The organism is Microbacterium sp. NPDC058345, from assembly GCF_042723855.1.
In the GTDB taxonomy this organism is placed as follows: domain Bacteria; phylum Actinomycetota; class Actinomycetes; order Actinomycetales; family Microbacteriaceae; genus Microbacterium.
Genome location: NZ_JBHXIG010000001.1, coordinates 221,646 through 277,606, shown reverse-complemented (window position 1 = coordinate 277,606; position 55,961 = coordinate 221,646). Strand labels below are relative to the sequence as shown.

At 70.4% G+C, this 55,961-nt stretch carries 53 protein-coding genes (2 of these 53 cut by a window edge); 19 read left to right on the top strand and 34 right to left on the bottom strand.

Going from position 1 to position 55,961, the window contains the following annotated elements:
* The 7 genes from ACFWH5_RS01445 to ACFWH5_RS01415 all read right to left on the bottom strand — a co-directional run.
* Positions 1-522: the 5' portion of an ABC transporter permease gene (locus tag ACFWH5_RS01445; protein ID WP_378830944.1), read on the bottom strand. The gene continues 438 nt to the left of window position 1, outside the view; 522 of the gene's 960 nt are visible here — the first part of the coding sequence; it begins with the start codon at positions 520-522; its stop codon lies off the left edge, out of view.
* The gene (locus tag ACFWH5_RS01440) at positions 519-2,162 is read right to left on the bottom strand and encodes an ABC transporter ATP-binding protein (RefSeq protein ID WP_378830941.1); all 1,644 of its coding nucleotides are present in this window, start codon (positions 2,160-2,162) and stop codon (positions 519-521) included. Before ACFWH5_RS01440 ends, ACFWH5_RS01445 begins: the two co-directional genes overlap by 4 nt.
* A 69-nt stretch (positions 2,163-2,231) precedes the next feature.
* The gene (locus ACFWH5_RS01435) at positions 2,232-4,004 is read right to left on the bottom strand and encodes an ABC transporter substrate-binding protein (RefSeq protein WP_378830939.1); all 1,773 of its coding nucleotides are present in this window, start codon (positions 4,002-4,004) and stop codon (positions 2,232-2,234) included.
* Positions 4,005-4,156: 152 nt separating this feature from the next.
* Complete coding sequence (locus ACFWH5_RS01430) at positions 4,157-5,113, bottom strand: SDR family NAD(P)-dependent oxidoreductase (RefSeq protein WP_378830937.1); 957 nt, start codon at positions 5,111-5,113, stop codon at positions 4,157-4,159.
* A 100-nt stretch (positions 5,114-5,213) separates the two neighbouring features.
* The gene (locus tag ACFWH5_RS01425; protein ID WP_378830935.1) at positions 5,214-6,689 is read right to left on the bottom strand and encodes a phytoene desaturase family protein; all 1,476 of its coding nucleotides are present in this window, start codon (positions 6,687-6,689) and stop codon (positions 5,214-5,216) included.
* Positions 6,686-7,261 carry an SRPBCC family protein gene (locus ACFWH5_RS01420; RefSeq protein ID WP_378830932.1) on the bottom strand — a complete coding sequence of 192 codons (576 nt, stop codon included), beginning with the start codon at positions 7,259-7,261 and terminating at the stop codon, positions 6,686-6,688. Before ACFWH5_RS01420 ends, ACFWH5_RS01425 begins: the two co-directional genes overlap by 4 nt.
* A gap of 156 nt (positions 7,262-7,417) precedes the next feature.
* Positions 7,418-8,830, bottom strand: a complete 1,413-nt coding sequence (locus ACFWH5_RS01415) for an MFS transporter (protein WP_378830930.1) — start codon at positions 8,828-8,830, stop codon at positions 7,418-7,420.
* A gap of 235 nt (positions 8,831-9,065) precedes the next feature.
* On the opposite strand from ACFWH5_RS01415, the gene ACFWH5_RS01410 reads away from it, so the two are divergent.
* Positions 9,066-9,548: an FBP domain-containing protein gene (locus ACFWH5_RS01410; protein WP_378830928.1), complete on the top strand. Its 483-nt coding sequence runs from the start codon at positions 9,066-9,068 to the stop codon at positions 9,546-9,548.
* A 64-nt stretch (positions 9,549-9,612) separates the two neighbouring features.
* Here the strand turns inward: ACFWH5_RS01410 and ACFWH5_RS01405 are convergent, their stop codons facing one another.
* The 4 genes from ACFWH5_RS01405 to ACFWH5_RS01390 are packed head-to-tail and all read right to left on the bottom strand — an operon-like array spanning position 9,613 to position 13,620.
* Positions 9,613-10,452, bottom strand: a complete 840-nt coding sequence (locus tag ACFWH5_RS01405) for a PaaX family transcriptional regulator C-terminal domain-containing protein (RefSeq protein ID WP_378830926.1) — start codon at positions 10,450-10,452, stop codon at positions 9,613-9,615.
* Complete coding sequence (locus ACFWH5_RS01400) at positions 10,449-11,708, bottom strand: kynureninase (protein ID WP_378830924.1); 1,260 nt, start codon at positions 11,706-11,708, stop codon at positions 10,449-10,451. The genes ACFWH5_RS01405 and ACFWH5_RS01400 overlap by 4 nt, the downstream gene beginning before the upstream one ends.
* A 1-nt stretch (position 11,709) precedes the next feature.
* The gene (locus ACFWH5_RS01395) at positions 11,710-12,765 is read right to left on the bottom strand and encodes a hydrolase (protein WP_378830922.1); all 1,056 of its coding nucleotides are present in this window, start codon (positions 12,763-12,765) and stop codon (positions 11,710-11,712) included.
* On the bottom strand, positions 12,766-13,620 hold the full coding sequence (locus ACFWH5_RS01390; RefSeq protein ID WP_378830919.1) for a tryptophan 2,3-dioxygenase: 855 nt from the start codon (positions 13,618-13,620) through the stop codon (positions 12,766-12,768). It abuts the gene before it with no gap.
* A 98-nt stretch (positions 13,621-13,718) separates the two neighbouring features.
* Here ACFWH5_RS01390 and ACFWH5_RS01385 point away from each other — a divergent pair, with 98 nt between their 5' ends.
* The gene (locus tag ACFWH5_RS01385) at positions 13,719-15,212 is read left to right on the top strand and encodes a glutamate-cysteine ligase family protein (protein ID WP_378830917.1); all 1,494 of its coding nucleotides are present in this window, start codon (positions 13,719-13,721) and stop codon (positions 15,210-15,212) included.
* Between the two features lie 18 nt (positions 15,213-15,230).
* Here ACFWH5_RS01385 and ACFWH5_RS01380 read toward each other — a convergent pair whose 3' ends face one another.
* The 4 genes from ACFWH5_RS01380 to ACFWH5_RS01365 form a co-directional block, all read right to left on the bottom strand.
* Positions 15,231-15,788: a cysteine hydrolase family protein gene (locus ACFWH5_RS01380; protein ID WP_378830914.1), complete on the bottom strand. Its 558-nt coding sequence runs from the start codon at positions 15,786-15,788 to the stop codon at positions 15,231-15,233.
* Positions 15,785-17,272 (bottom strand): purine-cytosine permease family protein, encoded by a 1,488-nt coding sequence (locus ACFWH5_RS01375; RefSeq protein ID WP_378830912.1) that lies wholly within the window; start codon positions 17,270-17,272, stop codon positions 15,785-15,787. The genes ACFWH5_RS01380 and ACFWH5_RS01375 overlap by 4 nt, the downstream gene beginning before the upstream one ends.
* 39 nt (positions 17,273-17,311) lie before the next feature.
* Positions 17,312-17,662 carry an ArsR/SmtB family transcription factor gene (locus ACFWH5_RS01370; RefSeq protein WP_378830909.1) on the bottom strand — a complete coding sequence of 117 codons (351 nt, stop codon included), beginning with the start codon at positions 17,660-17,662 and terminating at the stop codon, positions 17,312-17,314.
* Positions 17,663-17,854: 192 nt separating this feature from the next.
* Positions 17,855-19,138 carry a M18 family aminopeptidase gene (locus ACFWH5_RS01365; protein ID WP_378830907.1) on the bottom strand — a complete coding sequence of 428 codons (1,284 nt, stop codon included), beginning with the start codon at positions 19,136-19,138 and terminating at the stop codon, positions 17,855-17,857.
* 246 nt (positions 19,139-19,384) lie between these two features.
* On the opposite strand from ACFWH5_RS01365, the gene ACFWH5_RS01360 reads away from it, so the two are divergent.
* Complete coding sequence (locus ACFWH5_RS01360; protein WP_378830905.1) at positions 19,385-20,734, top strand: DUF222 domain-containing protein; 1,350 nt, start codon at positions 19,385-19,387, stop codon at positions 20,732-20,734.
* A gap of 120 nt (positions 20,735-20,854) precedes the next feature.
* Here the strand turns inward: ACFWH5_RS01360 and ACFWH5_RS01355 are convergent, their stop codons facing one another.
* The 4 genes from ACFWH5_RS01355 to ACFWH5_RS01340 all read right to left on the bottom strand — a co-directional run bounded on the left by ACFWH5_RS01355 (position 20,855) and on the right by ACFWH5_RS01340 (position 22,926).
* A complete protein-coding gene (locus tag ACFWH5_RS01355) occupies positions 20,855-21,595 on the bottom strand; it encodes a YidC/Oxa1 family membrane protein insertase (protein WP_378830902.1) in 741 nt (246 codons plus the stop codon).
* A 69-nt stretch (positions 21,596-21,664) separates the two neighbouring features.
* Positions 21,665-21,934 (bottom strand): DUF6412 domain-containing protein, encoded by a 270-nt coding sequence (locus ACFWH5_RS01350; RefSeq protein ID WP_378830900.1) that lies wholly within the window; start codon positions 21,932-21,934, stop codon positions 21,665-21,667.
* Positions 21,935-21,988: 54 nt separating this feature from the next.
* Positions 21,989-22,486 carry an FHA domain-containing protein gene (locus ACFWH5_RS01345; RefSeq protein ID WP_378830898.1) on the bottom strand — a complete coding sequence of 166 codons (498 nt, stop codon included), beginning with the start codon at positions 22,484-22,486 and terminating at the stop codon, positions 21,989-21,991.
* Between the two features lie 26 nt (positions 22,487-22,512).
* Positions 22,513-22,926, bottom strand: coding sequence for a CBS domain-containing protein (locus ACFWH5_RS01340; RefSeq protein ID WP_378830895.1), 414 nt, complete (start codon positions 22,924-22,926; stop codon positions 22,513-22,515).
* Between the two features lie 270 nt (positions 22,927-23,196).
* On the opposite strand from ACFWH5_RS01340, the gene ACFWH5_RS01335 reads away from it, so the two are divergent.
* The gene (locus ACFWH5_RS01335; RefSeq protein ID WP_378833497.1) at positions 23,197-23,880 is read left to right on the top strand and encodes a DUF6766 family protein; all 684 of its coding nucleotides are present in this window, start codon (positions 23,197-23,199) and stop codon (positions 23,878-23,880) included.
* A gap of 7 nt (positions 23,881-23,887) precedes the next feature.
* Here the strand turns inward: ACFWH5_RS01335 and ACFWH5_RS01330 are convergent, their stop codons facing one another.
* The gene (locus tag ACFWH5_RS01330; protein WP_378830893.1) at positions 23,888-24,199 is read right to left on the bottom strand and encodes a hypothetical protein; all 312 of its coding nucleotides are present in this window, start codon (positions 24,197-24,199) and stop codon (positions 23,888-23,890) included.
* An 85-nt stretch (positions 24,200-24,284) separates the two neighbouring features.
* Here ACFWH5_RS01330 and ACFWH5_RS01325 point away from each other — a divergent pair, with 85 nt between their 5' ends.
* The 4 genes from ACFWH5_RS01325 to ACFWH5_RS01310 all read left to right on the top strand — a co-directional run bounded on the left by ACFWH5_RS01325 (position 24,285) and on the right by ACFWH5_RS01310 (position 27,812).
* Positions 24,285-24,626, top strand: a complete 342-nt coding sequence (locus ACFWH5_RS01325; RefSeq protein WP_378830891.1) for an ATP-dependent DNA ligase — start codon at positions 24,285-24,287, stop codon at positions 24,624-24,626.
* A 113-nt stretch (positions 24,627-24,739) separates the two neighbouring features.
* Positions 24,740-25,195 carry an SRPBCC family protein gene (locus ACFWH5_RS01320; protein WP_378830889.1) on the top strand — a complete coding sequence of 152 codons (456 nt, stop codon included), beginning with the start codon at positions 24,740-24,742 and terminating at the stop codon, positions 25,193-25,195.
* A 23-nt stretch (positions 25,196-25,218) separates the two neighbouring features.
* Entirely contained in the window at positions 25,219-26,178 is a 960-nt protein-coding gene (locus tag ACFWH5_RS01315; protein WP_378830887.1) for a TIGR03885 family FMN-dependent LLM class oxidoreductase, read from the top strand.
* The gene (locus ACFWH5_RS01310; RefSeq protein WP_378830885.1) at positions 26,175-27,812 is read left to right on the top strand and encodes an alpha-amylase family protein; all 1,638 of its coding nucleotides are present in this window, start codon (positions 26,175-26,177) and stop codon (positions 27,810-27,812) included. The genes ACFWH5_RS01315 and ACFWH5_RS01310 overlap by 4 nt, the downstream gene beginning before the upstream one ends.
* Here the strand turns inward: ACFWH5_RS01310 and ACFWH5_RS01305 are convergent.
* Complete coding sequence (locus ACFWH5_RS01305) at positions 27,770-28,060, bottom strand: hypothetical protein (RefSeq protein WP_378830883.1); 291 nt, start codon at positions 28,058-28,060, stop codon at positions 27,770-27,772. The two genes, ACFWH5_RS01310 and ACFWH5_RS01305, sit on opposite strands and share 43 nt — an antisense overlap.
* A complete protein-coding gene (locus tag ACFWH5_RS01300; RefSeq protein ID WP_378830880.1) occupies positions 28,057-28,299 on the bottom strand; it encodes a hypothetical protein in 243 nt (80 codons plus the stop codon). Before ACFWH5_RS01300 ends, ACFWH5_RS01305 begins: the two co-directional genes overlap by 4 nt.
* A 242-nt stretch (positions 28,300-28,541) precedes the next feature.
* Here ACFWH5_RS01300 and ACFWH5_RS01295 point away from each other — a divergent pair, with 242 nt between their 5' ends.
* The 3 genes from ACFWH5_RS01295 (at position 28,542) to ACFWH5_RS01285 (ending at position 30,908) form a co-directional block, all read left to right on the top strand.
* Positions 28,542-29,426 carry an SDR family oxidoreductase gene (locus ACFWH5_RS01295; protein WP_378830878.1) on the top strand — a complete coding sequence of 295 codons (885 nt, stop codon included), beginning with the start codon at positions 28,542-28,544 and terminating at the stop codon, positions 29,424-29,426.
* A complete protein-coding gene (locus ACFWH5_RS01290) occupies positions 29,423-29,734 on the top strand; it encodes a hypothetical protein (protein WP_378830875.1) in 312 nt (103 codons plus the stop codon). Before ACFWH5_RS01295 ends, ACFWH5_RS01290 begins: the two co-directional genes overlap by 4 nt.
* A 133-nt stretch (positions 29,735-29,867) precedes the next feature.
* On the top strand, positions 29,868-30,908 hold the full coding sequence (locus ACFWH5_RS01285; RefSeq protein WP_378830873.1) for an NAD(P)H-dependent flavin oxidoreductase: 1,041 nt from the start codon (positions 29,868-29,870) through the stop codon (positions 30,906-30,908).
* A 9-nt stretch (positions 30,909-30,917) separates the two neighbouring features.
* Here the strand turns inward: ACFWH5_RS01285 and purU are convergent, their stop codons facing one another.
* Positions 30,918-31,781, bottom strand: coding sequence for a formyltetrahydrofolate deformylase (gene purU, locus ACFWH5_RS01280; protein ID WP_378830871.1), 864 nt, complete (start codon positions 31,779-31,781; stop codon positions 30,918-30,920).
* A 75-nt stretch (positions 31,782-31,856) separates the two neighbouring features.
* Here purU and ACFWH5_RS01275 point away from each other — a divergent pair, with 75 nt between their 5' ends.
* On the top strand, positions 31,857-32,315 hold the full coding sequence (locus ACFWH5_RS01275) for a glutaminase (protein ID WP_378830868.1): 459 nt from the start codon (positions 31,857-31,859) through the stop codon (positions 32,313-32,315).
* Between the two features lie 108 nt (positions 32,316-32,423).
* Here the strand turns inward: ACFWH5_RS01275 and ACFWH5_RS01270 are convergent, their stop codons facing one another.
* Positions 32,424-33,140 carry a GMP synthase gene (locus ACFWH5_RS01270; RefSeq protein WP_378830866.1) on the bottom strand — a complete coding sequence of 239 codons (717 nt, stop codon included), beginning with the start codon at positions 33,138-33,140 and terminating at the stop codon, positions 32,424-32,426.
* A 100-nt stretch (positions 33,141-33,240) separates the two neighbouring features.
* On the opposite strand from ACFWH5_RS01270, the gene ACFWH5_RS01265 reads away from it, so the two are divergent.
* Positions 33,241-35,787, top strand: a complete 2,547-nt coding sequence (locus ACFWH5_RS01265) for an ATP-dependent Clp protease ATP-binding subunit (RefSeq protein WP_378830864.1) — start codon at positions 33,241-33,243, stop codon at positions 35,785-35,787.
* Between the two features lie 47 nt (positions 35,788-35,834).
* Here the strand turns inward: ACFWH5_RS01265 and ACFWH5_RS01260 are convergent, their stop codons facing one another.
* From ACFWH5_RS01260 to ACFWH5_RS01235, 6 genes are all read right to left on the bottom strand, one after another.
* Positions 35,835-36,557: a LysR substrate-binding domain-containing protein gene (locus tag ACFWH5_RS01260; RefSeq protein ID WP_378830862.1), complete on the bottom strand. Its 723-nt coding sequence runs from the start codon at positions 36,555-36,557 to the stop codon at positions 35,835-35,837.
* A gap of 112 nt (positions 36,558-36,669) precedes the next feature.
* The gene (locus ACFWH5_RS01255) at positions 36,670-37,344 is read right to left on the bottom strand and encodes a helix-turn-helix transcriptional regulator (protein ID WP_378830860.1); all 675 of its coding nucleotides are present in this window, start codon (positions 37,342-37,344) and stop codon (positions 36,670-36,672) included.
* 125 nt (positions 37,345-37,469) lie between these two features.
* Complete coding sequence (locus ACFWH5_RS01250) at positions 37,470-37,877, bottom strand: transferase (RefSeq protein WP_378830857.1); 408 nt, start codon at positions 37,875-37,877, stop codon at positions 37,470-37,472.
* A 134-nt stretch (positions 37,878-38,011) separates the two neighbouring features.
* The gene (locus tag ACFWH5_RS01245) at positions 38,012-38,785 is read right to left on the bottom strand and encodes a DNA-formamidopyrimidine glycosylase family protein (protein WP_378830855.1); all 774 of its coding nucleotides are present in this window, start codon (positions 38,783-38,785) and stop codon (positions 38,012-38,014) included.
* Positions 38,778-39,533: an EI24 domain-containing protein gene (locus tag ACFWH5_RS01240; protein WP_378830852.1), complete on the bottom strand. Its 756-nt coding sequence runs from the start codon at positions 39,531-39,533 to the stop codon at positions 38,778-38,780. The genes ACFWH5_RS01245 and ACFWH5_RS01240 overlap by 8 nt, the downstream gene beginning before the upstream one ends.
* A 26-nt stretch (positions 39,534-39,559) precedes the next feature.
* A complete protein-coding gene (locus ACFWH5_RS01235) occupies positions 39,560-44,140 on the bottom strand; it encodes an ATP-dependent helicase (RefSeq protein WP_378830850.1) in 4,581 nt (1,526 codons plus the stop codon).
* A 53-nt stretch (positions 44,141-44,193) separates the two neighbouring features.
* Here ACFWH5_RS01235 and ACFWH5_RS01230 point away from each other — a divergent pair, with 53 nt between their 5' ends.
* The 3 genes from ACFWH5_RS01230 (at position 44,194) to ACFWH5_RS01220 (ending at position 47,905) form a co-directional block, all read left to right on the top strand.
* Positions 44,194-44,808 carry a hypothetical protein gene (locus tag ACFWH5_RS01230; RefSeq protein ID WP_378830848.1) on the top strand — a complete coding sequence of 205 codons (615 nt, stop codon included), beginning with the start codon at positions 44,194-44,196 and terminating at the stop codon, positions 44,806-44,808.
* A 38-nt stretch (positions 44,809-44,846) separates the two neighbouring features.
* Positions 44,847-45,260 carry a DUF6157 family protein gene (locus tag ACFWH5_RS01225; protein WP_378830845.1) on the top strand — a complete coding sequence of 138 codons (414 nt, stop codon included), beginning with the start codon at positions 44,847-44,849 and terminating at the stop codon, positions 45,258-45,260.
* Between the two features lie 305 nt (positions 45,261-45,565).
* A complete protein-coding gene (locus ACFWH5_RS01220; RefSeq protein ID WP_378830843.1) occupies positions 45,566-47,905 on the top strand; it encodes a hypothetical protein in 2,340 nt (779 codons plus the stop codon).
* A 103-nt stretch (positions 47,906-48,008) separates the two neighbouring features.
* On the opposite strand, the gene ACFWH5_RS01215 is transcribed toward ACFWH5_RS01220, so the two are convergent.
* The 3 genes from ACFWH5_RS01215 to ACFWH5_RS01205 form a co-directional block, all read right to left on the bottom strand.
* The gene (locus tag ACFWH5_RS01215; protein ID WP_378830841.1) at positions 48,009-48,191 is read right to left on the bottom strand and encodes a PspC domain-containing protein; all 183 of its coding nucleotides are present in this window, start codon (positions 48,189-48,191) and stop codon (positions 48,009-48,011) included.
* A gap of 38 nt (positions 48,192-48,229) precedes the next feature.
* Positions 48,230-49,915 carry an ABC-F family ATP-binding cassette domain-containing protein gene (locus tag ACFWH5_RS01210; protein WP_378830838.1) on the bottom strand — a complete coding sequence of 562 codons (1,686 nt, stop codon included), beginning with the start codon at positions 49,913-49,915 and terminating at the stop codon, positions 48,230-48,232.
* 530 nt (positions 49,916-50,445) lie between these two features.
* On the bottom strand, positions 50,446-51,090 hold the full coding sequence (locus ACFWH5_RS01205) for an alpha/beta hydrolase (RefSeq protein ID WP_378830834.1): 645 nt from the start codon (positions 51,088-51,090) through the stop codon (positions 50,446-50,448).
* A gap of 80 nt (positions 51,091-51,170) precedes the next feature.
* Here ACFWH5_RS01205 and ACFWH5_RS01200 point away from each other — a divergent pair, with 80 nt between their 5' ends.
* Together ACFWH5_RS01200 and ACFWH5_RS01195 are read left to right on the top strand one after the other, a co-directional pair.
* Positions 51,171-51,758 (top strand): NUDIX hydrolase family protein, encoded by a 588-nt coding sequence (locus ACFWH5_RS01200; RefSeq protein ID WP_378830832.1) that lies wholly within the window; start codon positions 51,171-51,173, stop codon positions 51,756-51,758.
* Between the two features lie 45 nt (positions 51,759-51,803).
* Positions 51,804-53,717, top strand: coding sequence for a M3 family metallopeptidase (locus ACFWH5_RS01195; protein WP_378830830.1), 1,914 nt, complete (start codon positions 51,804-51,806; stop codon positions 53,715-53,717).
* 42 nt (positions 53,718-53,759) lie between these two features.
* Here the strand turns inward: ACFWH5_RS01195 and ACFWH5_RS01190 are convergent, their stop codons facing one another.
* On the bottom strand, positions 53,760-54,827 hold the full coding sequence (locus tag ACFWH5_RS01190) for a threonine aldolase family protein (protein ID WP_378830827.1): 1,068 nt from the start codon (positions 54,825-54,827) through the stop codon (positions 53,760-53,762).
* A gap of 74 nt (positions 54,828-54,901) precedes the next feature.
* Here ACFWH5_RS01190 and ACFWH5_RS01185 point away from each other — a divergent pair, with 74 nt between their 5' ends.
* Positions 54,902-55,961, top strand: the 5' portion of a protein-coding gene (locus tag ACFWH5_RS01185) for an MFS transporter (protein WP_378830825.1). It continues 464 nt past the right edge of the window; the window shows 1,060 of its 1,524 coding nt (coding positions 1-1,060); its start codon is at positions 54,902-54,904; its stop codon lies off the right edge, out of view.

Sequence of the window (55,961 nt, the reverse complement as noted above, 5' to 3'; positions counted from 1 at the left end):
CAGGCTGGGGCCGAGCACCGACACCGTCGCGATGGCGACGAGCAGGAACGGCACGCTCATCACCAGGTCGATGGCGCGGCTCAGCACGGTGTCGACGATGCCGCCGAAGAACCCGGCGGTCATGCCGATCAGGATGCCGATGGCGGATGCCGCCAGTGACGCCACGACGCCGACGAGCAGCGAGACCTGCGCGCCGTAGGCGAGACGGACGAAGACGTCGCGGCCGAGCTGGTCGGTGCCGAGCAGGAACTCGCCGTTCGGCGCGACGGGCATGCCGGAGGGGGAGAGGCCCGTCTCGCGGAACTGCGCCGTTGGTCCGTGCCCCGTCCACTGCGCGATGAGCGGAGCGGCGAGGGCGAAGGCCACGATCAGCAGGATGACGACGGCGGAGATGATGCTGGCGGGGTCTCTGCGCAGCCGGCGCAACGTCAGGTGCCACGAGCCCTTCGCGCTCTGCGCGGCGTCCTGCGCCCCCCGCGAGGGGATGAGCAGCGTCAGGGTCTCCTTCGAGAACACGCTCATGATGCGACCTCCCGCGCCTCATCGGATGCCGGGGCGGCGGCGTCGAGCGACTCGAGGAAGGCCGCGGCGAGCAGCTTCTTCGTGAACGGCTCGCGCGGCGAGTGGTAGATGGTCTCGGCGTCGTCGAGCTCGATGATCCGGCCGTGCTCCATCACCGCGATGCGATCGCACATGTGCCGGACGACGGCGAGATCGTGCGAGATGAACAGGTAGGTCAGTCCGAGGTCGCGCTGCAGGTCGTCGAGCAGTTGGAGCACCTGTGCCTGCACGGTCACGTCGAGTGCCGACACCGGCTCGTCGAGGATGACGAGGTCGGGGTTGAGGGCGATCGCCCTGGCGATGCCGATGCGCTGGCGCTGGCCGCCGGAGAACTGTGCCGGGAAGCGGTTGTAGTGGTCGGGGTCCAGTCCGACCATCTCGAGGAGCTCGAGCACGCGCCGCTGCCGCTCCCGCGCGTTCCCGACGCCGTGGATCCGAAGCGGATCGCCGATGATCGAGCCGACGCGACGCTTGGGGTTCAGCGACGAGAAGGGGTCCTGGAAGACGACCTGCACCTTCTGCCGCATCCGCCGCCATTCGGCTCCCTTGATCTGAGAGACGTCTCTGCCGTCGAAGCGGACGGTTCCCTCGGACGGCGGCACGAGGCCGGCGATAGTGCGCGCCAGCGTGGTCTTGCCGCATCCGCTCTCGCCGACGAGGCCGAGCGTCTCGCCGCGCCGCACTTCGAGGTCGATGCCGTCGAGCACGGGGCGATCGAGGCCGCGGCGCTGTGAGAAGGAGACGCTCACGCCCGACACCTCGGCGATGGGCGCCGGTTCCGTCGCTGCGTCCTCGACGCGGCCGAGCGGCGCCTGGCGCCGGCTCTGCGTGAACGAGGACGACTCGATGAGCGAGACGGTGTACGGATCGCGGGGCCGGGTGAGGACCTCCCGGCTCGCGCCGATCTCCACCTGCTCGCCGCGGTACATCACCATCACCCGGTCGGCGACGCTCGCCATCACGCCCAGGTCGTGGCTGATCATGAGCACCGTGGCGCCGAGATCCTCCTTCATCTCGCCGAGCAGCTGCAGGATCTGCGCCTGCACGGTCGAGTCCAGGGCCGTCGTCGGTTCGTCGGCGATGATCAGTGCGGGGTTCAGCGACAGGCTCATGGCGATCATCACACGCTGCCGCATGCCGCCGGAGAACTGGTGCGGGTACGCATCGAAGCGCGACGCGGCGTCGGCGATGTGCACTTTCTCCAGAAGCTGGATCGCGCGGGCCTTGGCCGCCTGCCGGGACACGTTCTCGTGCGCGCGGATCTGCTCCACGATCTGCCAGCCGACGGTGTACTGCGGGTGGAGGCTCGAGAGCGGATCCTGGAAGATCATGCTGATCTCCCGCCCGCGCTTGCGGCGCAGCCGCTCGGCGTCCAGGGTGAGCAGGTCCTCGCCCTGGAAGCGCACCGAGCCGCTGGTGCGCGCGTTCGGGATGAGGCCCATCACCGACTGCACCAGCACCGACTTGCCCGATCCGGACTCGCCGACGATGCCGAAGAACTCGCCTTCCGCGACGTCGAAGGAGACGCCCTTGACGGCGTGCACGTCGCCGCTTTCGGTCGGGATGTCGACGGTGAGCTGTGAGATCTCGAGTATCGGCATGCGGTTCCTCCTCAGAATGCGTGCTGCTGCGGTGCCTGGCGGCACCGCAGCAGCACGGTCAGCGTGTGCTTACTCGCTCAGCCACACGTTGGCCCAGTCCCCGTTCTGCGCCAGGGAGTAGATCGCGAAGTTCTGCACCCGCTCGGAGTGGTAGTTCGCCTTCTTCTTCGCGACGATGCTCACGATCGGGGAGTCCGCCATGACGACCTGGTCGACCTGGTGCCACAGCTTGCCGGCCTCCTCCGGCGAACCGGCGGCCAGAGCCTGCGCGGCGAGTTCGTTGGCCTCGTCGTTGTTGTAGTCGACGTAGTTGTACGACTGCGGGTTGCCGTCGAAGCTGAACTGCGGCTGGAAGACGCTGCGCGCCGCACCGCCGACCCAGTCGGGCGACCACCCGACGAGTGCGACGTCCCACTCGCCGCTGGTGGCGTTCTCGTGGTTCGTCATGAAGTTCGCGTAGTAGTCCGTCGGCGGAACGGGGAAGAGCTCGACGGAGATGCCGGCCTCCTCCAGGCTGGCCTGCACGGTCTGCGCGATGTCCGGCTGCGAACCCAGGTTGCGATACGGGAACTTCAGGGTGAGCGACTCGACGCCCGCCTCGGCCAGCAGCTCCTTGGCCTTCTCGGGGTCGGCCTTGCCGCTGCCGTCGCCGTACGGTGCATACTCCTCGTAACCGTTGATGCCGGGGCCGAAGATGCCGTTGGTCACCGATGCGATGTCCTCGCCGCCCATGACCTGCACGACGGCGGTCTTGTCGATCGCGTACTGCAGCGCCTGACGCACCTCGAGCTTCTGCAGCGCGCCGTCGTTGTTGTCGGTCTTGGTGTTGATCCACAGGAACTGATCCACGCCGCCGTTCTCGAGCGTGGAGAACTTGTCGTCACCGACGCTGTTGAGCTGCTGAATGTTCGCGGGGCCGGGCTGCAGGTCGAACAGCAGGTCCGCCGATCCCGCCTGCAGCTGCTGCATCGCGGCATCCACCTCCACGCCCATCGTCATCTCGATGGAGTCGACGTACGCCTTGCGCAGCGGGTCGCTGTCCGCCTCCCAGGAGGGATTGCGCTCCAGGGTCATCTTCACGTCGGGCTTGTGCTCGGCGATCGTGTAGGGCCCCGATGCGACGAAGTTGTTGCGGTACTCGGGGGAGTCCGGGATGTAGTCGAGCGCTTCGATCGGGGCCGGGTTCGCCGTCGGCAGGCTGAGCATCGAGGTGAAGTCGGATGCCGGCTCGACGAGGTGGAAGATCACGGTCTTGTCGTCGGGTGTCTCGATGCCGGAGATGTCGTTCGACTCGATGTAATCCTTCATCGGCTCCACCTCGGGGGTGACCGACGAGAAGCCCTCGCAGAACTCCGCCATGCCTTCGATGAGGCTGATGAAGTACCCGCCCAGGGCGGCGCCGATGTGCGGGTTGCAGATGCGCTTGATGCCGCGCTCGATGTCGGCGGAGACGATGGGGCGTGCGCCGTCGGCAGCATCCCAGGTCGCTCCGTCGCGCAGGGTGATGGAGTAGCTGAGGCCGTCATCGGCCGGCTCCGGCACCTCGGTGGCGAGATCGCCGACCAGTGCCGTGCGCTCGGCTTCGTCGTTCGAGGTCTCGTAGCTGAGGATCGAGCGCGAGATGACGCGGGTGATGCTGTTCGAGGGTACGTACGCGACCAGCTGCGGGTCGATGTGGTCGGCGTCGCCGTTGGAGAGCACCTTGAGGGTGCCGCCGGTCCGGGGCTCACCGGCTTCGCCGTCGCCGCCCCCGCCGCCGGCTGAGGAGCATCCGGTGACCGCCAGGGCGACGGCCGACGCCATGACCAGGGGAGCGAGCAGGGAGATCTTCTTGCGAGTCATAGAGTCGTCCTTGATTCCTTGATTCGGGTCGTCGCCCGCAGCGTCGACGGGCTTCCATGGAGGCCGGGAACCTCCGGGCAGCAGTAACATAGCACATGTCAGATAGCTGCAGAAGGATGCGGTGACGCTTCGTCTGCTCTGCGTCCGACGGGTCAGCGCCTGCGCTCAGAGCGGAGCGGCAGCGCCAGCACCGCCGCCGCCACCATCGCGCCGAACAGCACGCGACGTCGCGTCCGCCGCCAGCCTCCCGTCACGGGGCTCGCCGTCTCGGGCGCCGTGAACACGGTGCCGGGGGATGCCTCGGCGTCCCGCCCGTGCAGCTCGACGTGGTCCATCAGCCACGACGCCACGGCATCGTAGACGGGCGGCGCGACATCGTGCACGGGTCGCACCGCGGTCTGCGTGCGACCCACGAAGGCCGCGAAGCGGTGGCTCCGCGGCGCGCGCAGGATCGCACGGGCGACGCGTTTCGGCGACGACGCCGGCGGCAGCGGACGCACGCGGCGGCCGGTGAAGTTCGCCGCGTGCTGGTAGATCGGGGTGTCGATCGTGCTCGGCAGGATCAGGCGCAGGCGGATGCCGCTGCCGCGCAGCTCGGCGCGCAGGCACTCGGCGAACCCGAGCAGGCCGAACTTGCTCGTCGCGTACGGCGAGATCGCCGGCGATCCGACGTGCGAGTACAGCGACCCGACGAGGACAAGTGTGCCGTGTCCCTGGCGACGCAGGTGAGGCAGCACGGCACGCGCGCCGTGCACCTGGCCCATGAGGTTCGTCTCCACCACCTGTCGGAACACGTCGGAGGGAAGATCCTCGAAGGCGCCGTACGCGAACGTGCCGGCGTTGCCGACCCAGATGTCGATGCGCCCGAACCGCGACACGGCGGCCGCCGCCAGCGCGTGCACGGCGCGCTCGTCGGTCACGTCGGTCGGCACGACCAGTGCCTGTCCGCCGAGTTCACGGCATTCCTGCGCCACCGTCTCGAGCGCCGCCCGGCTGCGGGACGCGAGCACCAGGCGCCCGCCCCTGCGGGCATGCAGGCGTGCGGTCTCGCGCCCGATTCCGCTCGACGCGCCGGTCACCACGACGACGGGGCTGTGTTTCGCGCTCATTCGTCGGCCGATGTCTGCGGGGAACCCATGCCCGCGACCGTAGGCGCTGCAGAAACCTTCCGGCGTCCCCCTTGACAGCACGCGCCGCGGCCCGGTCGGGTCAGCGAGGGGAGAGGTCGGGAAGGGTGTGCGTTCCGAAATCGTGGCGCAGGGCGCTCAGGGCGGCGTGCCACCCCGGCATCCCGGTGACGCCCGGCCCGGGCGATGCGGATGCCGACGCGAGGTAGACGCCGGGCATCGGCGTCCGCCACGGGTCGGGACTGAGCACCGGCCGGCGGAACAGCTGCCACAGGTCCGGCGCGCCTGCCGCGATGTCGCCGCCCGGATAGTTCGGATTGTGCTGCTCGACCTCCCGCGCGCTGCGCGAGTTGCTGGCGACGATCGTGTCGCGGAAGCCGGGGGCGAACCGTTCGATCTGACGTACCACCGCCTCCTCGCGGTCAGCGGTGCTGCCCGCGGGCACGTGCGTGTAGGTCCACAGCGTGTGCATCCCGTCGGGCGCACGCGTGGCGTCGAACAGGGACGGCTGCGAGACGAGCACGTAGGGCTGCTCGGGCAGCTGACCGCGGTGCACCTGGTTCTCGGCATCCGCGACCTCCGCACGGGTGCCGCCGACGTGCACGGTGCCGGCACGGCGCAGCTCCGGATGCTGCCACGGCACGGGGGCGTTCAAGGCGAAGTCGACTTTGGCGACGCCGTCGCCGTAGCGGAACCGCTGCAGCGCGCGGCGGTAGCGGGTCGGCATGGCGTCAGCGGCGAGGCGGATGAGCGCCTTCGGCGTCACATCGAGAAGGGTCACGGTCGCGGGCGGCAGCTCGTCGAGCGCTGTGACCTCGTGGTCGAGGACGATCTCACCGCCGTGGGCGCGCAGGTCGTCGACCATCGCATCCGCGATCGCCTGGCTGCCACCGACCGGAATCGGCCAGCCGCGCGCATGCGCGTAGGCGGTGAGCGCGAGTCCGGCGCCCGCGCCGGCGATGCTGGGCTGCGCCAGGATGGTGTGCGCGGCGACGCCGGTGAGCATCGCGGGGGCGGCATCTTCGCGGAAGCGGACGTCCCAAGCTCCGGTGCCCTGCTCGAGGGCGCGGAGCCCGAAGAGGACAGCGGTGGGCAGATCAGGCGGAATGCGCAGCAGGGTGGACCCGGTGAAGTCGGCGACCTTCGTCGACCGTGCCGCCAGAGGACGCATCAGGGCTTCATAGGCGGGGCCGTCGATGCCGAGCGCATCGCGGGTGCGCGCGAGGTCCCGGTAGGCGATGCCGGCGCGTCCGCCGTCGAGCGGCTGCCCGAACGACACCTCGGGCGTCACGAACTCCACGCGTCGGCGCAGCCCGAACTCGCGGAAGAATCTCGATTCGAAGGCCATCGGATGCACCGCCGAGCACACGTCGTGCTGAAAGCCGGGCAGCGTCAACGCCCGCGTGGCCGCGCCGCCGCCGGTCTGATCGGCGCGCTCGTACACCCGCACGCGAAGCCCCGCGCGGGCGAGGGTGACCGCCGCCGCCAGGCCGTTCGGACCCGCACCGACGACGACGGCATCCAGGTCGGCGTCGCCACCCCGACGGCGCGCACTCACGATTCCCTGGTCTCCTGATCGCTCACGCGCGATTCGGTCTGCGTCTGCGACGCGTCGCTTCCGTCGCTGTCGCTCATTCCACTGCCGTCCGGCGCCTCCGCCTGTTCACGATCGGCCGTCGTGTTCGACGAACGAACCACGGCCCGGCCCTCTGCGAGATAGGCCAGGCGGTGCAGTGTCTCGGCGTTGCGCCACAGCAGCACGGCATCCATGATCGGGCGCGGCACGAGGCGCGCGGGACCGGCGATGGGCTCCTCCTGGATGCGCACCACCGTCTCGTCGCCGCGGGCCTTGACGTGGATCGTCACGAGCGCCTCGCCGACGGGCCACCCCCGCGCGCGCATCTGCATGGTGTGCGGCGGATCGAACGCCTCGACGACGGTCTTGTCGTTGATGAGCACCGGCCACACACCGAAGGAGTGATGCAGCCGCGCGCCGGGGTGCGGCCAGATCTCGTCGACCTGGCGCATCCGCGAGGCGCCGACGACCCACGACGGGTAGAGCCACCCGTCGGACAGCACTTCGAACACGTCCTCGGGTGCGCAGCGCAACACCCTCACATTGCGCGACATCGCGTCGGCCTTCCGTCGTCGTCGTTGTGCGTTCGACGTTAGTCCCTCGCACCGAGCGCGCACGAGCGGCTTGCGCGCCGGCACCTCATGTGGCATGCCCTGCCTGGCGGCGGACCGGCTCGCCATCCGACGGGGACTGGGGGCGGCTCGGGCGGTTCAGCTCTTCCGTCGCGCGGCGTCCGGCGCTGTGCCGTCGTCGAGGGCACCGGCGTCCGCATCGGCGGGATTGCGCCGGATGCCGATCCACGACACGATCCCGCCCAGCGCGAACAACGCGGCGGTGACCCACGCCGCGTTGTGGAACCCGTCGAGGTCGAGCGCTCCGCCCACGATGGTCGACAGCAGCGCGACGACCAGCAGGCCGGCGACGCGCGAGACGGCGTTGTTCACTGCCGAGGCGATGCCGCTGCGGCTTTCGTCGATCGCGCCGAGGATCGCCGAGGTGAGCGGGGCGACGGTCAGCGACAGCCCCAGTCCCAGCACGATCATCGCGGGCAGCACCTGCCACCAGTAGTCGAAGTCCCGCCCGACGGTCAGCAGCAGGAGCGCCCCGACGGCCATGAGCAGCGGACCCAGCGTCATGAACAGCCGCGGACCGAGCCGGCCCGCCCAGGTGCCGGCGCGCGAACTGAGCAGGATCATCAGGATCGTGATGGGCAGGCTGGCCAGTCCCGCCGCCGTCGCGCTCAGCCCCGGGCCCTGCTGCAGGTAGACGCCGATCACGAATCCGTTCAGCGACAGCGCGGCGTAGATGAACAGCGTGGCGAGATTTCCCCAGCCGAAGTTGCGCACGCGGAACAGCGACAGCGGCATGAGAGGAGCCTCCGACCGCACCTGCCGCACGAGGAAAAGGGCCGTGAGCGCGACACCGGCCGCTCCCGGGATCCAGATCGCGGGCGATCCCCACCCGAAGCGCTCCTGCTCGATGAGTGCGAAGACGAGTGCGCCGAGGCCGAGTGCGCAGAGCGCACCGCTCCACCAGTCCACGCGGATGCCGCGCGGATGCTCGGGCAGCTGCAGCCGTCGCAGCAGGACGAGGTTCACGGCGATCGGCAGCACGTTGATGAGGAAGACGAAGCGCCAAGAGAGGAGGTCGACGAAGACGCCGCCCATGAGGGGCCCGACCAGCTGAGCGCCGGTGGTGAAGGCGGTCCACACGCCGATCGCCCTGGACTGCACCTCGCCGCGCATGGTCGCGGTGATCAGGGCGAGCGAGCTCGGCACGAGCAGCGCGCCAGCCGCTCCCTGCGCCGCCCTGGCGATGATCAGCACCAGCGGGTCGGGCGCCAGCGCGACGGCGACGGAGGCAATGCCGAACGAGACCAGCCCGATGCGCATCACGGTCACCCGGCCATAGGCGTCCGAGACCGATCCGGCGAGCAGGATCAGGGCACTGAGCGTGATCAGATATGCGTCGACGACCCACTGCTGGGTGACGATCCCGCCGCCGAGTTCACGACTGATCGCCGGCAGCGCCACGGTGACCACGGTGCCGTCGAGGAACGTCACGAACGAGGCGAGGATCGCCACCGTCACGACGAGGCGCTGAAGAGAGGTGAACGGCGTCACAGCCTGACCCTACTCCTGCCGGACGGCACCTAGACTTGTCTGATGCTGTTCGCAGAGAGCGCCCGCGTGGCGCGAGAGGCGGTCGTCGGCGCATCGCGCGCCGACGGCAGAGGCTGAGAGCGATCCGGCGGCGGAACTCCCGTCACCGGAGCTTCGTCGCACCCCGGCATCCGATCTGGAGGATGCCCTCCTCTCACCCCGTCCTGACCGACGGTCTCGAACAGAAAGCACTCTCATGCGTCCCATCGACGAACGCGCCATCCGCGCCTCCTTCCGAAACGCCTCCCGTAAGGAGGTCTCCTCGCTCACCCTGCCCGCCGACGTCGCCGAGCGGGACTTCGCCCGGCTCGACTACCTCGGCTGGTTCGATCCGAAGATGCCCCGCCGGGCCTATATCGTCGCCGAGATCGACGACGAGCCGGTCGGTGTGCTGCTGCAGCGCACCGAGCAGCGCATCGTCCGCCGGGCGCAGTGCGCGTGGTGCGAGGACGTCACGCTGCGCAACGACGTGCAGTTCTTCGCCGCCCGCAAGGCGGGTGCGGCAGGTCGCAGCGGGGGCACGATCGGCACCCTCATCTGCGAGAACTTCGGCTGCTCCGCGAATGTGCGCCGGCTGCCTCCGCTGGCGTACGACGGCTACGACCGCGAACTCGCCCGCGACATGCGGATGCTGAAGCTGCGGGAACACGTGACCGCGTTCGTGCGCGAGCTGGGCTGATCGCAGGGCGGATCCGTTCGCCCTGCCGGCCCCGACCGCACGTTCATCATGGACGATCGTCGGTTCAGCCGGTCGTGCACTGCCGCATGTGCTGCAGTGCACGACCGGAGAGCTCGCGGGACAGCCTCTCGAACACCGTCACGCTGCGTGCACCAGGCCAGTCGGCGGGCAGCAGTTCGGCCGGGAGCCCCGGGTCGATGTACGGCAGCACCCGCCAGCTGTCGATCAGGCGCACGTACGCGGCGAACGGCGCTGACGGGTCGAGCGCGGCGACCGACGTCAGAAAGCGCTCGTGCTCGGCGCGCAGCGCCGGCAGATCCCACCACGCGCTGACGGCCTCGGCCAGCGGGGAGGCCGGCCGCGGGTCGGTGGTGCGGAACAGCGTGGCGAACGAGCGGGCGCCGATCTCATCGAGGAGCAGCTCGATCTCGCCGTCGAGGTGGCCGGGGACGATCCACAGGCCGGGGGAGACCGCGCCGGCGCCGAGGAAATGCAGCCGGCGGCGCAGCTGGTGCCGCAGATCGCGACGGGTCTCCGGGATGGTCGCGGACACCAGGGTCCAGTCGTCTCCGGCACGCATCGTGCGCACCTCGAAGATGCGCCGGTCGCCGCGCTCGAGCATCGGCACGGCGGCCGGGTTGAGCTTATAGCCGGCGCTCGGCACCGCGATCAGGAGTCCGCGCTGCTTGAGCCGGGTGATCGCCGTCCGCGCGCGCGCCGCGGGGATGCCGAGGTCGGCGGCGAGCCGCACCAGCGCTGCGGGCGAGATCGTGCCTCCGAGTGGACGCAGGTACAGCCCGATGAGGGTGCGCAGCAGCGAGGTGGTGCTGCCCGGCCTGGCATCGATGTCGTCGAGCACCACAACATCCGCCGCAGCCGCCGGCGAGCGCATGGTGGTGGTCATACCAGGGCGTCGCGCACGGCGACGATGCCGCGCAGCGTCTCCTCATGCGACGTGCTCAGCGGCGAGAGGCCCAGCCGGATGCCGTCGGGGAATCGGAAGTCGGGGATGACGCCGTCCTTCCAGAGCTGCTGAGTGACCTCCTGGAACGCGTCGTGCCCGATGGTCACATGACCACCGCGCCGCGATGCCGCGCGCGGTGACAGCAGCCGCACGCCCCGCGGTGCGAGCAGCTCGTCATAGGCGCGCACGGCGAAGTCGGTGAGCGAGATCGACTTGGCGCGCACGGCCGCCATCCCCGCGTCCGCGATGAGATCGAGCATGCCCTGCATGGCCAGCATCGACAGCACCGGCGGGGTGCCGCTGAGCAGCTGGCGGATGCCGCCGACGGGCGCGTACTCCGGCCCCATGGCGAAGATGTCCGCCGCTCCCCACCAGCCGTGGATCGGCTGCGCGAACCGGCCCTGATGCTCGGTGCGCAGGTAGGCGAATGCGGGCGATCCTGGCCCGCCGTTCAGGTACTTGTAGGTGCAGCCGACGGCCATGTCGACGCCCCAGGCGTCCAGCTGCATCGGCACGACGCCCACGGAGTGGCACAGGTCCCAGAGCATGACGGCTCCGGAATCCTTCACCGCCCGCGTGATCGACGGCATGTCGGCCAGCGCTCCGGAGCGATAGTCCACGTGGCTCAGCACGACGAGCGCGGTGCGATCCGAGACCACCTCGGCGACGTCGTCGGCGGTCACGCCGGTGACGGCATCCGGTTCGATCCACCGCAGGGTCGCGCCGGTCTCCTCGGCGACGCCGGCGGCGATGAACCGGTCGGTGGGGAAGTTGCCGCCTTCGATCACGATCTCGTTGCGACCCGGGCGCGCGGCGACAGCGGCGCGCATCAGCTTGTAGAGCAGCACGCTGGTCGAGTCGGCGACGACCGTCTGTCCCGCGGCGGCGCCGAGGGTGACCGCGGCGATCCGGTCGCCGAGTCGCATCGGCAGATCCATCCACTGCTCGTCCCAGGAGCGGATGAGCCGGGTGCCCCAGTCGTCGCGGATGAACCGCGCCGCCTTCTCCGGCATGTCCTTCAACGGTCGGCCGAGCGAGTTCCCGTCGAGGTACGCGGTCACCCCCGGAGCCTCGGCGAACGCGGCGAGGTGAGCGGCGAGCGGGTCGGCGGCGTCGAGCCGTCGAGCCTCGGCGAGCAGGTCGGGGGAGAGCACGCCGGCGACGCGGCGGTGCTCGTCTTCCAGCGATTCGGGCATATCAGACCTCCAGATCGGCGGGTGAGAGGCGTCGCGCGAGCGCGGGATCTCCCGCGGGCAGCACGAGCAGGGCGGCGCCGGGCGTGAGCGGGCTGAGCGGGTCGAGCGCGCGCAGCAGCGGGATGCCGTCCACGCCGGCGTCGCGGAGCGCGGCGATCTCGCTGTCGCGCAGATCGACCGGGGTGTCGCCGTTGCCCATGTCGCTGCCGTAGAGCACCGTGCCGCCGGCGGTGCAGAAGCGCCGCACGTTGTCGATCGCGATCGCCCGAGCGGCATCGTCATGGACGGCGAGCGTCGAGATCCACGACGCGGATGCCGCCTGCTCGGCGATCTCGTCGTCGGTGAGCCGCTCGCTGAACGGGGCGTGAGCGAGTCGGCTCGCGCCCAGTCGGACGGCGCGCTGCGCCTGGCCCGCACCCTCCGCGTGCGCGACGGCGGGAAGGTCGTGCGCCCGCGCGGCGCGCACGATCGCGGCGAAGGTCTCGTCGTCGATCACGGGGCCGGCGTCGCTGTTCGCGACGATCTTGATGACGGATGCTCCCGCCGCGGCGAGCTCATCCACCACAGGGCCCGCGCTCGCGGCATCCGGGATCTCGCGCACGGCGCCCTCGGGCGCCCACGCGCGATCGGACGGGTAGCCGCCCGCCGCCGTGAGGAACGGCCCCGCGTAGTCCACCGCGACGGGGCGGATGGATTCCGCCGGTCGAACGGCCCAGGAACCTGCCGAATCCATCCGTGCCCCGTCGTCACGGATGGAAACGGATGCGGCATAACCCCCTGAGCCTGCCGAATCCATCCGCGTGCCACGGGCGATCCCGGCGATCCAGCCGAGATCCGCGCCGAGGTCGACCACCCGGCCGAGCCGCGACCCGGCCAGCAGCGCGTGGTCGACGAGCTGCAGGTGCACGTGGTGGTCGGTGAAGAGCCCGGTGACGATCCCGTCCAGTCGCGGGGCGCCGGTCGGTGCCGGCTCCTCGAGCAGGCGAAGGGCGCCGTCGTGCTGCACGAGGGAGCCCTCGTGCAGCATCCCCGCGGCGAAGAAGGTGACGACCCTCATCTAGCGTCCGATCTCGGTGCGCACGCTGTACAGCTCGGGGAAGAACGTGAGATCCAGTGCCCGCTGCAGGAACCCGACGCCGCTCGACCCACCGGTGCCCCTCTTCATGCCGATCGTGCGGGTGACCGTGCGCAGGTGGCGGAAGCGCCAGAACTGGAAGTTGTCCTCCACGTCGACGAGCTCCTCGCACGCCTCGTACAGATCCCAGTACTCGTGCGGGTTCTCGTAGATCTCGCGGATCGCGCCGACCAGCTCGGGATGCTCGCGGTAGGGCAGGCGCACGTCGCGTTCCAGGATCTCGTGCGGCACGGGGAGTCCGCGGCGTGCCACGTAGCGCAGGAACTCGTCGTACAGGGTCGGCCGTTCCCATTCGGCGGTGAGCAGGGCGAGATTCTCGGGGTGGTTCGCGAAGACGCTCAGCATCCGCTCGTTCTTGTTGCCCAGCGCGAACTCCACGCCGCGGTACTGCACCGACTGGAAGCCGGAGGAGTTGCCCAGGGCGCCGCGGAACTGAGCGTACTCGGTGGGGGTGAGCGTGGCGAGCACCGACCACTGCTGGGTGAGCACCTCCTGGATGTGCTTGACCCTGGCGATGTGCTTCAGCGCCGAACGCAGGTCGTCGCCGGCGAGCCGGTCGCGCGCGGTGCCGAGCTCGTGCAGCACGAGCTTGAGCCACAGCTCGGTCGTCTGGTGCTGGATGATGAACAGCATCTCGTCGTGGTGCTCGGGCTGCGAGACCGGATGCTGCGCGCCGAGCAGCCGGTCGAGGTCGAGGTACCCGCCGTACGTCATCCGGTCGGCGAGATCGGTGACGATGCCGTCCTCGATCGCGCGTTCGTTGGCTTCGGTGCTCATGGCGCGACGATATCACTGTGGTGGCGACCGTCACAATCGTGAAACGCGCGAACGACGGCTGGGAGAGTGCTGTCGGGTTCGCCCGATAGCGTCTTCCCATGGGAGACGACGTCGGCAACAGAACCTTCACCCGGCAGGATCGGACGCTGTTCCGCAGCCGCGTCGCACGATGCCTGGATGCACTGGCGGAGATGCTCGCCGACGCGCGCTTCGAGATCGCCGAGCCGCAGCTCGGACTCGAGATCGAGCTGAACCTCGTCGACGAGCACTGCGCGCCCGCGATGTCCAACGAGACCGTGCTGGAGGCCATCGCCAATCCGGCATTCCAGACCGAGCTCGGCCGCTTCAACATCGAGATCAACGTCGCACCCCGCCCGCTCGACGGCGACAATCTCTCCAAGCTCGAGAGCGCGCTGCAGTCGGCGTTCCGTGCGGCCGACGACCGTGCACGCGGCACCGGTTCGCGGCTGGCGATGATCGGGATGCTGCCCACTCTCGACGAGCACCACTTCACCGAGCAGTGGCTCTCCGCCGATCCGCGCTACAGCCTGCTCGGACAGCAGATCCTCGCGGCCCGCGGCGAGGACATCGAGCTGCGCCTCGACGGCCGCCCGCTGCATCCGGGGCAGGCCGAGGACCTCGACATCGTGTGCGACACCATCCTTCCCGAAGCGGCCTGCACGTCGGTGCAGCTGCACCTGCAGATACCGCCGGAGGAGTTCGCCTCGTACTGGAACTCCGCGCAGGCGATCGCCGGGGTGCAGGTGGCGCTGGCGGCGAACTCGCCGTTCTTCGCGGGTCGTGCGCTGTGGCACGAGACGCGCATCCCGATGTTCGAGCAGGCCACCGACACTCGCCCGCAGGAGCTGAAGAACCAGGGGGTCCGGCCGCGGGTGTGGTTCGGTGAGCGCTGGATCTCGTCGATCTTCGATCTCTTCGAGGAGAACTCGCGCTACTTCCCGGCCCTGCTGCCGGTGTGCAGCGACGAGGACCCGTTCGAGGTGCTCGCCCGTGGCGAGAGCCCCGCCCTGTCGGAGCTGCGGATGCACAACGGCACGGTCTACCGCTGGAACCGCCCGATCTACGACGTCACCGAGAGCGGGCACCATCTCCGGCTGGAGAACCGGGTGCTGCCGGGTGGGCCGAGCATGGCCGACGTGCTCGCCGACACCGCCTTCTACTACGGCCTCGTGCACAGCCTCGCGGCCGCGGACCGCCCGCTGTGGACGCAGATGACGTTCGACACCGCGCGCGAGAACCTGCACGCCGGCGCGCGCGACGGCATCGAGGCGCGACTGTCCTGGCCCGGCATCGGACGGGTCGGCGCACGTGACCTGGTGCTGCGTCGGCTGCTGCCCGCCGCCGCCGAGGGGCTCGACGCGTACGGCGTGGATGCCGAGGTCCGCGACCGCTGCCTCGGCATCATCGAACAGCGTTGCCTGACGGGTCGCAACGGCGCCGTGTGGCAGCGTGAACAGGTCGCGGCGCGGGAGGCCGCGGGCGAGACGCGCGAGGAGGCGCTGCACGGGATGCTCGCCGACTACCTGGAGCGGATGCGCGCGGGTGAACCCGTGCACACCTGGTGGGACTGATCCGCATCCCGCCCGCGGTCAGGCCAGGATCTGCGCCGTCGTCGCCAGGGTGATCTGCGGCGGGTACAGGCCCATCACGTGCAGCGCGGCCGCGTGGTTCTCGGCGGTCGAACCCGCGCAGGCGTCGGTGGCGACCGTCAGGCGTGCTCCGGCATCCGCCGCCGCCAGCGCGGTCGAGAGCACACAGCAGTCGGTCGACACCCCGGTGAGCACGACCCGCGCACCGCGGCCCACGATCGCTTCCAGCTCGGCACCCCACTTCCCGAAGGTGGGCAGGTCGAGGGTCGGGTGCGGCGAGAGCCGCTTCGCCTCGGGGACCAGGTCGAACAGCGCGTCGGTCGCCGGCCGGTCGGCGAACGGCCAGGCCGCGAAGTAGTCGCCCCAGGAGGTCGCTCGATCGGCGGTCGGCATCCACCGGGTCACGAGCACGCGCTCGGCGAAGCGTCCGGCGAGCCGGCGGATGTTCGCGATCGCCTGAGGGAAGAACGGCGAGCCCCACGCGGAATCCGGTGAGGCGAAGATGTTCTGCGGGTCGACGACGACCAGCCAGGCGTCGCCGCCCGCGGCATCCGTCACCCCTGCTCCTGCCGCCGGATCGTGCCCTTCCGCGCGAACCAGGTCACGACGAACGAGAGCACGAGGGCGAAGAAGACGCCGAGGTTCGCGTACGCCCACTCGCCGTCCCTGCCGCCCACCAGCCCGAGCAGGTAGCCCTGCCAGTTGTTCCACGGCGCGGCGTCGGCGAAGGTGTTGATGACGAAGCCCCACCCGATCACCGAGGCGACGATCATCGTGCCGATGGAGGTCCAGTCCCAGGAGCCGTAACGTCCGCTCGCGTCGAACAGCGCGTTCTCGTCGTAGTCGCGACGGCGGCGCAGGATGTCGGCGATGAGGATGCCGGCCCACGATGCCAGAGGCACGCCGAGGGTGATGAGGAAGCTCTGGAACGGGCCGAGGAAGTCGGCGGCGAAGAACACCACCCAGATCGTGCCGAGTGTGAGGATCACGCCGTCGATGGCCGCCGCCGAGGGGCGCGGGATGCGGATGCCGAGACTGATGAGGGTCAGCCCCGAGGAGTAGATGCCGAGTACGGCGCCGGAGACCAGGGCGAGCACGGCGGTGAGCAGGAACGGCACGAGCACCCAGATCGGCAGCAGCGAGGCGAGCGCGCCGATCGGATCGTTCTGCACGGCGGTGAACAGGTTCTCGTTCGAGCCCGCCAGCAGCAGGCCGAAGACGACCAGAAGCACGGGAGCGATCGCGCCGCCGAAGGTGTTCCAGAAGATGATCGATCCGTCCGACGCGGTGCGCTTCTGGTAGCGCGACCAGTCGGCGGCGATGTTGATCCAGCCCAGTCCGAAGCCGGTCATCACCATGACCAGCGCGCCGATGACCTGCCCGATGCCACCGTCGGGCCTGGCCATCACCGCGGCGAGATCGATGCTCGGTGCGGCGAGGATGATGTAGACGACCGTGACGACGCCGGTGACCCAGGTGAGCACCGACTGCAGTTTCATGATGGTGTGATAGCCGAGCACTGAGGCGGTCACGATGAGCGCGGCCACGATCACGGTGGCGATGACCTTGACGGCGACGCTGTCGCCGTCGCCGCCGAGCCTGGTGATGACGGTCGCCGTGGCGAGCACCGCCAAGATGGCGAGGAACGTCTCCCACCCGATCGACGTGAGCCATGACACGATGCCGGGCACCTTCTGCCCGTGCACGCCGAAGGCGGCGCGCGAGAGCACCATGGTCGGAGCCGATCCGCGCTTGCCGGCGATCGCGATCAGCCCGCACAGGAAGAACGACACCACGATGCCGATGACCGACACGAGCGTCGCCTGCCAGAACGAGATGCCGAATCCGAGCACGAAGGAGCCGTAGCTCATCCCGAAGACGGAGACGTTCGCGGCGAACCATGGCCAGAACAGATCCCGCGGCCGGGCCGATCGGTCGGACTCGGGGATGATCTCGATGCCCGTGCGCTCGATCAATGCCGGCGGCGCGGAGGGCGTGGCGGATGCCGGGGGCGTGGCGGATGCCGGAGGCGTGGCGGTCATGCCTTCATCCTGGCACTGCGTCGGCCTCGGCGGCACAGGTCAGTCGCGGCCGAGCAGATGGGCGATCGATGCGAAGGCATCGTCGACGATGCGGAAGTACGCCCAGGTGCCGCGCTTCTCGCGCTCGAGGAACCCCGCCTCGGTGAGCACGCGCAGATGGTGCGAGACCGTGGGCTGGCTGAGCTGCAGCGGATCGGTGAGGTCGCACACGCAGGACTCGCCGTCGGCGTGCGCGGCGATCATCGAGAGGATTCGCAGCCGGGTGGGGTCGGCGAGCGCCTTCAGTGACGCCGCCAGCGATTCGGCGTTGGCGCGGCTGAGGGGTGCGCGGGTGAGAGGAGCGCAGCAGGAGCGCAGGTCACGCAGGGGGAGCGCCTCGATCGTGGTCACCCCTCGATTCTGCGTCAGACATTGACACTCGTCAATATATGCGTCACGATCGCATCGTTCACATATCGATGAGCATCGATGAAGGAGGTGTGACATGGGCGATTGCTGCGAGAACGGCTGCTGCTGACGCACGCCGCATCGCGGGGTCGCCGAGTAGCGCGGGCCCGCGGTGCCGAAGCGCGTCTGCGGTGATCAGCCGGCGAAGAAGGCGCGCGCGACGCGCGACAGGTCGTGCAGATCGCTGACGCCCGCCAGCTCGCGCGCGGAGTGCATCGACAGGATCGGGATGCCGACGTCCACCGTGCGGATGCCGAGTCGCGTCGCCGTGATCGGGCCGATGGTCGAGCCGCACGGCACCGCGTTGTTCGACACGAACTCCTGCGCCGAGACCCCGGCCTGCGTGCACCATCCGACCCAGGCGGCGGCACCGACCGCGTCGGTCGCGTAACGCTGGTTGGCGTTGATCTTGAGGATCGGGCCGGAGCCGAGCAGCGGCTGCACCACGGGATCGTGCTTGTGCGCGAAGTTCGGGTGCACCGAATGGCCCACGTCGCTGGACAGATGCCAGGACGCCGCGTGGGCGCGGCGCTGCTCCGAGGCATCCGCGCCGAGCGCGGCGTACACCCGCACGAGCACGTCTTCGAGGAACGGCCCCGCGGCGCCGGAGCGCGACTCCGAGCCGAGCTCCTCGTGGTCGAACGCGGCGAGCACGGGGATCACGCCCGAGGCGGATTCGGTCGCCTCGATCAGGGCGACGACACCCGCGTGAACCGACGCCAGGTCGTCCAGCCGGCCGGAGGCGAAGAACGCGTCGTCCTTGCCGAAGACCGCACCGCGCGCGGCATCGGCCACCACGGCGTCGAACCCGCGGATCTCGGCCGCGTCGACGCCGGCCGAATCGGCCAGTTCCGCGAGCAGATCGGCGGATTCCGCATCCCCCAGTCCCCACACCGGCTGCGTGCCGGTCTGCTTGTCGAGGGCGAACCCGTCGTTCACGCCCCGATCGAGGTGGATGGCCAGCTGCGGCAGACGCAGCAGCGGACCGGTCGCGGCCAGCACCACGCGGCCGTCGGCCAGCGCGAGCCGGCCGGCGAGGCGCAGTTCGCGGTCGAGCCAGGAGTTGAGCAGCGGGCCGCCGTAGACCTCGACCGCGGCCTGCAGCCAGCCCTTCGTGCCGATGGTCGGCTGGGGCTTGAGCTTGAAGCCGGGGGAGTCGGTGTGCGCGCCGAGCACGTGCACGGGCGTGGTCGCGACGGCATCCGACGGCACTGCCCAGGCGATCGCGGCGCCGTCGCGCACCACGACGAAGCGCCCGCCCGGCTGCGCCGGCCACTCCGCCGTCTCGTCCAGGCGGACGAAGCCGGCGTCCTCGAGACGGCGGGCGACCTCTTCGGCGGCGTGGTAGCTCGACGGGGAGGCGGCGACGAAATCGGCGAGATCGGTGGCGTGCGCAAGGGCGGCGGGACTGACGGGCATGCCTTCGATGCTAGTCGGCGCGGCCTGGCGAACCGGTGCGGGGCCTGTCGGGCAGCGGGCCGCCGGCGGGGCGCGGGATCTGACTCGCGGGGTGGTGGTGATCGCTCTTCGGCTTCGGAGCTCAGCGTCCCGGGCCGAATGTCGGAGGCCCCTCGTACGCTGGAACCACCGGACAGAACCGATCACGCTCTCTGCAGCACGAATGCCCGAAACCGGCTTTCCCTTCCGCGATCCAGAGAGCAGATCATGTCCGAGCACCTGGCACCCCTGCACGAGGCGATGACTCGCCTCGACGACGCGTGGGCGGATGCCGCAGACGCGTCGGGACTGCCGCGTCCGCGCCTGATCGCGACGAACGAGGCGATCGGGCTGCTGCAGCGTCGGCTGGACGCGCTGCGGGTCGAGGTGGCGGCCGAGATCGCCCACGAGTCGCGACCCGAGCTGGGGGCGGATTCGCTGGCAAGGCAACAGGGGTACCGCAGCACGGCGCAGCTGATCGCCTCGACCACGGGGACGTCGGTCGGCGACTCGGCGCGGCTGGTCAAGGTCGGGGAGGCGATCGCACCACGGACGAACCTGGTGGGCGAGCCTCTTCCGGCGCGGTATCCGGCCGTGCAGCGCGCCGTTCACGCCGGCGCGTTGAGCGCGCAGGTCGCGGGGCTGATCATCGGCGTGCTCGAGCGGTGCCGCCTGGCCGCCGGAGCCGAGCGGATCGCCGAAGCCGAGGAGATCCTCGTCGCGAAGGCGGTCGGATTCTCGGTCGACGACGTGCGCAAGCTGCTCGCGCGTGCCGAGGCCTGGCTCGACCCCGACGGCATCGAGCAGCGCGAGGATCAGCGTCGCGCCCGCCGCTCGGCGACCATGTTCGAACGCGACGGCAAGTTCCACCTGAATCTCATCACCACCGCCGAGCAGGGCGCACCGATCCGCACCGCTGTGCAAGGCCACGTCTCCGCCGCGTTCGCCGCCCGCAAGAATGCCATCGCCGCCGACGCCGCGGATGCCGATCAGCGCACGGTCGCGATGATCCAGGCCGACGCGCTGACCGCGATCTGCGAGCACGCGCTCGGATGCGGCGCAGCGAGCTCGGTTCCGCTGAACGGAGCGACGGTGATCGTCCGCGTCCGTCTCGAAGACCTCACCGAAGGCGTCGGATTCGGCACGGTCGACGGCACCGATGAGCCGGTCAGCATCGCTGCGGTGCGTCGCATGGCGGCATCCGGGGGAGTCATTCCCTGCGTGCTCGGCGGTGACAGCGAGATCCTCGACTGGGGCCGTGAGAAACGTCTGTTCACCCCAGCGCAACGTCTGGCGCTCGCCGAGCGCGACGGAGGATGCGCCATGTGCGGGTTGCCGCCCGGCTTGGCCAAAGCTCACCACATCCGCTGGTGGGCCAGGGATGCCGGGCCGACCGATCTCGACAACGGCGTGCTGCTGTGCGACACCTGTCACCACCGCATTCACGACAACGGCTGGGAGATCAGGATCGAGGGGATCGGCGTCATAGCGCGAGTGTGGTTCATTCCACCGCCGTACGTCGATCCGCTCCGCACGCCGCGCCTCGGGGGCAGGGCGAGATACGACATCGCGGCCTGAGGGAGGAGTGTGCCTTCGGGAGCCGGGAGCCGGGAGCCGGGAGCCGGGGGGCCGGGGGGCCGGGAGCCGTGGGCCCGGGAGCCGTGCGCCGTGAGCCGAGGTCACCGGGACGCGCTCGGGTCAGGCGGCGGGCAGCGGGTACCGCCGACGCAGCAGCACCCGCTGCACCAGCGTCCACGTCACCGTCACCACCAGGTACAGCGCTGCCGCGAGCGGCACGATGACGGCGAAGGCGGCCGTCAGATAGTGCAGCGCATTCAGCACGCCGAGCATCCCGGGCGCCGCCAGCGGACCCTCGTCGGGCACCTGCGGGCGGAAGAAGCGCCGGGTGATCTCGGCCACCACGAGGATCACGAGGAGCACCGCGCCCCAGACCAGCCCGGTGGCGAGGTCGATGCCGCCGCCGATGGCGGAGAGCAGCGACGTGCCGAGAGGCGCACCGAGCAGATCGTGCGCGAGCAGCTCATTGGCGTGCCCGGCGATCTCGGGACGCAGGAAGAGGGTGTAGAGGATGCCGACCACCGCCGCCTGCACCAGCAGCGGCAGACAGCCGGCCAGGGGCGACGCGTTCTCGGAGCGGTACAGCTGAAGGGTCTCCCGCTGCAGCCGTTCGGCATCCTTCCCATGGCGCTTCTGCAGTTCGCGCAGTCGCGGCGCGAGTCGGGCGCGCATCTGCTCCGCCTTTGCCTGCGAGACGCCGACGGGGATGAGCAGTGCGCGCACCAGCAGGGTGACGAGCATCACGGCCAGCGCCGCAGACGCGCCGCCGGCGAGCGGCTCCAGAAGCTGGGACAGCGAGAGCAGGGCGCGGTAGGCGCCGTCGAGAAGAAGGGTCAGGGGCGGGAAGGCGAAGATGTCCATGGAAGTCCGTTCACGAGGAGGAAGGGTCGGCGGAACGCCGCGATCCCCCATCGCGAAAGGACGACGGGATCAGGCGGCGCTCGCCGCCCCTGGTGCTCGTGGACGTGGATGCCCGTCGGCATCCGGATCACTCTGGGCGAGCAGAACCGAGGCGTCGATCGCGCCGCCGGGACGCATCGAGAGGCGGACTCCGGAGTGCGGCGCAGCGAGCGCGATGATCACGGCGAGAACGGCCACGGCGATGAGCACTGCGGCGACGCCGAGCATCCCGTCAGTCTGAGGCGCGGCGCCGAGCGCCGTCAGCATCAGCTGCAGCAGCGTGCCGATCATCTCGCCCATGCGGCCTCCTTCGCGACGAGGCTACACCGCCCGGCTGTCGACTCGCCGCGTGCGTCAGCCGTCCTTGACCTCCTGGCCATCTCCGTCGGACTCGTCGCCGGTCCGCTCGGCGGGGTAGTCGGGACGCTGCGGCTGGGGAGGCTGGTCGGACAGCTCGCCGCCTTCGCGGCCGCCGTACGGCCGTCCATGGTCGGCGAACTCATCGCGAGCGAACACGAGCGTCCACTCTCCGATGGTGAATCGTGCTCCCGTGCGCAGAATCTCGGACCGTTCGCCGGCTGCCCCCTCGGCGCTGTTGGCGTTCATCTCGCCCTCGCCATGCAGGGTGAGCACGTACTCGTCACGATCATCGTGCACGATGGTGGCGTGCACCGGGTCGGCGCCCTCGAGCAGCAGGTCGCTGCCTGCCGCCGAACCCAGGCTCACCCTGTCGCCCGTGATCTCGAACACGGAGCGGTCGGCGTCCTCGCGCGAGACGAGCAGCCGGGGCTCTCCGGCTCCCCAGGATGCGTGCGTGGTGATGTCGCCGTGCTTCTCAGGCTGGTTGCTCATATGTCCTCCTCCGGTGGTGGCGGTCGTCAGCGCGAGATGCGCTCGACGGTCTCGCCGGTGGTCTCGGCCTCGAGGTGCCGGGCGATGTCGGCCTGGCTGATGATGCCGACCAGGCGATGATCGGCGATCACCGGCACCCGGCGCACCTGGTGACGGCGCATGACCTCGACCGCCGCCTCGACGTCGTCGTCCGCGCTCACGGTGATCGGCTTGCCCGTCGCCAGGCGCCCCGCGTTCGTCGTGTCGGGATCCTGTCCTTCGGCGACCGCCTTCACCACGATGTCTCGGTCCGTCAGCATCCCTTTCAGCCGACCGTCCTCGCCGCAGATGGGCAGGGCGCCCACATCGAACTCGCGCATCATCTCTGCGGCGATCGTGAGTGCATCGTTCTCGCCGATGCACCTGGCATCCGCTGTCATGACGTCCCGCGTCAGTGTCATCGCCCTGCTCCTTTCGTCTGTCTTCCCTTGCACTCGACGCTAGGGAGTGCGATGCCGCCTGCTAATGGGGTTGACAGTCCGCGTCTGGTCCGTCAAGCCCCTTCTCCGCGCGCCGTCGCGGCGCCAGCATCAAGGGAACCGGATGAGGGGAGAGGGCATGTCTCAGCATGAGCCGATCGGGGCGAGGACGATCTTCTGGATGTGGGCGGGAACGCTGATCGCGGGGTTCATCGCCATGGCCCTCGTGCTCGTGAGCGGGCGGTGACCATCATGAATCCGTCCCGTTTCGTTCGCGACAACGCCCTCAGCCTGTTCTTCTTCACCCTGTTCGTGCTGGCGCTCGCCGGGCAGTCCGTCGCGGGATTCCTGCGCACGAACGAGGACCTCGTCCAGCACGGCATGCCCGAACAGGGGTACCTGTCGTTCCTGTTCTCCAGCGACTTCGTCGTCGACGTCGCCGAGAACTGGCAATCCGAGTTCCTGCAGTTCCTGCTCTTCATCGCCGCGACCGTGTGGCTCGTGCAGCGCGGCTCGCCCGAGTCGAAGAAGCCCGGTGACGAGGGCGTCGGCACCGACGAGGATCAGAAGGTCGGCCCGTACGCTCCGCCGGATGCTGCCGCGTGGGCACGAGCGAGCGGCTGGCGCCGCGTCGTCTACGAGAACTCGCTGGTGATCGTGATGGGCGCGATCTTCGTGCTTTCGTGGCTGATGCAGTCGCTCAGCGGCACGGTCGTCATGAATCAGGAGAACGCCGAGCACGGTGAAGCCCCGATGAGCTGGGCCGAGTACATCGTCTCGCCCGAGTTCTGGGACCGCACCCTGCAGAACTGGCAGAGCGAGTTCCTGGCCGTGGGCACGATGGTCGCCTTCTCGATCTTCCTGCGTCAGCGCTCGTCGGCCGAGGCCAAGCCGGTCGGCGCGCCGCACACGGAGTCGGCCGAAGCGTCTCAGTGACGCCGGCTCACTCCTCGCTCTCGACCTGCTCGGGCAGCAGCATGATGCCGCCGCTGCTGTTAGCCGAGTGCGCCATCGCGGTGATCCACTCGGCGCTCAGCTCCGGCGGCTCCGACTCGTCGAAGACGAACCGGAGGGGGATCGAGGGGTGCAGCCAGATCGTCGAGCGCCCCGGCTCCGCCCCTTCGGGGTGCTGCCAGGAGAGCGTGAAGCTCTCATTGCGCCGCAGCTTCGTGGCCACCACCACTTTGAGGTGAGCGAGCGCCCGATCCTCGACCATTATCGGATCGCGGCTGCCGCCGTAGTAAAGCAAGCCCATGCCGATAAGCTAGCCGGGCGGAGTTGGGGAATCCAAAACAATTCGCCGAATCCATCGGCGAACGACGAGCAGAGGTTGATCATCCATGGGCAAGTTCATCTACGACGGCACGGTCAAGACAGAGGTGGAAGACCGTGCGCTGACGCACTTGCAGCTCGTCATCACCGCCAAGCTTCGCCGTGGCGAGCCGTTCCCGTTCAGCTGGCGTGAGGACCCGAGTGTGGGTGGCGGTCGCACCACGGTGTGGCTGCATTCGGCCAGCTCGCTGGTCTTCAAGTACTACGGCAGCCGCAAGCCCGCGATCAACCGGGCCTGGATCGAGGCGCTCGCGTTCACGGCGAATTCGCCCGCCGGCCTGCACCTCGTGCCCGAGCCCGCGGAGGAGCCGCAGACCGACGAGGCGGGCGCCGGACAGAACCTCCCCTGAGCGTTCCCCTCGGCCGCGACCTCGCCCGCTAGGTCAACTCCCGTCACCCGTCAACCCCCGCGCGGTGCGACTGCCGGACTCGTAGCGTCGAACGCGACGAGAGGAATGAAGGCATGGAGAAGGTCACCGCGGAGATCGAAGTCGACGCTCCCGTGCGTCGCGTGTACGAGCAGTGGGCACGCCTCGAGGAACTTCCGTCGTTCATGTCGATGGTCGAAGAGGTGCGCCGCACCGGTGACGACCTGACGCACTGGACCGTCCGCGTGGCAGGCGTCCGTCGTGAGTTCGACGCGAGAACCACGGAACTGGTTCCCGACGAGAGGATCTCGTGGGTGAGCGTCGCCGAGGAGATGCACTCCGGCACCGTGCGCTTCGTGCCGCTGGATGCCGAGCGCACCCGTGTCTCCGTCGAACTCGGGTGGGCGCCGAAGTCCTTCGTCGAGAAGGCGGGCGCGGCGCTGCACCTCGACCAGGGCGCGGTGGATGCGGATCTGCGTCGCTTCAAAGAGAACATCGAAGGCGAGGGTCGCGACACCGTCTTCGGCAGTGACCCGGACCCTCGCGTCTGAGCGCTGAGCGTCGGGACGCGCCGATGACGCAGATCGGATTCCACGCCTCGCACGAGCAGCACGCGCCGAGTCTTCTGCTTCGCGATGTCATCCGTGCGGAGCAGATCGGCTTCGACGAGGCGATGTGCTCGGATCACCTTGCACCATGGCTCACGGCGCAAGGCGAGTCCGGTTTCGCCTGGTCGTGGCTCGGAGCCGCCCTCGCCCGCACCGGTCTGCCGATCGGGCTGGTGACCGCACCGGGGCAGCGGTATCACCCGGTGATCCTCGCCCAGGCGCTCGCCACACTCGAGGAGATGTTCCCCGGCCGCACCTGGGCGGCGCTGGGCAGCGGAGAGGCGCTGAATGAGCACATCACCGGCGACCCGTGGCCCGCCAAAGACGACCGGGACGCGCGCCTGGTCGCTTCCGCCACCGCCATGCGACGGCTGCTGGAGGGCGAGGAGGTGGATGCCGATGGGCCGATCCGGATGCACCGCGCACGGGTGTGGTCCCTCGCCTCGCCGCCTCCGCCTCTGCTCGCCGCCGCGATCAGCCCGCACACGGCGACCATGGTGGCACCGTGGGCTGACGGCCTGATCACCGTCGGGTCCGACCCGGCCGGCGTGCGCGAGGCCCGCGACGCATACCGCGACGCCGGCGGCCGTGGCCGCGTGCTGCTGCAGCTGCACATCAGCCTCGAGTCCACGAAGGAGCGTGCGATGGCCGCCGCTCGTGAGCAGTGGGCGCAGGCCACCGTGCCGCCAGGACTGATGTGGGACCTGGAGAGCCCGACACAGTTCGAGGCCCACGCCGACCCGACCGACGAGAAGCTGCGGCAGGCGGTGGTCATCGGTGCCGACACCGCAGAGGTCGCCGAGCGGATCGCCGCCGTCGCGTCCGGATTCGACGCGGTGTTCCTGCATCAGGTGGGCCCGGACCAGGTGACGTTCCTTGACCGGTGCGAAGCCGAGCTGCTTCCGGCACTGCGGGAACTGCTGTGAACCCCGCCGACACCAGCGACCTGTGGTGGCGCACGGCGGTCATCTACTGCCTCGACGTCGAGACCTTCCAGGACTCGGACGGCGACGGCTTCGGCGACTTCGCCGGTCTCGCCCGGCGCATCGACGACCTCGACGCCCTCGGCGTCACCTGTCTGTGGCTGATGCCCTTCCAGCCCACCCCCGACCGTGACGACGGCTACGACATCTCCGACTTTTACAGCGTCGATCCCCGGCTGGGTGATCTCGGGCGCGTCGCCGAGATGATCCGCATCGCGCACGACCGCGGCATCCGGGTGGTCATGGATCTGGTGGTGAATCACACCTCGGACCAGCATCCCTGGTTCCGCGCCGCCCGCCGCTCCCGCGACTCGCGATTCCGGGACTATTACGTGTGGCGCGACCACCCGCCGCGCAAGAAGCAGAAGCTCGTCTTCCCCGGCGAGGAGACCAGCGTTTGGGAGTACGACGAGCGAACCGACCAGTACTTCCAGCACAGCTTCTACCGCCATCAGCCCGACCTGAACCTGGGCAACCCCGAAGTGCGGGCCGAGATCGCCCGCATCATCGGGTTCTGGCTGAAGCTCGGCGTGGACGGCTTCCGCGTCGACGCGGTGCCGTTCCTGATCTCGGGCGAAGGCACGCCCGGCACACAGGATCCGCACTCCTTCCTGCGCGAACTGCGACGGTTCGTCGCACGGCGCGAGGGGTCGGCGCTGCTGCTGGGCGAGGTCGCCGTGACGCACGATCAGCAGCTGGACTACTTCGGCGGCGAGGCCACCGAGCTCGACCTGCAGTTCGACTTCGTCACCGCCCAGACGATCTTCCTCGCCTTCGCGCGTGGAGACGGCGAGCCGCTCGCCCGGGTCCTCGCCGCCCGGCCCGAGGTCGACGTGCGCCAGGGTTGGGCCATGTTCCTGCGCCACCATGACGAGCTGACCCTGGAGCTGCTCACCGACGAGGAGCGCGAAGAGGTCTTCGAGGCCTTCGCTCCCCAGGAGCATCAGCGGGTGTACGGCCGAGGCATCGTGCGCCGGCTCGCACCCATGCTCGGCGACGACCCGCGCCGGCTGCGGCTGGCGTACAGTCTGCTGTTCTCACTGCCGGGAGCACCGATGCTCTTCTACGGTGAGGAGATCGGCATGGGAGAGCTCGACGGCGACCTCGGCCGGGGCACGGTCCGAGGGCCCATGCAGTGGGATGCCGGGCGGTTCGGCGGCTTCACCACTGCTCGCCGCGGTCGCCTGAGTCGCCCCGGCCCCGTCGAGGGATACGGCCCCGAGCACGTGAACGTGCACGACCAGCGTCGTGACCCGGAATCGCTGTGGTCGTTCATCTCGACGCTCGCGTCGCGCTACCGATCCACTCCGGAGATCTCCTGGGGACGACTGCGCGTGCTCGACGGCGGCGACTCCCGCGTACTCGTGCACGAGTCGGCATGCGATGACACCGCCTTCATCGCACTGCACAACTTCTCGTCGGAACCGCTGACCGCCACTCTGCCCGAACTGCGCGAAGGGCAGACCGCCACGGTCCTCTTCGAGTCACGGAACAGCGCGCCGCAGGGCGCCCACTCCGAGCAGCTGCTGGACGGCTACGGATTCCGCTGGCTGCGCGTGACATCCTCGCCCGGCTGAGGCACGCCCCCGCGGGCGAGGCGCGCCGAGTCTGCACGCTCATCCTCCGAGATGCCGGCGAGCGCCTGGTCGACCTCGGTCTGCTCCGCGGATTCCTCGCGCGGCCGTCCCTCGCCGGCCGTGCCCGTCGCGGCATCCGGGTCATCGGCGTCCGGCGGTGAGGCGACGCGCTCATCCATGGTCCGGTCGTCGGCCTGCTGCGGCTGCACGTGCGGCGGCATCATGCCCTGGTCGTCGATGCCGCTCACGAGCGCTCCTCGTGAACGTCGCCGGACGGCGCCTCAGTGCGAAGATCGTCGGGCGCGTCGCCGGAATGCTGCGTGCGCCCATCACCCTCCGCGAGGTCGCCCTGGCCGTCTTCGCCGAGCTCGGCGTCGAGCGGCACATCCTCCTGCGTGTCCGGCTGCAGGTCGGGCCTGCCGGCGATCGCCGAGTCCTGTTCGGGCACATCCTCGTCATAGTCCGGTGCTCCGCTGGCATCGCTCATCGTGCTCTCCTCTCGTGCGGGTATGCCTTCAGCATGCGAGTGCATCGACCGCGAAGCACGCCCGTTGACAGCGGTCGGGTCAGGGGATAGCGGGCACCGGTGACGCCGTGTCCTGCAAACGCGCACATGCCGTCAACCCGCCGAACTGTCAACCCCCTGGTTCCGTAGGAGAGCCCGACCGATGCTGTCTGAACGGGTTCCCCCATCCGACACTGACTCGACATCTGAAGAGAGGCGCGACGATGACCGATTCCACGTCCGATCCCCGCCACGAGCATCACGACGAGAAGTTCCCTCCCCAGCAGCAGAATCAGCCGGGCCACACCGACGAGACGCAGCCCACGCCGGACCACGGCGAGGAGACGTACACCGGTCACGACCGCCTGAAGGGCCGGAAGGCGCTGATCACCGGTGGAGACTCCGGCATCGGACGGGCCGTGGCGATCGCGTTCGCCCGCGAGGGCGCCGACGTCGCGATCGTGCACATGGCCGAGGAGCAGGAGGACGGCGACGCGACCGTTCGCCTCATCCAGGACGCGGGTCGCACCGGAGTCAGCATCGCCGGCGACCTGCGCGACGAGAGCTTCGCGACGGATGCCGTGCGCAGAGCGCGCGAAGCGCTCGGCGGGCTGGACGTGCTGGTGCTGAACGCCGCCTACCAGCACGACATCGACGGTTTCGGCTCCCTGGCGACCGAGGACATGCGGCGGGTGTTCGACACGAACCTCGCGGGCACCCTCTTCACGGCACGCGCCGCGTACCCCGACCTCGAGGCCGGCGCCAGCATCATCGTCACGGCCTCCATCCAGGCGTACAACCCGTCACCGGGACTCATCGACTACGCGATGACGAAGGCGGCTCAGGTGGCCTTCGTCAAGGCGCTCGCGACCGAGGCCGGCGAGCGCGGAATCCGCGTCAACGCCGTGGCCCCTGGCCCCATCTGGACTCCGCTGATCCCCGCGACCGGCTGGGACGCGAGCAAGGTCGAGAGCTTCGGGTCTGATACCCCGCTGGGCAGGGCCGGCCAGCCGGCCGAGCTGGCGGGGGCGTATGTCTACCTGGCCGCAGAGGAATCGTCGTACACATCAGGCAGCGTCATCGCTGTGACAGGAGGCAAAGCACTATGAGCACCGTACTCTCCGACGTTCCGAGATCGCCCGCCCCGCAAGGGGACTGGGAGATCACGCCGCTGGGACGCGACAACTGGCGCATCTGCGACCGCGCGCGCAAGCAGGGCGACGCCGACTGCCTGATCGCGTACGTCGAGCGCAACAGCACCGGCACGCTCGATGTGCTGTGGCTGCGGACCCCGTGTCCGCGTCGCTCGCGATTCCGCGACATCACCCAGCTGCTCGCCGCCCTCGACGAGGCCGTCGCGGCGACGTCCGACCGCTCGCGGCCTCCGGTGGCGATCCGCCATCTTCCGCCGCTCTGAACCGTATCGCCGACCCCACGGCCTCATCCACCCCCGTCGCCACCGCCGACACCCTCCCCCGTCGGCGACCTGGCGGCGGGGGTGCTGCGCTGCCGACCGTCATACGCGGGCGCCGGGGGCTTAGTCTCGGAGGATGACCGACCTTCGCGAACTGCTCGGCATCCGGCATCCGATCGTGCTCGCACCGTTCGGCGGGCTCTCCTCGGTCGCGCTGACCGCGAGCGTCAGCGAGGCCGGCGGGCTCGGGTCGTACGGCCTGTACGGCTACGACGGCGCGCGGATCCGCGCGACCGCCGCGGAACTGCGAGCGGCGACATCGGCGCCGTTCGCGCTCAACATCTGGCTGCCGACGGGCGACGAGACGCAGCCAGGGCACGAGCACGACGCGCAGGCGGCAGCACTGTCGTCCTTCTTCGCGGAGGTCGGCGTCGAGCCGCCCGCACGGCCCGAGCGCTACCTGCCCTCGCTCGAAGGGCAGCTCGAGGCGATCTGGGAGGCGGCGCCGGCCGTCCTGAGCGTGGTGTTCGGCGTGCCCGCGGCGCCGATCCTCGCGGAGGCGCATCGCCGTGGCATCCGGGTCGTGGGCACCGCGACGACGGTCGCCGAGGCGATCGCGCTGGACGCAGCCGGCGTGGACGCGATCATCGCGACCGGCATCGAGGCCGCAGGGCATCGGGTGTCGTTCCTGAAGCCGGCGTCCGATTCGCTGGTGGGGCTGCTGTCGCTGCTTCCGCAGGTGGTCGACGCCGTGAGCGCGCCGGTGATCGCCGCCGGTGGCATCGCGGATCGCCGCGGCGTGGCGGCCGCGTTCGCGCTGGGGGCTGACGGCGTGCAGGTGGGCACCTCGTTCCTCGCCACCGCGGAGTCGGCCGCGAGCGAGGCGCACCGCGCCGCGATTCGCACGACCGCCGCCGACGAGAGCGTGCTCACCCGGGCGATGAGCGGCCGGCTGGCGCGCGGGGCGCGCAACCGCGCCATCGCCACGATCGAGGAGTCCGGGGCGATCGCGCCGTTCCCGGCGCAGAACTGGCTCACCGGGCGCTTCCGCACCGAGGCGGCCCGGCGCGGGATGGGCGAGCTGCAGTCGCTCTGGCTCGGTCAGTCCGCCCCGCTCGCGCGGTGGGATGCCGCATCCGACGTGTTCGCCGAGCTTGTGGCGGGCGTGCCCGCCTGATCGCGTCGGCTACAGGATGACGGTCGAACGGCCGTGCACGATGACCCGGTCCTCGGCGTGCCACTTCACGGCGCGGGCGAGCACATAGCGCTCGACGTCCGCGCCGCGCCGCTGCAGCTCGGCGGCCGACTCGGCGTGTGTGACGCGAGTGACGTCCTGCTCGATGATCGGGCCCTCGTCGAGGTCGGCCGTCGCGTAGTGCGCGGTCGCGCCGATCAGCTTCACGCCGCGATCCTTCGCCCGTGCGTACGGATTGGCGCCGATGAACGCGGGGAGGAAGGAGTGGTGGATGTTGATGACCGGCGCACCCAGACGCTGGATGAAGTCCTCGGTGAGAACCTGCATGTACCTGGCCAGCACGACGAGGTCGACATTGCCCTGCAGCAGCTCCAGCTGACGACCTTCCATCTCGGCCTTGGCGTCCTCGCCGGTGCCGCGCGGGACGTGCACGAACGGCACACCGAAACCGCGTACGGCCTCGGCCAGATCCGGGTGGTTGGAGACCACCATGGTCACGTCGATGTCGAGCTCGCCGCGCTGGGTGCGCCAGAGCAGTTCGAGCAGGCAGTGATCGTACTTCGAGACGAAGATCGCCACCCGCTTGCGCCGGGACGCGTCGTGCAGCGACCACTCCATGTCGAACCGCTCGGCGACCTCGGCGATCGACGCCTCCAGCGCGGGCCGACGTGCGGCCAGCCCGTCGAGGTGGATCACGGTGCGCTGGAAGAACCTTCCGCCCGCCGAATCCGTGGAGTGCTGGTCGAGCGAGATGATGTTCGCGCCGTGCGCCGCCAGCGCGCCCGCGACGGCCGCGACGATGCCGGGCTGGTCGTCGCAGGCGATGAGAAGGCGGGCGGTGTCGGTCTGGGACATGAGCGCTCCTGAGCTGGGGTGTGCATCGATTCTGCCTGCATCCGGCCGGCGTCGGCGAATCGTTACCCTGGGGAGGTGACCACGACCGCCGCACTGCTCGACGACGCGCGAGGGCGCCTGACGGGTGTGCCACGCGAGGGGCTCGGGATGCTGCGCACCTCGCGCTGGCGCGCCGACCGCATCGTGCGGGCGGGCACGGCCTGGCACCTCGGGGTGCTGCTGCTCACCGATGACGGGGTGCTCGCCACCGGCGAGATCCTGCGCGCCGCCGAGGAGGTGCGGCGAGGCTATGCTGCGGAGTCGTCCCGCCGGCGCGCCGAGCGCCGAGCGATGGCCCGCCGCGGCGGGTTCGGCGAGGGCGAGGTCGTGCACCTCGGCTGGCAGTACATCGATGTGCCGGCGGTGGACGCCGGCGGAGCATCCGGCCCGCTCGCGCTGATCGACGGGGCGCCGCACGTCCGGTGGTCGCCCGGCGGTGCGCTGGTGCCGCTGGCCGGCTATCTCGACGAGCGGATCGCCCTGCTGCATCCCTGACGAGCCCCGCTCGCTCGTCGCGCGCTCCGAATGGCACACTTTTCAGCATCGGGCACACAGATCGCTGTGACAGCTGCGGAAAAGTGTGCCAGAAGGCGGCTGGTGGAATCAGCGCGTCAGCAGCGCCGGGAACCGGCCGAGCAGGTCCGCTCCCTGCACGGATGCCGCCAGCACCATCGACTCGGTGGCGACGTACTGCTCCGGATCGAAGTAGCCCGACGCCCGGTACACCGCCATGCGATCGGCGAAGTCCTGCGGTGATGCCTCGGGATGGAACTGGGTGGCGTAGAGGTGCTCACCCACCCGGTACGCCTGAACGGGGCACGCGTCGTTGGTGGCGAGTAGCACGGCTCCCGGTGGCGTCTCGGCGGCCGCCTCCTTGTGCGCGGTGAAGACCGACAGCGACGGCCCGCTCGGCCCGAACAGCGGATCGCGTGCCCCCTCCGCGGTCACCCGCAGCCGGGCGGCCTGCACACGCTCAGGATGCGCCATGGTCACCTCGCCACCCAGCATCCGGGTCACCACGCCGATGCCGTAGCACGTGAAGAGCGCCGTCGCGCCGCCGGCCATCGCGAGCGCGGCGATGCGCTCGAGGTCGTGCTCGACGGCCAGCTGCGCCTCGGACTTGACCACGTCGGTGACGTTGAACGGAGACCCGCCGACGACGAAGCCGTCGTAGCGCTGCCACTCCACCGTCTCCAGCGAGGCATGCAGCAGGTCGACGCGATCGAGGGTCGCGAGACCCAAGTCCCGCCGGAACGAGCGGTGCTCGGCATCCGCCGCGCTTCGCTCGGGGCGAGCGCAGACGTACAGCACCGAGGACATGGGGCGATTCTATTCGGCCGGTTTGACGTCGGCGGGGAATACGAGTCATCATGTGACGTTAAACTTGATAGAAGGACGCTCAAGTTTGAGAGGAAACGCAATGCCCAACGACTTCAACGAGGCGGGTGCGGGCTCGTTCGACGAGTTCCTGGCCCGTTACCTCGCAGGTGAGCAGGCCCGGCAGGCGCGATCGATCGACCTCAGCCGGTTCCTCACCGCGCGCACTCAGCAGATCCTGCAGCGTGCCGGCCGACTCGCGCTCGAACGCGGCCAGACCGAGCTCGACGCGCTGCACGTGCTGCGGGTGATCGTCGAGGACGACGCCGTCGCGCAGGCGATCCAGCACATCGGCGCGGAGCCGCGAACCATCATCGACGCGGTCGACGCCCGACTGCCGATGCCGGGCACGGCGTCGCGCCAGGGCGCCGCCACCATCATGCCGAGTGCCAGCCGCGCACTGTTCCACGCCTACCAGGTGGCGCGCTCGTCTGGCGCGACCTACATCGAGCCGGAGCACCTGTTCTTCGCGCTCGTGCTCGGGCAGGATGCCCCCGCCGGACAGATCCTGGCGCGAGCGGGTGTCACCGCCGAGGCGCTCACCCAGAGCCTGCGCGAGCCGGTGCCGACGGAGGTCGGCGCGGCCGAGGCGACCCCGGATGCGGCATCCGAGACGCCCATGCTCGACCAGTTCGGACTCGACCTCACCGCCCGCGCCCGCGCCGGTGAACTCGACCCGGTGATCGGCCGCTCGGCCGAGATCGAGCAGACCATCGAGATCCTCAGCCGCCGTACCAAGAACAACCCGGTGCTGATCGGTGAGGCCGGTGTCGGCAAGACCGCGATCGTCGAGGGCCTCGCCCGCGCGATCGTCGACGGCGCCGTCCCCGCACAGCTGCAGGGCCGCCGGGTGATCGCCCTCGACCTGCCGGCCATGCTCTCCGGCACCCGCTACCGCGGCGACTTCGAGGAGCGCCTCACCAAGACGATGGATGAGATCGCCGCGCACAAGGGCGAGATCATCGTGTTCGTCGACGAGGTGCACACCGTCGTGGGTGCCGGCGGTTCGGGTGACGGCGGCACGGATGCCGGAAACATCCTCAAGCCTCGCCTGGCGCGCGGCGACCTGCACCTGGTCGGTGCGACCACGCTGAGCGAGTACCGCCGCATCGAGAAGGACCCGGCACTGGAGCGCCGCTTCCAGCCGGTGAAGGTCGGCGAGCCGCAGATCGAAGACGCCGTGCGCATCCTCGAGGGGCTGAGGCCCGCGTATCAGGAGCACCACGCCGTGACCTACACCGACGAGGCGCTGCGCGCCGCCGTCGAGCTGAGCGCGCGCTACCTGCCCGACCGGGTGCTGCCCGACAAGGCGATCGACCTGATCGACCAGGCCGGTGCCCGGCTGCGCCTGCGGCTGGGCATCGTGACCGACGTGTCGGCCCTGATGGCCAGGCTCGCCGAACTGGAGTCGGAGAAGAACGCCGCCGTCAGCGCCGAGCACTACGAGGAGGCCTCGCGCGTGCGCGACGAGATCGCCGATGTGCAGCGCCGCATCGACGAGGCGGGTGCACCTGCCGTGGACGCGACGGCGGACGCCGTCGTCGACGAGAGGCAGATCGCTGCCGTGATCTCGCGCGCCACCGGCATCCCGGTGAGCCGCCTCACCGAGAGCGAGCGCGAGCGCCTCGCCGACCTGGAGTCCGAGCTGCACGCCCGCGTGATCGGACAGGACGACGCGGTCGCGGCGGTCGCACGCGCCGTGCGGCGCAGCCGCACCGGCATGGGCGATGCACGCCGGCCCGTCGGCTCGTTCCTGTTCCTCGGCCCGACCGGCGTCGGCAAGACCGAGCTGGCGAAGTCCCTCGCCGACCGGCTGTTCGACGATGAGAGCGCCGTCATCCGGTTCGACATGAGCGAGTTCGGCGAGCGGCACACGGTGTCGCGGCTGGTCGGCGCCCCTCCCGGCTACGTCGGCTACGACGAGGCCGGGCAGCTCACCGAGCGCGTGCGGCGCAATCCGTACTCGATCGTGCTGTTCGACGAGATCGAGAAGGCGCACCCCGACGTGTTCAACCTCCTGCTGCAGGTGCTCGACGACGGCCGCCTCACCGACGGTCAGGGCCGCACGGTGGACTTCCGCAACACCGTCATCGTGATGACCTCGAACATCGGTTCGGAGTTCCTCGCCTCCCGCTCGGGTGCGCTCGGTTTCGTGGCCTCGCAGGACGCGTCGGCGAACGGCTTCGCCTCGCAGGACGACCTGCGGGCGCGGGTGATGGGCAAGCTGCGCGAGGCGATGCGGCCGGAGTTCCTGAACCGCATCGACGAGATCGTGCTGTTCCAGAAGCTCAGCCAGGACGAGCTCGGTCGCATCGTGCGGCTCATGCTGCAGGCGACGGCGAAGCGCCTCGCCGAGCGTGAGATCGCCTTCGAGACGACGGATGCCGCGGTCCAGTGGCTCGGCGAACACGGCTACGAGCCGGAGTACGGAGCCCGCCCGCTGCGCCGGCTGATCCAGCGGGAGGTCGACGACCGCATCGCCGACCTGCTCGTGTCGGGTGAGCTCGGAGACGGCGGACGCGTCGTGCTCGACGCCGCGGGCGGCGAGCTGACGGTCACCTCCCGGGTCGCAGCCGCTCAGGCCGCCTGAGCGCATCGGCGAAGAGGGCGGGAGGGTTCTCCCGCCCTCTTTCCGTGTCAGCGGGAGGAATTCGCCGTGCGGCCGCGCACGATGCCGACGAACGTCTCGATGTCGTCGGTCGCGTGATCGCGATTCCAGGCGAGCGCGACGGTCGACGTCGGACCCTGCAGGAGCGGCCGGTAGTCGACGTCCTTGCGGTGGTGCAGACGCGCGAGCGACATCGGCAGCACGACGATGCCGATGCCCGTGGCGACGGTGGCGGCGGCGTCTGCGGTGCTCTCGAGGGTCGGGAAGCGGGGCGCGACCGTCGGAAGGTCGAGGGGCCCGAGCACGTCGTCGAGCGGGGTGATGAGCACCTCGCCGGTGAGGTCGTCCGCGGTGAGCTCGTCGGCCGCCATCAGATGCGACTCGGCCGATGCCACCACGACGGGGATCTCGTCATAGAGGCGGATCACGTGCAGCTCGTCGGAACGCTCGAGCGGCAGGCGCACCAGCGCGGCGTCGAGGTCATCGAGTGCGGCGCGCTGCTCGGCGACCGTGATCGGCACGAGCTCGATCTCGACATGCGGCATCCGCTGCTTCCACGCGTCGACCCACTTGCCCGGCGTCGCACCGGGGATCACGCCCAGCCGGAAGGTGCGCGGCTCGCCGAAGGACGGTGCCGGCGCGCTCTGTGGCTGGGGTCGCGGTGTCTTGTTCGGCGCCTTCTTCGGCGCCGCCCCCTTGGCGGCCGGCCTGCCCGGGCGGGGTCGTGCGGGTCGGCGCCGGTCTCTGCTCACTGCAACAGCGTAGCCGCGGCTGGATGCCGCCGTGGGGCTCAGCCAGGACAGGGCCGTCGCCGGGAGCAGGACGGATGCGCGTGATCCGTCCTGTCGTCGGCGGCGGATGCGGTCAGCCGGCCTGGCGGACGGTCACGCAGCAGCGATCCTCGTGCGGCTCGGCGTGCGCGCGCAGGTGCTCGCAGCCGAGACCGTCGAGCAGCCCACCGACGAACGCATGATTGGCGGCGCAGACGACGGCGGTGTGCTCGCGGGCGAGGGAGTCGAACGGGCAGTTCGCGAGAAGGATCGCCGCATCAGTCGCGCGGGGTTCGAAACCGTGGGCGTCGAGCACATCGGCCGCCCGTGCCAGCTCGTCCTCTTCGGCAGACGGCGCGGATGCGGCGGTGCGCAGGCCCTCGGCGTGCGCCACTTCGTGCAGGGCGGTGTCGAGGTCGACGCCCTGGGCGGCGCGTTCGATCGCCAGCGCGAGCAGGTGGCCGACGAGGTCGTATCGTCGTTCCGGGAGCGACAGGGCGACGGTCCGGTCGACGCGCCGGTAGAGCTTCGACGGCCGGCCCGCGCCCGGACCGGAGCGGCCGCTCAGGCGCCGGAACTCCGTGTCGAGCAGGCCGGCCTCGACCAGTTTGTCGAGATGAAAGCGCGCCATGTGGCCTGGCACGTTCACGGCTTCGGCGGCCGCCTCGCGTCCGACGGCATCCTGCTGCGCGACGACGTACTCGTAGAGGGCGCGCCGCGTGTCGTCGGCGAGGGTGCCGATGCTCGCTGCGCTGTGGGAGATGTCCATGCTGACCTCTAAGTCAGAGCCTAGCGCTTTTTAGAGATCAGCGGAGCCTCGGATCAGGCGCGCCGCGAGGTGGCCCGAGGCGCTCTCACCCGTTCTCTGTCGACGCCCCGGCGGCGTGACCGCGATCAGGCGGCCAGCCACAGGCCCTTCTGGTCGGTGGAGATGCGCAGACCGGCCGCGACGTTCTCGTCGTCGCCGATGCGCGCTCCGCGCGCGATCTTGGCGCCGGCACCGATCTCGGTGCGGACGCCGATATGCGCGCCGTCACCGACGGCGGCACCCTGTCCGATGTGCGCGTGCGCTTCGACGCGGGCGTTCTCGCCGATCACCGCGTCCGGCTCGACCCACGCTCCCCGGGCGATCTGTGCGCCGGCTCCGACGCGCGCTCCCGGTTCGACATAGGCGCCGGCCTCGATGAGTGCCTTCGGATGCACCTTCGCGCCATGCGCGACGAGACCGCGGCCGTTCGCGTGCTTGCGGTACCGCAGCGTCGCGCCCTGGTCGTCCTCGATGTCGATGTAGTTCTTGCCCACTTTTCCTCCCGTGTCCGGGGTGTTCCCGATATATCTACAACCGCGGACACGGTGATTTCATTCCTCATCGGGGATACCGCTCATCGCTTGCCGGTCCGCTGCCGCCGGTGCACCTCGGAGGGGCGGGGTTCGCGTCAGCGCTGGCAGCTCGGGCACCAGAAGATGATGCGCTCGCGCGTCGGATCGGCGCCGAGCTCTCCCCGCCGGATGAGCGTGCCGCACCGTCGGCACGGGCGGCCGGCGCGGCCGTACACCCAGTCGGTGAAGCCCCGTCGCGCGTCGCCGGTGAAGGTGCGGTCGACGCGGTCGCGGTTCGCGCGGATCGTGCGCACACCAAGATCGAGCAGCGCCCCGACGTCGACCTGCGCGGTGGGCGTCTCGGGCAGGACGCCACGCAGGAACAGCAGTTCGGCGGCGTACTCGTTGCCGAACCCGGCGACGTTGCGCTGATCGAGGAGTGCGACGTGGATGCTGCGCGCATCGGCGCCGAGCCGGCGCGCCGCCTCGGCCGCGTCCCACCGGTCGGAGAGCGGATCGGGGCCGAGGTGACCGACGAGCTCGTGCTCGTCGCGGGTGGCGACGACCTTCACCTCGGCCAGGTCTATGCCGACCGCCTCGCGGCTCTCGGTGCCGACGATCGCCCGCACCTTGAACGCCGGATGCCGCCACTTCTCGCCCGGCCGGTAGACCCGCCAGGCTCCGTCCATGCGCAGATGGGAATGCAGCGTGTGCTCGCCGATGCGCATCAGCAGATGCTTGCCGCGCGGCACGACCCCGTGCACCGTGCTTCCGGTGAGATCCACGGTCGCGGCGCGGGGCACGCGCAGGTCGAAACGGGTCACCTCATGACCGGCGAGCGCGTCGTCGAGGCGACGCGCGGTCTGGAACACGGTGTCGCCCTCAGGCACGCGGCGCACCCTGCGGAGCGGAGCGGGTGAGCAGCTCCCGCGCGAGGAGGGTGGAGCCGGCGACCGCGGTGGGCATGATGAAGACGGCGCCGAGCGGCACCATGAAGCACAGCTGCGTGGCGACGCCGAAGCCGAGCAGGCGGGAGCGCCGCGTGGCGAACAGGCGGGAGCGGTCGTCGCTGCTGATGTCGCGGGCGTTCAGGGCGCGCCCGGTGAGCTCGCGGGCGAGGAGCCGCCCGGTGAGCATGATGCTCGTGATCGTGGCGAGCGCAGCGCCCACCACCGGGATGAACCCGAGCAGCAGCGCGAGCACGGCGACGAGAACACCGAGTGCGACGAGGCGGACGCTCTCCGCGAGGGCGACCCCCAGTCCGCCGTCGCCCTCGGGCACGTCACCGCCGAGGTCGTTCTCGACCGCCCGCCAGATGCGCTGGTAGAACGGGTCGCCGATCAGCAGGGTCAGCGCGGTGAACAGCACGCTGGCGAGCACCAGTGCGCCGATCGCGATCACGACGGCCAGGGCCGAGCGCAGCGCGGTCGCCCAGAACGGATCCCAGCCGTCGGCGAACGGCGTCATCCAGGCCGTGATCGAGCCGAGCGAGAGCAGCAGCGGGATGAGCGCGGCGGCCAGCAGTGCGAGCGCGATCAGCGCGGGAACGAGCCCGAGCGTCATGAGACCAGGACGCTTCCGCCAGTACCCGAACCCGCGGCCGAGGAACCGGACGCCGGTGATGAACTCGCTGATCATGATCGCCAGACTATGACAGCGGCCGTTCAGACCGCTTTGCGCAGCGTGTAGCCGCGGGGGGTGGCGACGAAACCGGCCTCCTGCAGTGCGAGGGCGAACGGGGTGCCGTAGACACCGGCGCCGTTGATCTTCTCGACCGTGAGGGTGTCGAGTCGGCGGCTGCGCGCCGTCGCCACCAGGTCGGATGCGGCGGCGCGCAGCAGATCGGGGTCGTCGTCGAACGCCAGCACGGTGCGGCCGCCGCGCTCGAGGTAGAGCACCAGAGCGCCGTCGACGAGCACCACCAGTCCGCCGGCCTTGCGGCCGGGGCGGTGCGACACCTCGTCGAGGCGCGGCCAGGCGAGCGCCGCTCCGTACGGGTTGGCGGGGTCCGTCGCGGCGAGCGTGACGGCGTGCCGCGGCGGTGGGTCGGCGAGGCCGGCGAAGGTGCGCAGGCGGTCGACGGTGGTGGACGCCGCGAACTGCGCGGCGCCCAGCTTCTCGATCACGTAACCGCGGCGGCAGTGGCCGGCCTCTTCGAAGCCGGCGAGCACCCGGTACGCCTGTGCGAAGCCGCCCGGCACCCCCTCGGCCTGCACGGCACCACGGGTGACGACCCCGTATCGGTCGAGAAGCAGACCCGCGGTGACCGTCGCTCGGCGGGCGGCATCCGGGTCGGTCTCCGGCAGCACCGCCCAGCGACCGCCGAAGCCTCCTGACGAGGGCCGTGACGAGGGGCGGGCCAGCGAGATCCCTCGATACGTGCGCGTGCGGGGTGCTCGGCGAGTCGTCTTGTGCGCCTGCGAGCCGCCCGCGATCAGCGCGCGCACGGGGGCGAAGGTGTCGTTGGTGACGTGCCCCTGCCACGTGAGGGTCCAGAGCGCGTCGAGCACGGACTGCTCGTTCTCGGCATCCGTCATCGACCGCAGTGCAGCCGCGAACGACGCGCCGCTGAGCCGCAGCACGTCGAGGATCCTCTCCTCGAGCGAACCCGCGGCCGGTGCCTCTTCGGGAACGGGCAGCGTGAACGGCGCGAGGTCGGCGGGATGCAGCGACACCCAGCCGTCGCGTCCGGGCAGCGCCCCGTGCCCTGACCAGACGACTTCGCCGGCGGCGGTGAGCTCGTCGAGCAGCGCCGGCGTGTAGTCGCGCACCCGGCTGGGCAGCACGAGCGATTCCCAGGCGCTCGCCGGGATCGGCACCCCGGCGAACTGCTCGATCAGGCTGAGCACGCCGTCGACGCCCTCCAGCGGGCGGGTGAGGTGCTGCCAGTCGGGCAGGAAGCGCGCATACGCCTGCGGGCTGACCGGCTCGACGCTGCCGCGGATGGCCGCGAGCGAGCGCATGCGCAGTCTGCGCAGCACCTCGGCGTCGCACCATTCCGCCGCTCCGCTCGGATCGGCATCGACCGCGGGCAGGAAGAACCCGCTGGTCAGCCGGCCCGCCGACTCGAGGCGCTGCAGAGTATGCCTCGCCACCGCGGCGCCGATGCCGTAGCGGGTGGCCACGGACTCGGTCGTGAAAGGTCCGTGCGTGCGGGCGTGACGTGAGATCAGGTCTCCGAGCGGGTCGGCGACGGGCTCGAGGAACGCGACGGGGATGCCGGTGGGCAGGGCCGCGCCCAGCGCGTCGCGCAGGCGCCCGGCGTCCTCGATGACGGCGAAGCGGGGTCGGCCGGCGACGCTGACGGGGATCGCGCGGCGGGCCGCGACGAGGTCGGCGAGCAGAGCGGGCGCGCGTGCGGCGTCGGCGTCCTCCAACCGCTCCGCGACCTCGGCCTCGTCCAGCGGGCCGAGCATGCGCAGCAGGTCGGCCACGCCCTCGACGCCGCGCGCTCGGCGCTGCGGGTCGAGTCGCTGCGCCTCGCGTTCGAACTGGGCGATGACGTCGGGGTCGAGCAGCTCCCGCATCTCGACGGTGCCGAGCAGCTCGCCCAGCAGGGCGGGATCCACGGACAGCGCGGCGGCGCGGCGCTCGGCGAGCGGCGAGTCGCCCTCGTACATGAACGCCCCGACGTAGCCGAAGAGCAGGTCGCGAGCATACGGCGAGGGCTGCGAAGGCTCCGTCTCGACGAGCCGGATGCGGCGATCGGAGACGTCGGTGATGAGCCGGCGCAGCGACGGCAGATCGTAGACGTCCTGCAGCACTTCGCGGAGCGTCTCGAGGATGACGGGGAACGTCGGATGCCGCCTGGCCACCTCGAGCAGCTGGGCGGAGCGCTGGCGCTGCTGCCACAGCGGTGTGCGCTTGTTCGGGTTCATCCGCGGCATCAGCAGGGCACGTGCCGCGCATTCGCGGAAGCGCGAGGCGAACAGTGCCGATCCGCCGACCTCGGCGGTGACGATCTGCTCCAGCTCGTCGGGGTCGAACACGAAGAGGTCGGCACCGGGCGGCTCGGCGTCGGCATCCGGGATGCGCACGATGATGCCGTCGTCGCTCGCGACCGCCGAGCCTTCGACGCCGAGACGCTCGCGCACCCGGGCGTTGATCGCCAGCGCCCACGGCGCGTGCACCTTCATGCCGTACGGGGAATGCAGGATGACGCGCCAGTCGCCGACCTCGTCGCGCCCGCGTTCCACGGTCAGAGTCCGATCGGTGGGCAACGTGCCCGTGGCCTCGCGCTGCTCGGTGAGATACCCGATCAGGTTCTCGCGAGCCATCTCGTCGAGCCCCGCGTCGATGAGCCGCTGCTGGGCCTTGGCGGGCGCTGCCGTCGACACCTCGCGTGAGAAGCGGCCGAGCGCCTCGCCGAGCTCGAACGGCCGGCCGATGCCGTCGCCGTGCCAGAACGGCACCTTGCCCGGCTGGCCGTAGGCGGGCAGGACGTTGACCCGGTCGTGGGTGATCTCGGCGATCCGCCAGCTCGTCGTGCCGAGGGTGAACACGTCGCCGACCCGGGATTCGTACACCATCTCCTCGTCGAGCTCGCCCACGCGCGCCCCGGTCGACTCGCCGGCCACGAACACCCCGAACAGGCCGCGATCGGGGATCGTGCCTCCGCTGGTCACGGCGATGCGCTGCGCGCCGGGGCGGCCGGTGAGCGTGCCGGCGTCCCGGTCCCACACCACACGCGGGCGCAGTTCGGCGAACTCGTCGGATGGGTATTTTCCGGCCAGCAGGTCGAGTGTCGCCTCGTACGCCGAACGGGGCAGCGTCTGGAACGGGGCGCTGCGCCGCACCGTCTCGTACCAGTCCTCCACCGACAGCGCGTCGAGCGCGCACGCGGCGACCGTCTGCTGTGCGAGGATGTCGAGCGGGTTGCGCGGCACGGTGATCGCCTCGATCTGCCCGGCCAGCATCCGCTCGGTGACGATCGCCGTGTGCAGCACGTCCCCGCGGTGCTTGGGGAAGAGCGACGCCCTGCTGATCTCGCCGACCTGGTGGCCCGCGCGGCCCACGCGCTGCAGGCCGGACGCCGCGGACGGCGGCGCCTCGACCTGGATGACGAGGTCGACGGCGCCCATGTCGATGCCCAGCTCGAGACTGCTGGTGGCGACCACGCAGCGCAGCATCCCCGACTTCAGCTCCTCTTCGACGAGCGCGCGCTGCTCCTTCGAGACCGAGCCGTGGTGCGCCTTCGCCAGCACGGGATCCGCGCCGGCGGTCGCGCCGGCCTGCGCCATCATCGCGGCCGGTGGTGCGGTCTGCTCGGGCACGGCGACGCCGATGCGCTCCGCATAGATCTCGTTCAGCCGTCCGGTGAGCCGCTCGGCGAGACGTCGCGAATTGGCGAAGACGATCGTCGAGCGGTTCTCGAGCACCTTGTCGACGATCGCCTCCTCGACATGCGGCCACACCGAGCCGGTCACCTCGGTGTACTCCGCCGGCTCATCGGTCGACGCGGCCGCGCCCGGGGGCGGGGGAGGGTTGCGCATGTCCTCGATGGGCACCACGACGCCGAGCTCGAAGGTCTTGACCGCTCGCGGCGCGACGATGTCGACCGGCGCCGAACCGCCGAGGAAGCGGGCGACCTCGTCGATGGGACGCACGGTCGCCGACAGGCCGATGCGCTGGGCGGGAGCATCCTCCCCGCGCGCCTTGCGCAACGCGTCCAGTCGCTCGAGGCTGACCGCGAGGTGGGCGCCGCGCTTGGTGGCGGCCACCGCGTGCACCTCGTCGATGATGACCGTGTGCACCCCGCGCAGCGTCTCGCCGGCGCGGCTGGTGAGCATGAGGTACAGCGACTCGGGCGTGGTGATGAGGATGTCGGGCGGATCGCTGACGAGCTTGCGCCGGTCGCTCGACGTCGTGTCGCCGGAGCGCACGCCCACGGTCACCTGCGGCACGGGCACGCCGAGGCGACGAGCGGACTGCCCGATGCCGACCAGGGGCGAGCGCAGGTTGCGCTCGACGTCGACGCCGAGTGCCTTCAGCGGCGAGATGTACAGGATGCGGGTGCGCGCCGCGTCGTCGGCGGCTGCGGCATCCGTCCGCTCGCGGAAGACGCTGTCGAGCGCCCAGAGGAAGGCCGAGAGCGTCTTGCCCGACCCGGTCGGCGCCACGACGAGGGCGTTGCGCCCCGCCGAGATCGCCTCCCAGGCGCCGGCCTGCGCGTCCGTGGGCGCGTCGAACGCCCCACGGAACCAGTCCTGGGTCGCGGGCGTGAATCGGTCGAGCACATCGCTCACCCCTCCATCATGGGGGAGGGTACCGACATCGGCACCGGCGGTAGCGTGGCCGGATGGATGATGCCGAGTTCACCCGCCTGTACGGCCAGTGGGAGCGCCGCGATCCGCGGGACGTCCGCGCGTTCTTCGACGGCTACCCGGGTGTCTGGTGGGTCGCCGGCGGCTGGGCGCTGCAGGCGTTCACCGGAGTGGAGCGCCACCATGAGGACATCGACCCCGGCATCCTGCGCGACGATCTCCCGCTGCTGCGCGAGCATGTCAGGGGACGGATGGACCTCTGGGCCCCTTTCTCCGGTGCGCTGCGGCCCGTGATGTCCGACGATCCGGACGCGCTGCCGGAGGGCAGCCAGCAGCTGTGGTGCCGGCGCAGCGCCGCCGACCCCTGGGAATACGACATCCTGCTCGGTCCCGGAACGCCCGACCAGTGGCAGTACAAACGCGACCCCCGCATCCGGATGCCGATGCACGAGGCGCTCTGGGAACGCGACGGTGTCCGCTACCTGCAACCCGAGATCCAGCTTCTGTACAAGGCGAGGGGGCTTCGCGACAAGGACCAAGCCGATTTCGATGCGACGCTCGACTTCCTCGACGAGCGACGCCGCCGGTGGCTGTCGGATGCCCTGGAGCGGACGCTTCCGGAGCATCCCTGGATCCGGCGGCTCGCCTGACGGTTGCCGACGTCGGTGGGGCGGGGCAGTCTTGCGGCATGGCCGCGCACACGACGAACTACACCGCCACCTTCATCGAAGTCGCCGAGGACTGCCCCACAGACCACGCGCAGGAGCCGCCCAGCGGCGAGAAGCCGACGATCGCCGCGCTGCACTACCGGCTGATCGCCGAGCAGCCCTTCGCGCGCACATCCGACGACGTGATCTTCGAGACCCACGCCATCCGGCAGGGCATCGGCGACGCCGATCGGGTCGCCGCCCGCGAGGCGTTCTTCACCAAGGGGCAGCCGTGCCTTCGCTCATCCCCGCTCGGCAAGCGCTACGGCTGGGGCGTCCTGCACGACGCCGAGGGAAGAGTCTCGCTCGTCGCTCGTGAATCGGAGGAGTACGCGCGCCTCGCCGCCGACCCTGCGCTGGCGCATACGAGGGCGATGCGCTCGAGACGCGCTTGAGCGGAGCGCGTGTTGGAGCACGCGGCCGTCACCTGGTACACAGGGAATACTCAGACTCAAGAGGGGGAGCGATGAGCGATCAGCCGCGCCATGACCAGACGCCCGATGTCCACGCCGGTGATGTTCCGCACGCTCACGCAGATGCCGCCTCGGACCTGAGGCCCCCGACGGCGGTGGCCCCGCCGGTCGCGCCACCGCCGCCGGCAGTCGTCGGCGCGGGTGCGCCGGTCGCCTCGGCGGCTGGCACAGGCGGCGCACCGCTCACCGCTTTCACTCCGCGCTCACTTCTCGGAGGCCTCGCGCACGTGGGCATCGCGACGGGCGTCGCTTGGCTCGGCGGACTCGTGCTGCTCGTCATGCTGCTCATGATGAGCGGATCGGATGCGGCGGCCACGCCGATCGGATCGCTCGGCGACGTGCTCGACGGCTTCGGCGTGATCGGCAGCCTGCTGTTCACGCTGACCGCGTTCGTCTACGGCGGGGAGCTCACCGTCGGGCTCGGCGGAGACATGGGGATGTTCAGCGCCGGAGGTACCGCCTCCGCCTGGCTGTTCCCCCTCACCGTCACGGTCGCGGCGCTCACCGCGGTGCTGTGGTGGGGTGTGCGACAGGGCCGGGTGAACCCGTTGCCGACACACCTGCATCGTGCCCTGTACGGCGCTGGTGTCGGCCTGGTCACCGGGCTCGTGCTGCTGATCGTCGCGCTCATCTTCGCGGTTCGGGTCAATCAGGCGGGCATCGGTTTCGAGCTGACTGCCGCCGGATACAGGGTCGTGTTGTTCAGCACTCTGCTCGTGGGCGCGGCTGCGTACATCGGCCGCGAGGCGGGTGCGCTCGCGCGGGCCTCGGACCTCTGGATCACAGCCCTGCGTCGGCTGCTGTCGACCACGCCGCGGGTTCTGCGTGATTGGCTCGCCTATACCGCCTTCGGCGCAGCGCTGTTCTCCGTTCTCGGTGCGATCGGCCTCGTCGTCTCGATGTGGGACGGTGCCGGGTTCACGTCGATCGGCGTCGCGCTGGTCGCGCTCCTGAACGCGGCGCCCTTCGCAGCGACGCTCGGCCACCTCGGCGGCGTGAGCGCTTCCGGTGCGCTGGGCGGCGCGACGTCGTCGTCGACTCTCACGGTGTTCAGCGCCGACCAGCCGTCGCTGTGGATCGCGGTGCTCGCCGCCGTGCTGCTCACCGTCTTCGTCGCACTGTGGATCGGGACGCGCCGACCGCGCACGGAGCGCATCGACTGGCGGACTGCCTGGCAGCTGCCCGTCGTCACCCTCGTCGCCTGGCTCGTCTTCGGCACCATCTTCTTCGGCGTCGGAATCAGTGCGGTCGGCTCCGCCGGCTTCTTCGGCGGAGCGGTCAACGGAGGCGTCGGCATCGCCCTGTGGAGCGGCCTGGCCTTCTTCGTCTGGGCCGCCGCGGTGGAGATCGGCGCGCAGACGCTGCCGCGCGTGGCGTACGGCATCATGCCGCGGGCGCACGCGGCGATCGTCGGCCGACGCACGCTCGCCGCATGGGTTGCGGGAGTACCCGCCGGCGGCGCGAACAGCGCAGCCGCACTGGTGCCAGGCGCCGAGTTCGTCGGCATCCCGGCCGCGCCGGGCGGCACCACGGGGGCACCCGCCCCCGCGGTGGCCGCCGCCTCCGCGCTGCCGGAACCGAAACCTCTCAGCCCTGGAGCGAAGCGCGGACTGCTGATCGCGCTCATCTCGGTAGGCGGCGTGATCGTGCTCGCGGTCGCAGCGGGCATCGCGATCGCGATCGCGAACGCGTCGCGTACTCCGGAAGCCGTCGTCCAGCAGTATGTCGATCACATCGCCGCAGGGCGCGCCGAGGCGGCCAACGCTCTCGTCGACCCCAACGTGCCGAACGCGCAGCGCCAGTTCCTCTCCGACGACACGATGGCCGTGGCAGCCGAGCGCATCACCGATGTCTCGACCAAGACCGCGGAGGGCGGCAGCTCCGACTCCGCCTATGTGACCGTGACGTATCGACTCGACGGCGTCGAGCAGGAGGAGATGCTCACCGTGGTGAAGGGCGAGCCCGAGTTCCTGGTGCTCGACACCTGGACCATCGAGGACTCGCTGGCACGGACGGTCGACGTGCAGGTGATCGGCCAGGGCGCTGCGACGATCGGCGACACGCAGATCCCGATCAGCTTCGACGGCGACTACGGGCACGCCGAGATCGTGCTCTATCCGGGCACCTACCCGCTGACATCGACCGGATCGGACTACTTCGCCCTCGAGGAGACCGATCTGACGGTCGCGGGGATGGGCAGCATGATCGGGTCGACTCTCACCTTCGCCCCCACCGACGCCCTCCGTGACGAGGTGAAGAGCCAGGTCGACGCACTACTGCAGAAGTGCCTCGCCGAGACGACCGCCAGCCCCGAGGGATGCCCGTTCGGGGTCTACACCTACAACGATGACACGAAGGTCACATGGACCATGACGGAGGAGCCGACGCTGGAGTTCGACGAGGCCGGCACCCGGGTGTCGGTGCAGGGCGTGGCTGTCGGCAGCTACACCGAGGACTTCTTCGGCACCACCCGTGACGAGGACGACGAAACACCGTTCAGCATGTACGGCGAGATCGCCGTGGACGGTGACACGGCGACGGTGACGTTCGACGACCGCTGGTGGTGATCCCAGGCGAGCGGCGTCACCGTCTCGGTGACGCCGCTCGACCGTCCGGCACGGCGACCGGGTCAGACCTGACGCACCGCCCGCACGGGGAGTGACCGGAGCCTCATTCCTCCTTCGGGATGACGATCCACAGCAGAACGTACGCCCACAGCGAGAGGCCCGCGAACAGCACGGCGAGCACGGCGATGATGCGCACGATCGTGGGACTGACGTCGAAACGCCGTGCGACGGCCGAGCACACCCCGGCGATGAGGCGATCCCGGCGGGGCCGGACGAGAGGGTTCATCCCCTCATCCTGCCCGCCGGGATCGCGATGCGGAACCCTCAGGCGATCTCCGTCAGCCGGCCGTCTTCCCCGAGCTCGAGGGTGAGGTCGAGCCCCAGCCTGCCGAGGAACACATCGTCGTGGCTGACGACGAGCACCGCGCCGCGGTAGGCGCGCAGCGCCTCGACGAGCTGATCGACCGTGTCGAGGTCGAGGTTGTTGGTCGGCTCGTCGAGCACCACGAGGTGCGGGGCGGGGTCGGCGAGCAGCAGCTTCGCGAGTGCGACGCGGAAGCGCTCGCCGCCGGAGAGGGCGCTCACCGGTCGGTCCATGGTGCCGCCGCGGATCAGGAACCGCGCCAGCCGGTTGCGCACCTCCTTGTCAGGTACGTGCGGTGCGGCCGCGGCGATGTTCTCGACGACGGATGCCGTCTCATCGAGCCCGTCCACGCGCTGGGACAAGTAGCCGATCCGGTCGGTGTGCGCCTCCGTCCGCAGGATGGAGGCAACTCCGAAGGACGGATCCGCGGCATCCGTCCTGAATTCCTGCGTGCGCCCTTCAGAGTCGACGGCGGAAGCGCCGGAAGCGGAGGCGATGAGGCGTCGCAGCAGCGTCGTCTTCCCGACCCCGTTGCGACCGATCAGCGCCGCACGCTCGGGCCCCTGGATGACCCAGGTGCGCTCCTCGTCGCGGATGCTCGCGATGCGGCGCGAAGCCGATACGCCCGGGTCGGGCAGCTCGATGCTCATGCTGTCCTCATCGCGCACGCGCCGGCCCGCCTGGTCGAGAGCCTGGCGCGCGGCATCCTCCTTCGCGCCGACCTCGACCCGCAGCCGGCCCGCCGACACCTGCGCGGCCATCCTGCGGCCGTGCGCGACGATCTTCGGCACGCGCTTCTCGATCTCGGCCTTGCGGGCGGTGCGGGCGCGGTGCGCCAGCTTCGTCTCCGCCTCGATGCGCTGGCGCTTCTCCTTCTTGAGACTCTGCGCCGCATCGCGCTCGGCCTGGCGGGCGGCATCCTGCTCGGCGTCGAGCCACGAGCGCCACTCCGAGTAGGGACCGCCGAAGACGCTCAACCGGCCGGCGTACAGCTCGGCGGTGTCGTCCATCAGTTCGAGCAGTGCGATGTCATGACTGACCACGATGAGCGTGCCCTTCCAGGTGCGCACCATCTCGGCCAGCCGCGCCCGCGCCTCACGGTCGAGGTTGTTCGTCGGCTCGTCGAGCAGCGTGATCGGCGCACGACGCAGGCGGATGCCGGCGATCGCGACCAGCACGGCCTCGCCTCCCGAGAGTTCTCCGACCGTGCGATCGAGGAACGACGGGTCGAGACCGGCCTCGGCGAGGGACGCCTCGGCGCGCGCCTCGATGTCCCAGTCGTCGCCGACCGCATCGAAGTGAACCGGGTCGACGTCTCCGGACGTGATGGCGCGCACCGCATCGAGCGGAGCGGCGATGCCGAGCAGCTCTGCGACCCGTCGGGCGGTGTCGAGCGTCAGTCGCTGCGGAAGATAGGCGACCTCGTCGTTGCCGACGATCTGTCCGCTCGTCGGGGTGAGCGACCCGGCGATCAGGCGCAGCAACGTCGATTTGCCTGTGCCGTTCCGGCCGACGAGCCCGGTGCGGCCGGATCCGAACGACCCCGACACGGCGTCGAGGGCGACGGACCCGTCCGGCCAGGCGAACGTGACCCGGTCGAGGGTGACGGCGGCGGTCGCGGGTGAGGTGGTGGTGGTTGATGACATGGGCGACTCCCGGGTGTACGGGTGCGCGGATGCCGACAGTCACATCACGTCGTGGAAGGCGTGGGAAGACTCGATGCCGGTGGCAGGAAGGATCGTCGGATCAGCGCGTGGCGGTGAACGCGGAGGCGACGATTCAGATCAATGGACTTCCAGACACGGCGGACAGGACCTGACGACTGTACCGGCGGTCACCCGGCCGCGCAACCCCCGGGCGTGTCCCGACATCCGTCGCAGGGTGGATGCGCCAGGGGCACGGCCTCCGTAGCCTGGAAGCATGGATGACAGGACGCCGAGCTCCCGCGAGACCTTCACGCGGCTGAGCTGGGGTGCGGGCCTTGCGATCGGCATGGGTGTGGGCGTCGCGCTGGGCTCCGCACTCGACGACATGATCCTCGGCATCGGTATCGGCCTGGCGATCGGGATCGCACTGATGAGCGCGTTCACGGCGGCGGCGGCCAGGGCCGGCAAGCGTGAGCGGCCGAGTCGTCGGACGGCGACGGTGCGGCGCCGCCGGCCGCTGACGACGACCGTTAGCCCCGCGCATCCTTCCACTGCGAGAGGAACACCCGCACGTCCGCGAGCTCCTGCTCCGAGATCGCGTGCGTCAGGCCCGGATAGACGCGGCCCGAGAGCTCGCAGTGATCCGGCAGCCACTGCGCGGTGTGGTCCACCAGGTGGGCCGGTATGACGTCGTCATGCGTGCCGCGACCCCAGAAGACCGGGGGCCGCTGCTCCCGCAGTGTCAGGTCGCCGGGCAGGTCGCCGGGAGCCGCGTAGCCGCTCAGCGCCGCCACGGCGTCGAGGCGATCGGGCGCGAGCCGCAGCGCCTGCAGCGACACGGCAGCGCCCTGCGAGAACCCGAGCAGGGCCACCGATGCCGCTCCCGCGGCTTCGGCGTCGAGCCAGCCGAGCAGCGACTCCGCCGCCAGGGTGATGCCCGCGGCATCCCTGGTGTCCAGTGCATCGATGGGGAACCAGGAGCGGCCCGGCATCGGCCAGGGCGGCGACAGCGGCGCGGCGACAGACGCGATGGCGAGCCCGTCGGGAAGGAAGGGCGCCAGCCCGAACAGGTCGTGCTCATCGGCGCCGTAGCCGTGCAGCATCACGAGCAGGGGCTTCCCGGCGCGCTCGCCGGGCGCCCACAGAGTGGCGGCGGGATCGATCGAGAGGCTCACGCCTCCATCATGCCGGGCTGCGCCGACATGCCGCAGGCAGACCCCGACCTCCCGGCGGGACCGGCTGGTAGAAAGGAGACATGGCGGTGCGCACCCCTGACCCAGACCCCGACGGCGGCTTCGGGTTCAACGACGTGCCGTCGGCGGACGGGAATCCCGCCTGGCTCAGCGACATCGAACTTGAAGAGGCACGGCGCCGGCTGCCGATGCTCTACGTCGAAGCGATCCCGGTGCGCAGCGACGGATCCGGTCAGGTGACCTCCGTCGGCGTGCTGCTGCGCTCGACGCCGATGGGCGAGATGACCCGCACGATCGTGTCGGGCCGGGTGCGCTACGGCGAGACGATCCGCGACGCGCTGTTCCGGCACGTCGAGAACGACCTCGGTCCCATGGCCTTCCCGCTGCTGCCGGCCTCGCCGGCTCCCTTCGCGGTGGCGGAGTACTTCCCGATCCCCGGTGTCAGCGCCTTCCACGACGACCGGCAGCACGCCGTCTCGCTGGCCTTCGTCGTTCCCGTCACCGGCACCTGCGAACCGCGGCAGGATGCCCTCGAGGTCACCTGGTTCTCGCCCGAGGAGGCGGCGTCCGACGCGCTCTCCGCCGAGATGGAGGGCGGCCGCGGCACGCTGATCCGCCAGGCGCTGGCCCACCTCGGCCTGCTGCGCTGAGCGCCCTCCCACCGCAGACAGGGCGGCCCGGATAGGCTCGGGCGGGTGACCGCACACATCGTCTTCCCCACCGCATCCGTCGACTGGCTCGCGTTCGTGACCACCCGCGCCGAGGACCGGCTCGCCGAGGTCGCCGCGCTCGCAGACCGTCTCAAGGACGGCGCCCGGCGCACCACGCTCCAGACTCTGGACCTCTGGAACGAGCTGCAGATCGCGCTGCGGCAGGCTCGCAGCGAGTCCGACGTGCTGTGCGAGGTCCACCCGGATGCCGAGGTGCGGGCAGCCGCGGAGAAGAGCGTCGCCGCCGCGCAGGCCGCCGAGGCCGCGCTGATGGCGGATGCCGAGCTGGCCGCCGTCTTCGCCGCGACCGACCCGGTCGGGCTCGATCCCGACGCGGCGCGCGTGCGCGAGCACCTGCTGCGCGACTTCCGGCGGGGCGGCGCCGATCGCGATGACGCCACCCGCGAGCGGGCGCGGCAGCTGGCGGCCCGCGACAGCGAGCTCAGCCTCGCGTTCGCGCGCAACATCCGCGAGGGACGCCGCGAGATCCGGGTGGCGCCGGAATCGCTCGCCGGGCTTCCGGAGGACTTCCTCGATCGGCATCCGGCGGGCGACGACGGGCTCGTCGCGCTCTCCACCGACAACCTCGACGTGATGGCCGTGATCAACTACGCGCACGACCGCGAGACCCGCATCGCGCTGCGAAGGGCCAGGGCCGACCTCGCCTGGCCCGAGAACGACGCCGTGCTCGCCGAGCTGCTCGATGTGCGGCAGCAGCGTGCCGAGCTGCTGGGCTATGCGAGCTGGGCGGACTACGAGACCGAGACCCGCATGGCCGGCTCCGCAGCGCGCGTCGCCGCGTTCCTCGATGACGTCGACGACGCGTCGCGGGCGGTCGCCGACGCGGAGTACGAGCTGCTGCTCGCCCGGCTTCGGCAGGACGTCCCCGAAGCGTCAGAGGTCACCGGCGCCGACCACCAGTACCTGCTCACGCGACTGCACGAGGAGCGCTTCGCCGTCGACGCGCAGGAGGTGCGTCGCCACCTGCACTTCGACCGGGTGCTCGCCGGCCTGCTCGACATCACGGGACGGCTCTTCGACATCGAGTACGTGCCCACGCCTGACGCCGCCTGGCACGAGGACGTGCACTCCTACGATGTGGTCCGCGCGGGGGAGCGGCTCGGGCGCATCCACCTCGACCTGCATCCGCGTGAGGGCAAGTTCAACCACGCCGCCTGCTTCCCGCTCGCCCCTGGCGTGCGCGACCGGGTGCTCGCCGAGTCGGTGCTGGCGTGCAATTTCCCTCGCGGCCTGATGGAGCACCGCGAGGTGCAGACGTTCTTCCACGAGTTCGGTCATCTCGTGCACGACATCCTCGGCGGCGACCAGCGCTGGGCGGCGTTCTCGGGCGTGGCGACCGAATGGGACTTCGTCGAGGCGCCCAGTCAGATGCTCGAGGAGTGGGTGTGGGACGCCGAGGTGCTGGGCACCTTCGCGACCGATGACTCGGGTGCTCCGATCCCCGCCGACCTCGTGCGGCGGATGCGGCAGGCGGATGCGTTCGGGCGCGCCACCCACGTGCGGATGCAGCTGGGCCATGCCAGGGTCTCGTACCAGCTGCACATGGACCGGCCCGCCGATCTCTCGGCGGCCACCGATCACTGGTACGCGGTGTCGAACAGGGTGCGCACGCTGCCCGGCACCCACACGTACGCCTCGTTCGGGCACCTCACCGAGTACGGCTCCTGCTACTACACGTACCAGTGGAGCCTGGTGATCGCCCGCGACCTGCTCACCGGCTTCCGCGGTCTCATGGATGCCGCATCCGCCGGCCGCTACCGCCGCGAGATCCTCGAGCCGGGCGGGCGCCGCGACGCGGCGGAGCTGGTCGAGTCGTTCCTGGGGCGGCCGTTCACGGTCGACGCGTACCGGGAGTTCCTGGGCGCTCCCACGGCCTGACGCACATCGACAGCCTTCGGGCCGTCCGGACGCGGCCGGTCGTCAGGCTGTGGTGAGGCGCCCCAGCTCCGCGACGAAGGCGTCGACGTCGGACTCCTCGGTGTCGAAGCTGCACATCCAGCGGACCTCGTTGCGCGACGCGTCCCAGTCGTAGAAGCGGAACTTCTCTCGCAGGCGGTCGGCGATGCCGTCGGGCAGGGTCGCGAAGACGCCGTTCGACTGGGTGGGCTGAGTGAACGCCACGCCACGGATGCTGCCGTCGGCGAGTCCCAACTCGACCGCGGACCGGAGGCGCTGCGCCATGGCGTTGGAGTGGCGCGCGTTGCGCAGCCAGAGGTCGCCCTCGAGCAGGGCCACCAGCTGCGCCGAGACGAAGCGCATCTTCGACGAGAGCTGCATGTTGTACTTGCGGCCGTAGACCAGCCCGTCGGACGCGTCGGGGTTCAGGACGACGACCGCCTCGCCGAGCATCGCGCCGTTCTTCGTGCCGCCGAAGCTGAGCACGTCGACGCCGGCGTCGCGGGTGAACGCGCGCAGGGGCAGGTCGAGGGCTGCGGCGGCGTTCGAGATCCGCGCGCCGTCCAGGTGCAGCTTCATGCCGCGCTCATGCGCGTGATCGGCCAGCGCCTGGATCTCCTCGACCGTGTACAGCGTGCCCAGTTCGGTGGACTGAGTGATCGAGACGACCAGCGGCTGCGCGCGATGCTCGTCGCCCCAGCCCCAGGCCTCACGGTCGACCAGCTCGGGGGTGAGCTTGCCGTCCTCGGCCGGCACGGTGAGCAGCTTGAAGCCGCCGATGCGCTCGGGGGCACCGCCCTCGTCGACGTTGATGTGAGCGGTGGATGCCGAGATGACTGCGCCCCAGCGCGGCAGCATCGACTGCAGGCCGGTGACATTGGCGCCCGTGCCGTTGAACACGGGGAACGCCTGCACGTCTTCGCCGAAGTGCCGGGCGAAGACCTGCTGCAGGCGCTCGGTGTAGACGTCCTCGCCATAGGCGATCTGGTGCCCGTCGTTGGCCGCGGCGATGGCCGCGAGCACCTCGTGGTGGATGCCGGAGTAGTTGTCGGATGCGAAGCCGCGAACAGCGGTGTCATGCAGAACGCTCACTGCACCAGCCTATGGGCTCCGCGGAAACCGAGCGAGCCCGTGCGGGGTGCGAGAGGGGGCACATCCTCTGTCGGATGTCTGCGGCCAGGATTACGCTCGAACCCGTGACACAGACTGTCCAGACCAGGGCATTCGCGAACGTCCTGGTGAACACGCTCATCGCCAACGTGACGACGAGCTTCCTGTGGTTCGGGCTGACGTTCTGGGTCTACATCGAGACCCAGTCGGTGCTGGCGACGGGCGTCATCGGCGGCGCGTACATGCTGTTCATCGCGTTCTTCTCGATGGTGTTCGGCACCATCGTCGACCGGCACCGCAAGCACACGGTGATGGTGCTCTCCAGCGTGGTGTCGGCGGTGGCGTTCGCGATCGCGGGCGTCCTCTACCTCTGGCAGCCCGAGAGCGCTCTGCTCGACCTCGGCGGCCCCTGGTTCTGGCTGTTCTCGGGCATCATCCTGTTCGGCGGCGTCATCGAGCAGCTGCGCAGCATCGCGCTCTCGACCACGGTCACGCTGCTGATCCCCGAGGAGCGCCACGCGAACGCGAACGGACTCGTCGGCACCGTGCAGGGCATCGCGTTCCTGGTGACCAGCGTGTTCTCGGGTCTGTCCATCGGCTTCCTCGGCATGGGGTGGACGCTCGTCATCGCGATCGCGGCGATGATCCTGACGTTCGCGCATCTGCTCTTCGTGCGCGTTCCGGAGGAGCAGCCCACGCCCGATCCTGATGCGCCGAGCGCGCTCGACTTCCACGGCAGCGTGCGGGCGATACGCCTCGCGCCCGGCCTCTTCGCGCTGATCGTCTTCTCGACGTTCAACAACCTCATCGGCGGCGTCTACATGGCGCTGATGGACCCGTACGGTCTGACCCTGTTCTCGGCGCAGCTGTGGGGCATCGCCCTGGCGTTCGCGTCGACCGGCTTCCTGATCGGCGGCGCGCTGGTGGCGAAGTTCGGGCTCGGCCGTAAGCCGGTGCGCACCATGCTGCTCGTGGTGATCGCCATGGGGGCGCTCGGCTCGGTCTTCATGGTGCGGGAGTGGTGGCCGCTGTTCGTGGTCGGCATGTGGTTCTACATGATGCTCGTGCCGCCGGTCGAGGCCGCCGAGCAGACGGTGATCCAGAAAGTCGTACCGT

Coding starts and splice junctions, on each gene's coding strand:
- ACFWH5_RS01315 (WP_378830887.1), top strand. CDS start 25,219: ATGACGCAGATCGGATTCCACGCCTCGCACGAGCAGCACGCGCCGAGT.
- ACFWH5_RS01390 (WP_378830919.1), bottom strand. CDS start 13,620: ATGAGCACCGAAGCCAACGAACGCGCGATCGAGGACGGCATCGTCACC.
- ACFWH5_RS01200 (WP_378830832.1), top strand. CDS start 51,171: ATGGCGGTGCGCACCCCTGACCCAGACCCCGACGGCGGCTTCGGGTTC.
- ACFWH5_RS01360 (WP_378830905.1), top strand. CDS start 19,385: ATGTCCGAGCACCTGGCACCCCTGCACGAGGCGATGACTCGCCTCGAC.
- ACFWH5_RS01340 (WP_378830895.1), bottom strand. CDS start 22,926: ATGACACTGACGCGGGACGTCATGACAGCGGATGCCAGGTGCATCGGC.
- ACFWH5_RS01265 (WP_378830864.1), top strand. CDS start 33,241: ATGCCCAACGACTTCAACGAGGCGGGTGCGGGCTCGTTCGACGAGTTC.
- ACFWH5_RS01435 (WP_378830939.1), bottom strand. CDS start 4,004: ATGACTCGCAAGAAGATCTCCCTGCTCGCTCCCCTGGTCATGGCGTCG.
- ACFWH5_RS01350 (WP_378830900.1), bottom strand. CDS start 21,934: ATGGGCGAGATGATCGGCACGCTGCTGCAGCTGATGCTGACGGCGCTC.
- ACFWH5_RS01335 (WP_378833497.1), top strand. CDS start 23,197: ATGAATCCGTCCCGTTTCGTTCGCGACAACGCCCTCAGCCTGTTCTTC.
- ACFWH5_RS01440 (WP_378830941.1), bottom strand. CDS start 2,162: ATGCCGATACTCGAGATCTCACAGCTCACCGTCGACATCCCGACCGAA.
- purU (WP_378830871.1), bottom strand. CDS start 31,781: ATGTCCCAGACCGACACCGCCCGCCTTCTCATCGCCTGCGACGACCAG.
- ACFWH5_RS01295 (WP_378830878.1), top strand. CDS start 28,542: ATGACCGATTCCACGTCCGATCCCCGCCACGAGCATCACGACGAGAAG.
- ACFWH5_RS01225 (WP_378830845.1), top strand. CDS start 44,847: ATGGCCGCGCACACGACGAACTACACCGCCACCTTCATCGAAGTCGCC.
- ACFWH5_RS01420 (WP_378830932.1), bottom strand. CDS start 7,261: ATGTCGCGCAATGTGAGGGTGTTGCGCTGCGCACCCGAGGACGTGTTC.
- ACFWH5_RS01300 (WP_378830880.1), bottom strand. CDS start 28,299: ATGAGCGATGCCAGCGGAGCACCGGACTATGACGAGGATGTGCCCGAA.
- ACFWH5_RS01375 (WP_378830912.1), bottom strand. CDS start 17,272: ATGACCGCCACGCCTCCGGCATCCGCCACGCCCCCGGCATCCGCCACG.
- ACFWH5_RS01395 (WP_378830922.1), bottom strand. CDS start 12,765: ATGAGGGTCGTCACCTTCTTCGCCGCGGGGATGCTGCACGAGGGCTCC.
- ACFWH5_RS01290 (WP_378830875.1), top strand. CDS start 29,423: ATGAGCACCGTACTCTCCGACGTTCCGAGATCGCCCGCCCCGCAAGGG.
- ACFWH5_RS01405 (WP_378830926.1), bottom strand. CDS start 10,452: ATGACCACCACCATGCGCTCGCCGGCGGCTGCGGCGGATGTTGTGGTG.
- ACFWH5_RS01320 (WP_378830889.1), top strand. CDS start 24,740: ATGGAGAAGGTCACCGCGGAGATCGAAGTCGACGCTCCCGTGCGTCGC.
- ACFWH5_RS01410 (WP_378830928.1), top strand. CDS start 9,066: ATGCGTCCCATCGACGAACGCGCCATCCGCGCCTCCTTCCGAAACGCC.
- ACFWH5_RS01330 (WP_378830893.1), bottom strand. CDS start 24,199: ATGGGCTTGCTTTACTACGGCGGCAGCCGCGATCCGATAATGGTCGAG.
- ACFWH5_RS01215 (WP_378830841.1), bottom strand. CDS start 48,191: ATGAACCCTCTCGTCCGGCCCCGCCGGGATCGCCTCATCGCCGGGGTG.
- ACFWH5_RS01210 (WP_378830838.1), bottom strand. CDS start 49,915: ATGTCATCAACCACCACCACCTCACCCGCGACCGCCGCCGTCACCCTC.
- ACFWH5_RS01325 (WP_378830891.1), top strand. CDS start 24,285: ATGGGCAAGTTCATCTACGACGGCACGGTCAAGACAGAGGTGGAAGAC.
- ACFWH5_RS01400 (WP_378830924.1), bottom strand. CDS start 11,708: ATGCCCGAATCGCTGGAAGACGAGCACCGCCGCGTCGCCGGCGTGCTC.
- ACFWH5_RS01345 (WP_378830898.1), bottom strand. CDS start 22,486: ATGAGCAACCAGCCTGAGAAGCACGGCGACATCACCACGCACGCATCC.
- ACFWH5_RS01430 (WP_378830937.1), bottom strand. CDS start 5,113: ATGAGCGCGAAACACAGCCCCGTCGTCGTGGTGACCGGCGCGTCGAGC.
- ACFWH5_RS01240 (WP_378830852.1), bottom strand. CDS start 39,533: ATGATCAGCGAGTTCATCACCGGCGTCCGGTTCCTCGGCCGCGGGTTC.
- ACFWH5_RS01270 (WP_378830866.1), bottom strand. CDS start 33,140: ATGTCCTCGGTGCTGTACGTCTGCGCTCGCCCCGAGCGAAGCGCGGCG.
- ACFWH5_RS01365 (WP_378830907.1), bottom strand. CDS start 19,138: ATGCCCGTCAGTCCCGCCGCCCTTGCGCACGCCACCGATCTCGCCGAT.
- ACFWH5_RS01255 (WP_378830860.1), bottom strand. CDS start 37,344: ATGGACATCTCCCACAGCGCAGCGAGCATCGGCACCCTCGCCGACGAC.
- ACFWH5_RS01355 (WP_378830902.1), bottom strand. CDS start 21,595: ATGGACATCTTCGCCTTCCCGCCCCTGACCCTTCTTCTCGACGGCGCC.
- ACFWH5_RS01285 (WP_378830873.1), top strand. CDS start 29,868: ATGACCGACCTTCGCGAACTGCTCGGCATCCGGCATCCGATCGTGCTC.
- ACFWH5_RS01385 (WP_378830917.1), top strand. CDS start 13,719: ATGGGAGACGACGTCGGCAACAGAACCTTCACCCGGCAGGATCGGACG.
- ACFWH5_RS01230 (WP_378830848.1), top strand. CDS start 44,194: ATGGATGATGCCGAGTTCACCCGCCTGTACGGCCAGTGGGAGCGCCGC.